Genomic DNA, 57,230 nt, shown 5'->3' with positions numbered 1-57,230 from the left:
GGATCTCGCTGCTGGCGGTGCACGCGGGGGCGCTGGAGTTCCACGCCGACGCGCCCGCCGACCAGCGCGACGCCGCCGGGATCATCCGCCGCAGCGCGTACGAGGCCATGGAGGACCTGCGCGAGGTGATCGGCATGCTGCGCACCGCCCCGGCCGGCGACGGCGCCGCGGCCGGGCCGGGGGCCGGGGCACCGGGCGCGGCCGCCCCGGGCGGGGACGGCGAGGGCGAGCGCCCGCAGCCGGCGCTGACCGACCTGCCCGCGCTGATCGAGGAGTCGCAGCGGGCCGGGGCGCACGTCACCTTCGACGACCGGCTGCCCGACCCGGGCGCGGTGCCGTCCCGGATCGGCCGGCACGCGTACCGGATCGTGCAGGAGGCCCTGACCAACGCGCGCAAGCACGCGCCGGGCGCGCACGTGCGCGTCACGGTCGAGTCGACGGGACCGGGCGGCGCGCTGTCGATCGAGGTCGCCAACCCGCTGCCGCCCGGCCCGCCCCCTCCCCCCGGGCTGCCGGGCGCGGGCGCGGGCCTGCTGGGCCTGCGCGAACGCGTCGACATGCTGGGCGGCACACTCGACCACGGCCGCGACCCCGACGGCCATTTCCGCCTGTGCGCCCACCTCCCCTGGCCCGGCTGACGACCCGGATCCCGGCGATCGGCCGGAACGCCGAGGCGGGCCCGGCGGCGGCCGGGGGGGGCGTCGGCGGGACGGGCGCGCGGCGGGGCCCGAACTCGTAGGGTGGCGGGATGGACTCCCCCATCCGCGTCCTCATCGTGGACGACGACGCCCTCGTACGCGCGGGCCTGACCATGATGCTGGCGGGCGCCGACGATCTGCGGGTGGTCGCCGACGTCGCCGACGGGACCGAGGTGATCCCGGCGGTGAACGAGCACCGTCCCGACGTGGTGCTGATGGACATCCGGATGCCGCGGCTGGACGGGCTGGCCGCCACCGAGCGGCTGCGCGCCCGCCGCGAGCCGCCCGAGATCATCATCCTGACCACGTTCGACACCGACGACCACATCCTGCGCGCGATGCGGGCGGGGGCCAGCGGGTTCCTGCTCAAGCACACCCCGCCGCCGGACATCATCCGGGCGATCCGGCAGGTGGCGGCGGGCGAGCCGATGATCTCGCCGGCGGTGCTGCGGCGGATGATGTCGTACGTGGCGGGCACGGGCGTCGACCCGCGCCGCGAGCGGGCCCGCGGGCTGCTGGGACGGCTGAGCGAGGGCGAGCGGGCGGTGGCCACGCTGGTGGGCCGGGGCAAGACCAACAGCGAGATCGGCAAGGAGCTGTCGCTGAGCGTGGCGACGGTCAAGGCGTACGTGTCGCGGCTGCTGACCAAGCTGGAGCTCAACAACCGGGTGCAGATCGCCCTGCTGGTGCACGACGCGGGCGACGACGAGGACGCGGCCCGCTCCTAGAAGACTGCTGAAGATCTTGGGGTTCTGGCCCCGTCGCGGTTGCGGCGGGGCCAGTGTGGTGTGGTGTGGTGATGGGTGAATGGGCCGGGGAGAGGGTCGGTCCGGATGTGTGGGAGACGTGCCGGGAGCTGATCCCGGCCGGGAGCGTGTTCGCGTTCCTGGCCGAGCACCGTGGCGCGTTGTTCCCGGCGGAGATGTTCGCCGACATGTATCCCTCGGCCAACGGGCGGCCCTCGATGCCGCCGCAGATCCTTGCCGCGGCGATCCTGCTGCAGGCCCTGCACGGGCTGTCGGACTTTGAGACGGTGCAGGAGTTGCGGTGTGACCTGCGGTGGAAGGCCGCCTGCGGGCTGGGCCTTCACGACACCGCGTTCCACCCGTCGCTGCTGGCCTACTTCCGTCGCCGGCTGGCGCGTTCGGCCCGGCCGGACCGGATTTTCGAGGCCGTCCGGCAGGTCGTCCAGGCGACCGGGGTGCTCAAGGGCCGGCAGCGGCGGGCGCTGGACTCGACCGTGCTGGACGATGCGGTGGCCACCCAGGACACCGTCACCCAGCTGATCGCCGCCGTCCGGGCGGTGATCCGCGAGGTGCCGGGAGCGGCCGGGGTCGCCGCCGCCCGGTGCACCGCGCACGACTACGCCCAGGCGGGCAAGCCCCGCATCGCCTGGGACGATGAGCAGGCCCGCGCCGAGCTGGTGGACGCGCTGGTCACCGACGCGCTGCGGCTGCTGGGGCACCTGCCCGAGCAGGAACTGGGCGAACGGGCCGCGAACGCGGTCGGCATCCTGGCCCTGGTCGCCGGTCAGGACGTCGAACCGGCCGGCGGGTCCGACGGCCGCGACGGACGCTGGCGCATCACCGACGGCACCGCCCCCGACCGGGTGATCTCGGTCGTCGATCCCCAGGCCAGGCATGTCCACAAGACCCGCAGCCACCGCCAGGACGGCTTCAAGGCCCACCTGGCCGTCGAGCCCGAAACCGGCCTGTTCACCGCCGTGGCCCTGCGACCGGGCGCCGGGCCCGCCCACCATGAGGCCGTCGTCGGCCTGGACCTGCTCTCCTGCGAGGACACGCCGGTGGAGGTCTTCGGCGACACCGCCTACTCCACCGGCCAGGCCCGCCGGGCCCTCACCGCCGCCGGGCACCGGCTGTTCATCAAACCCGCCCCGCTGCGGCCCGCCATCCCCGGCGGCTTCACCCTGGACGACTTCGCCATCGACACCACCACCGGCACCGTGACCTGCCCCGCCGGGCACACCGCTCCCTTAACGGAACCCGGCGGGCGACACCACCAGCGCAAAGCCACGTTCGGAAAGCTCTGCACCGGGTGCCCCCTGCGCGAGCGGTGCACCAACGCCAAGGCCGGCCGCATCCTGACCATCCGCCCCCACCACGACCTCCAGGCCGCCGCCCGCCGCCAGGCGGCCGGCGATCCGGCCTGGCAAGCCGACTACCGCCGCTGGAGACCACCGGTCGAACGCGCCGTCGCCTGGCTCGTCCACCACGGCAACCGCCGCCTGCGCCACCGCGGCACCATCGCAGGCGACGCCTGGCTGCACACCCGGGCCGCCGCCCTCAACCTCCGCCGACTCATCAACCTCGGACTCACCCGGACCAACAGCACCTGGCATCTGTCCTCGGCCAACGCATGACCACAGAGGGGCTGTCCGGCCCACGGCCGGACAGCCCCTCTAACAAGATCTTCAGCAGTCTTCTAGTAGGACTTTGTTAGTTCGGTATCATATGGGATGATCTTGGTGTGACTCCGGCTGAGCTGGCTGAGGTTCGTGGCCGTCTTGAGGACTTCGCGGGTGAGATTTTCACGCCGTTCGCGCGTCGTGAGCAGCGCTTGAACGGCGGGCTGTATCTGCGGGGGCTGATGCTGGACGGGCGGCGTAAGTCGATGCAGCCGATGGCCGAGCGCCTGGGGGTCGATCATCAGCGGCTGCAGCAGTTCATCACGTCCTCGACGTGGGATTTCGTGGCGGTGCGGCGGAGGTTGGCGGATCGGTCGCTGCGGGTGGTGGAGCCGGAGGCGTGGCTTCTGGACGACACCGGACACCTCAAGGACGGGGACGGGTCGCCGTGTGTGGCCCGGCAGTACACCGGGACGGCGGGCAAGGTGACCAACTGCCAGATCGCGGTGAGCGTGCATGCGGTCACCGACGCCTGCTCGGCCCCGCTGAACTGGCGTTTGTTCATGCCCGAGCGGTGGGATGACACGCTGGCCGCCGATCCGCAGGAGGCGGGGCGGATCGCCGAGCGGCGCAGGCGCTGCGGCATCGGCGATCAGGTACGGCATCGTCCCAAATGGCGGCTCGTCCTGGACATGATCGACGAACTGGCCGCCTGGGGGCACATGCCGCCGCTGGTCGTCGGTGACGCCGGATACGGCGACAACACCACCTTCCGGCTGGGACTGACCGAGCGCGGCATCGGCTATGTGATGGCTGTCAAGGCCGCCACCAGCGCCTACGACGGCGACGCGGTGCCGGTCACGCCGGCCTATTGCGGACGCGGCCGCCCGCCCGGGCCACGCTACGCCGGGGATGCCTCCAACCTCCGTGACCTGGTGCTGGCCGCCGGCCGCGCGAGCCTGCGGCGGGTGACCTGGCGCCAGGGCACCAGGAAGACCGCGGCCAACCCCACCGCCAAACTGCGTTCACGCTTCACCGCGATCCGGGTACGTCCCGCCAACCGGGACATCCCCAAAGCCGCCGACGGCAGTGTGCCCGCGTGCTGGCTGCTGGCCGAGTGGCCGCCCGGTGAGCCCGAGCCCACCGACTACTGGCTTTCCACGCTGCCCGAAAACACCCCGATCAAGACCCTCGTACGCCTGGCCAAGATCCGCTGGCGGATCGAACACGACTACCGCGAACTCAAGACCGGCCTCGGCCTCACCCATTTCGAGGGCCGCTCCTGGACCGGCTGGCACCGCCACGTCACCCTGGCCTCGGCCGCACACCTCTTCCTCACCGAACTACGCCTGGCCAGCCCAAAAGCGGCCGGGGCGGCCTGAGTCTCTACAAGATTCTCAAACAGCTCCAAGTGCTGCTCGCCACCTGGAGCGGCCGATGCCCCACATGCCACCAGCACCCACCATGACGAACTAACAAAGCCCTACTAGGCTGTGTCTCAAAGTCCCGGCCTACGGCGCTCGCCTGGCGGCGCTGGTCTTATCGGCTCTCGCCTACCGGGCCTGGGCGAGCGCGGCATCGCCTCACCGCCCAGGTAACGCGCTCGCGCGGTGGGCCGGGGCTTTGGAACACAGCCGAGGCGTCCGGGCCATGCGGACCGGGCGGCATCGACTTCGGTCTGGGCGGGTTCGACCATCGGCCGACGCGGCGGGCCGGGCCCGGCGGGCAGCCTGATGGCATGATCGAAGCCGAACGTCTGAGCAAGCGCTACGGGGAGGTCGCGGCGGTCGACGCGGTGTCGTTCCGCTGCGAGCCCGGCACCGTCACCGGATTCCTGGGCCCGAACGGCGCGGGCAAGTCCACCACGATGCGGATGATCTGCGGGCTGACGCCGCCGAGCTCGGGCACCGCGACCGTCAAGGGCGTCCCCTACCGGCGGATCGCCAACCCGGGACGGCATGTCGGCGTGCTGCTGGACGCCGCCGCGATGCATCCGGGCCGTACGGGCAAGGAGACCCTGGGCCTGGCCGCGCAGGTCCTGGGGGTCGAGCAGGCGCGCGCCGTGGAGATGCTGGAACGGGTCGGGCTGCCCGCCAAGGCGGCGCGCCGCCGGGTCGGCGGGTACTCGCTGGGCATGCGGCAGCGGCTCGGCATCGCCCAGGCCCTGATCGGCGACCCGAGCGTGCTGATCCTGGACGAGCCCGCCAACGGCCTGGACCCCGAGGGCATCTTCTGGATGCGCACCCTGCTGCGCGACTTCGCCGACCGGGGCGGGACGGTGCTGCTGTCGTCCCACCTGCTGCGCGAGGTGGAGGCCGTCGCGGACCGCTTCGTGGTGATCGCGGGCGGCCGGATCGCCGCCCAGGGCGCCAAGGAGGAGCTGCTGACCGCGCCGGGCGGGGTGCTGGTGCGGGGGCTGGACGCCGCCGCGCTGCACGGCGCGCTGGCCGCCGCCGGGCTGCCGGCGCGTCCCGAGGGCGAGGGGGCCTTCGTGGTGGACGCGCCGGCGGAGGCGGTGGGCCGGGCCGCCGCCGCGGCCGGGGTCGTGCTGCTGGAGCTTCGCCAGGTCAGCGGGGGCGGGCTGGAGGAGCTGTTCCTGGCCCTGACCGCCGAGGCCGCCGCCGCCGTCCCGCCACCGCCCGCCGCGCCTATCGCACCGCCCGTGCCGCCCTCCAGGGAGGTGGTCAAGTGACCGCGACCATGACCGTGCCCCCGGCCGCGGGTCCGGGCGGCGTGCTCGCCGACCCGCCGCGCCCGTCCCTCGCCCGGCTGACGGCGGTGGAGCTGCGGAAGATGACCGACACCCGGTCGGGGCGCTGGATCCTCATCCTCATCGCGCTGTTCACCCCCGCGCTCATGCCTGTGATCATCTTCACGGTGCCGGCGGAGGACCAGACGCTGCGGGAGTTCTTCATCGCCTCGCAGGCGGCGGTGTCGATCCTGCTGCCGGTCCTGGGCATCCTGTCGGTGACCGGCGAGTGGTCGCAGCGGACCGCGCTGACCACCTTCGCGCTGGTCCCGGAACGCGGCCGCGTGGTGTCGGCCAAGCTGCTGGGGAGCGTGGTGCTGGCCGTCGCGTTCGTGGCGATCGGGCTGGCCAGCGCCCTGGCGGCGCGGGCGATCGGCGGGCTGGCGGGCCGGTCGGAGGGGGCCTGGACGCTGCCGCCCGCGCTGGTGGGCCAGGGGCTGCTGGTCTCGGTGGCCCTGGTCGTGATGGGCGTGGCGTTCGGCATGCTGCTGCTGAGCCCCGCGCTGGCCATCGTGCTGTACTTCCTGCTCCCGACGGTCTGGACGACGCTCGGCGAGATGATCAAGAAGCTGAGCGGGCCCGCGGGCTGGCTCGACACGAACCGGACCTTCGCCCCGCTCACCGAGACGGGCGTCACCTCCGGGGAGTGGGCCCGGGCCGCGGTCTCCGTGGCGGCCTGGGTGCTGCTCCCCATGGCCATCGGCCTGGTCCGGCTGCTCCGCCGGGAGGTGAAGTGAGCGGCGCGTGCCGCAGCAGGAGCGCCGCGGCGAGCCCGGCCGCCAGGAGCGGCAGCGCGGTGAGGAACAGCGTCGAGAACGCCTCGGCGAAGGCCGCGGCGACGCCGTCCCGGACGTCCGGCGGCAGGGTCCGCAGGTACCCGGGCCGCAGCGCGTCGTCGTAGGCGGGGACCGCGCCCGCGGGGACGCGCCGGGCGGCCTCCTCGGCGAACCGGCTCGCCAGGACGCCGCCGAAGACGGCCATCCCCGCGGCGGTCCCCGCCATCCGCGCCGCGAAGACGCCCGAGCTCGCGGCGCCCACGTCGCGGCGGGGCGCCGCGTTCTGCGCGACGAGCATGACGACCTGCTGCGAGAGACCGGCACCGAAGCCCAGCACCGCCATGAAGAGCCCGGCGGTGACGGGGCCGGTGCCGGTCGTCATCGTCGCCAGCAGCGCCACGCCCGCGGCGCTGACCGCCATGCTCGCGGCGGGCAGCCGGTGGTAGCGGCCGGTCGCCGCGACGTACCGCCCGGCGCCCATGGACGCGATCAGCAGCCCGATCATCATCGGCAGCAGGAGGAGCCCGGAGGAGGTGGCGCCCGCTCCCCCGACCGCCTGGAAGTAGAGCGGCAGGTAGGTGGCCAGCCCGAAGCCGGTGGCGCCGCCGACGACGGCCACCGCGCAGGCCACGCTGTAGGAGCGGTCGCGGAAGAGGCGCGGCGGGATGACGGGCTCGGCGGCGCGCCGTTCGGCCAGGACCCACAGCACCGGAAGCACGGCGCTGGCGGCCGCGAGCCAGAGGATCACCGGGTCGGTCCAGCCGTACCGCGTCCCGGCCCAGCTGGTGAGCAGCGTGAAGCAGGTGACGGCGGCGCCGAGCAGGACGATGCCGGGGTAGTCGACGCGGGGCCTGCGCTCCGGCTCGGGCGTCCGCAGGAACAGCAGCGTCGTGACCAGGGCCGCCGCGCCGAGCGGCAGGTTGACGTAGAACACCCAGCGCCAGGAGGCGTGGTCGGTGAGGAACCCGCCGACCAGCGGCCCGGCCAGGGTCGCGACGGCGAAGTTGACGGCGGAGTAGCCCTGGTACCGGGCGCGCTCGCGCGGCTCGAACAGGTCGGCGGTCAGCGCGAACATCGTGGCCATCAGGCAGCCCGCCCCGGCGCCCTGCACCGCCCGGAACGCGATCAGCCAGTCCATCGAGGGCGCCGCGCCGCAGGCCGCCGACCCGGCGAGGAAGCCCAGCAGGCCGGTGACGAAGATCCGGCGGCGGCCGAACAGGTCGCCGAGCCGCCCCGACAGCGGGACGGTCACGCTGGTGGCCAGGACGTAGGCGGTGGACACCCACGCGATCCGGTCGAGCCCGCCCAGCTCGCCGACGATGGTGGGCAGCGCCGTGCCGAGGACGGTGGCGTCCAGCGACGACATCAGCGCGGCCAGCATGAGCCCGGCGAACACCAGCAGCCGGTCCCGCCGCCCCATCCCGGTGGAAGTCATGTGCACCTCGCATTTGATTGACTTAAGCATATAGATGCTAGAAGCACATAGATGAGCCGCGCAACCGTCCCGCTAGGCTGATCCCATGACGCAGGGCGAGGAGGCGCTGGACGCCGTCGAACGGAGCATGGTCAGGCTGCGCCGCGGCATGGCCGGGCAGCGGCTGGGCAGGGCCGCGATCCGGGAGCACAACCTCCCCGTCGACCTGCAGATCCTGCATGTCACCGACGTGATCGACGAGGGCCCCGACGGGCCCGGCGAGGAGATGAGCGTCGGCCTGGTCGCCGCCCGCCTGGGCGTGGACGCCTCGCGCGGCAGCAGGATCGTGGCCGAGGCCGTCAAGTCCGGCTACGTCCGCCGGGTCGCCTCGCAGGAGGACGGCCGCCGCGTCCATCTGGAACTCACCGACGCCGGCCGCGAGATCGTCGAGGCGGCCCGCCGCACCCGCCGCGACAGCCTCGCCGCCGCCATGGACGACTGGACCGAGGAGGAACGCCGCGAGTTCGCCCGCCTCCTGTCCCGCTTCGTCAAGTCCAACGACACCTGAGCCGCCTCCGTCCACCGCGACTCGGCCGCCCGCCACCGCCACCGCGCCCGTCCGTCGCTCCCAGCGGGTCGGCCACGCCCGAGACACCAGGCCGCGTCGTCAGCAGCAGGGCAGCGCCGCCATGGGCATGAGGGTGGTGGCGCCGCCGGGGCGTGCGGCAAAGCCGGATATCCGATGCGTTCGGGGCGGCTGGTGCGTCGGAGGTGACAGAGGCGCAAGCACACCAATTGTGGCATTCCAGTGGCGAACGGTCAGCAGGCCCAGGACAATGCCCCGCATGTCTCGTACAGATGATCGTTTCGCGACGCGACCGCGCGTCCTCCGCCCCGAGACGACGGTCGAGCATGTCGACGAGTTCGCCAAGGGCCTCCGGTGGCCGATGGTCAGCGTGACCGAGCGGGACCGCGAGGCCGGCACCGATGGCGAGGTCGTCTGGCAGGCCGACGGTCACCCGGTCGGGAAACAGGTGCTGAAGACCGGGTCGCTCCACTACGTGGTGGACGCGATGTTCGGCATCGGCTACATCCGTTTCACCGGCACGCCGAAGGGGCTCGTCGAGACCCTGGCGTCCACCGCCGTTCAGACCCTCCGCCCCTGGACGGTGGAGGAGCTGTGCCAGTCGTTCGACCAGGCCCAGGACCCGCGTGCGCGCGGGCAGGCGGCGCTGCGCCTCGGGCTGGCCGCCCCCGCCAAACTCGACCAGCAGGTGTTCAGGCGGATCGGGGCGGCGCTGGCCGACGGCGACGCGCGCGTGCGGTACGCCTCGGTCTTCGCCGCGTCCTTCTCCCGCTACGAGGCGTTCCAGCCGAACCTGCGCGCCATCGCCGACCAGGACCCCGAGGAGTTCCTGCGCGACCGGGCCGCGGCGACGCTGCGCTCCATGGACGGCGTTAAGGTCTAGGGGTGATCACGGAGATCCGCGCCGCGCTGGCCCGGCACCTGCCTCATCGAGACTTCCGTTCCATCGCCCCCCTGGGCGAGGGCCTGGACAACCTGGCGTTCGAGGTGGACGGTGAGCTCATCGTCCGGATCTCCAGGGACGCCGACGAGGGCGAGCCGCGCCGCGAGGCGGAGACGCTGGCGGCGGTGAGCCGCATGTCACCCCTGCCGGTGCCGGTCCCGGTGTTCGCCGACGACGAGTCGGGCGTCCTCGCCTACGCCAAGGTCCCCGGGGTGCCGCTGCTAGGCCGTCCCGTCGGCGAGCCCGAGCCGCTTGCCACGGCCCTGGGCGGGTTCCTCAACGCATTGCACACGGCGGACACGGCCGGCATGGAACGCCTCGTGCCGCACGACACCGACCCCCCGGCGGCGTGGCTGGAGGACGCCGAGGCGGCCTACGGCGAAGCCGCCGACAACATCCCCGGGGACTTCCGCCCCGCGATCGAGGCGTTCCTGGCCGCGCCTCCCCCGGCGGAGCCCGAAACCCGGGTCTTCTGCCACAACGACCTGGGCGCGGAGCACATCCTCGTGGACGTCCAGACCGGCGCGGTCACGGGCGTCATCGACTGGACCGACGCGGCCATCGCCGACCCCATGCACGACCTGGCCCGTCTCTACAGGGACCTGGGGCCCGAGGTCTTCGACCTCGTCCTCGCCCACTACGACGGGCCCTGCGACCGCGATCGGGTCCTCTACTACGCGCGTTGCGCCGTCCTGGAGGACATCGCCTACGGGCTCACCGAACAGGACCGGCGTCTCTACGCGGACGAAGGCCTGGCCCATCTCCCCTGGATGTTCGCCGCGCAGGAGTGACCCGTGCGGTTCGGCGTGCTGGGCGCGGTGGAGGCGCGGTCGGCCGGGGGCGCTCCGGTACCGCTCGGCGGGGCCCGCGCCCGCTCGCTGCTGGCGATGCTGATCCTGGACGCGGGCAGGCCGGTGGGCCTGCGGCAGCTCGTCGACGGCCTGTACGGGCCGCATCCGCCGGGCGATCCGGGGCATGCCCTGGAGTCCCAGGTGTCCCGGTTGCGGCGGCGGCTGCGGGCCGGGGGCGCGGCGGGCCCGCTCATCGAGTTCGAGCCGGCCGGGTACCGGCTGGCCGTCGATCCCGGCGAGGTGGACCTCCACCGGTTCGGGCGGCTGGCGGCGGACGGGCGGCGCGCGCTGGCGTCGGGCGACCATGCCGGGGCCGTGCGGCTGCTGGGCGGGGCCCTGGACCTGTGGCGGGGACCGGCGCTCGCCGACGTGCGGGACGCGCCGTTCGCCGAGGCCGAGGCCGCGCGCCTGGAGGGCCTGCGGGCGGCGGCCGTCGAGGACCTCACCGAGGCGCGGCTCGCGCGGGGCGAGCACCGGGCGCTGGCCGCCGAGTTGCCCCGGGTGGTGGCGGCGCATCCGCTGCGGGAACGGCCGCGCGCGCAGCTGATGCGCGCGCTCGACGGGATCGGGCGCCGGGCCGAGGCCCTCCGGGTGTTCGAGGACGCGCGGCGCACCCTGGCCGAGGAACTCGGCGTCGACCCCTCCCCCGAGCTCGCGAGCGCGCACCTCGCGATCCTGGACGCCGGGCGCGTCCTGGCCGAGGCGTCCCCGGCGGGCCTTCCGGCGCAGCTCACCGGCTTCGTGGGACGCGCCGCCGATCTCGAACGGGTCGCGGCGCTGCTGGGTGGCGAGCGCCTGGTCACCCTCACCGGGCCCGGCGGGGTCGGCAAGACGCGGCTGGCGATCGAGGCCGCCGGGCGGGAACCGGGCGAGGTGTGCTTCGCCGAGCTGGCCGACGTGCCCGGCGCCGGTGCCGTGCCGCAGGCGGTGCTCGGCGCGCTGGGGCTGCGCGGTGCCGGGCCGGTGCCGGGACTGTCCGGCCCCCGCGACCCGGCCGACCGGCTGGCCGCCGGGCTGGCGGGGCGGCGGACGCTGCTCGTCCTGGACGGCTGCGAACGGGTCGCCGCCGCCGTGGCCCGGCTCGCCCGCCGGCTGCTGGGCGACTGCCCCGACCTGCGGATCCTGGTGACGAGCCGGGTGCGGCTGGAGGTCACCGGCGAGTGCCTGCACGCCGTGGCGCCGCTGGGCGTCCCGGCGGAGGCGGCGCCCGAGGCCGCGTCGGCTCCGGTGGTGCGGCTGTTCGCCGACCGGGCCGCCGCGGTGCGGCCGGACTTCGCCGCCGGCGGCGCCGGTCTCGGCACGGTGCTGCGGATCTGCCGGGCGCTGGACGGGCTGCCGCTGGCGATCGAGCTGGCCGCCGCCCGGCTGCGGGCGCTGACCGCGGAGGAGGTCGCCGAGCTCCTCGACGACCGGTTCGGCCTGCTGTCCCGGGGAGACCGCTCGGCGCCGCCGCGGCACCGGACGCTGCGGTCGGCGATCGAGTGGAGCTGGGACCTGCTGGACGGTCCCGAACGGGAGCTGGCCGCACGGCTGACGGTCTTCCGCGGCGGCGCGACGCTGGAGGCGGTCCGGCGGGTGTGCGGCGGGGACGTCGTGGGGACCCTCGCCGCCCTGGTCGACCACTCCATGGTCGAGGCGGGCGGCGGCCGGTACCGGATGCTGGAGACCGTCCGGGAGTTCTGCGCCGAACGGCTGACCGGCGAGGCCGGGCGGCTCGAGGCGGCGCACGCGGCGTACCATCTCGACCTCGCCGTGGACGCGGACGCGCGCCTGCGCGGCCACGGCCAGCTGGACGTGCTCGCCCGTCTGGACGCCGAGCGCGGCAACATGGACGCGGCGCTGCGGTGGGCCGTGCGCGCCGACCCCGTCCTGGGCCTGCGGCTGATCGCCGCGCTGTCCTGGCACGGGCAGCTGCGGGGACAGGCCGGCGAGCGCGCCGCGGCCGCCGCCGACCTGCTCGCGGCGGCCGGCGGCGAACCACCGCGAGGGCTCGAAGAGGAGTACGTCCTGTGCCTGGCCAACGCCGCGGCCGGGGACTCCGGCCACGACCGCGAGCTGCGAGCCCGCCTCCAAGACCTCCCGCCGGCGCCCCTGCGCCACCCCGCCCTGTCGGTGGTCCGCCTCATGGTGACCGGCCCCCGCGCCCGCCAAGGACCGTGCGACGCCGACGCGTGGTCTCGCGCCTTCACGCAACTCGACGAAGGCATGGCGCACCTCCTGGACGACGACCACCCGCGCGCGCGACGAGCCCTGGAGGCAGCCCTCGCCGGCTTCCGCACAACCGGCGACCGCTGGGGCGTCGCCACCGCCCTCGACCAACTAGCCACCCTCACCACCCCGACCTGGCCCTCTCTCACCGCACCCGGCGCCTCCCCCACCCCGAACAACGGCTCCGCTGGCACGGGCATGGCCTCCACCGGGTCGTTCGGAGCCTCTGACAGCCCGGACGGAAGCTCCGTCGGACTGGGCGGGCCCGTCGGGCTGGGCATGGCGGGCGGTCTGCTTGGGGAGGCGCTTGAGCTGGTGGGGCGGCTTGGGGCGGTGGAGGACGTTACGCGGTTGCTGGTGCGGGATGCCGACCGGCTCGTGGCGGCCGGGCGCCTTGTCGATGCCTGGGACGGGTATGAGCGGGCGGCTGCGCATGCGCGGCGGGCGGGGATGCCTGAGGCGCAGGCGGGGGCGCAGCGCGGGCTGGGCGACATCGCGCGGCTGCGCGGCGACCATGACACAGCCCGCGCTCTGTACGAGGAGGCCCTGCTCGGCTGCGGGCGTGACTCGTTGAGCGCCGCGATCACGCGTTGCCGGGTTCTGCTCGGGCTCGGCCTGCTCGCGGAGGAGGCGGGGGATGCGGCGCTGGCACGTGCCCACTACGGGCGGGCCCGCCGCGTTGCCCTGGAGCATCGTGTGCGGCCCGCCGCCGAAGCGGCGCGGGACGGTGAGCGATCGGTGAGCGGGGTGTCGGAGGGTCGACCCCGTTAGATCGATCCTCAGGAGGCCGCGATGGATATGAACGGAAGGACGGCGCTGGTGACCGGCGCCTCGCGCGGTATGGGACGGGCCATCGCCCGGCGGCTGGCCGCCGACGGGGCACTGGTCGCCGTGCACTACGGCCGCGACGGCGACGCCGCGCGCGACACGGTGTCCGCGATCGAGAAGGCGGGCGGGGAGGCGTTCGCCGTGCGGGCCGAGTTCGGCGTGGACGGTGACGTGGACACGCTGCTCGCCGGATTGACCGAGGGGCTGCGCGGGCGGGCGCTGGACGTCCTGGTCAACAATGCGGCGTGCGGCGATCTGGACACCCTGTTCGCCGGCTCGGTGGAGCGGCTCACGCCCCGGCAGTTCGACGAGGTCTTCGCCGTCAACGTGAAGGCGCCGCTGTTCCTCGTCCAGGCGGTGCTGCCGCTGCTGCGCGACGGCGGACGCGTGATCAACATCTCGTCCGCCGCCGCGCGGATCGCCGTGCCGTCCCAGATCGCCTACGCGATGAGCAAGGGCGCCCTGGAGGTCATGAGCCGCACCCTGGCCGGCGCGCTGGGGCCCCGCGGCATCACGGTCAACACGGTGCGGCCGGGCGCCACCGACACCGGGATCAACGGGTTCCTGGACGACCCCGCGGTCAGGGCCGGGATGTCCGCGGCCACCGCTCTCGGCAGGATCGGACGCCCTGCCGACATCGCCGACGCCGTGGCGTTCCTGGCGTCCGACGAGGCCCGCTGGATCACCGGCGGCGTGATCGAGGCGAACGGCGGCCTCTGGCTGGGCCCCCAGGAGCAGCCTCCTGGGTGAGGGCCCCGCCTTCAGCCCTTCCGGAAGTGCTCGACGAGGCGGGAGTAGCTGTCGTCGGCGTGCCCGTCGGCGACCGCGGCGGCCACCAGATCGAGGGTGCGGCGGGGGAACGCGGTGTCGATCCCCCGCTCCCCGCTCTCCCGGACCAGGTCCTCCAGGGACGGCAGGTGGTGCTTCAGCGCGCCGAACTCCACCGCGTGCTCGCTCCGGTCGACCTCCTCGGCGATCGACGGCAGGAACGACACCAGGGCGGACATCGACGGGCGGGCCTGCTCCAGGAACCGCCCGGTCTCGACGCCCGCGCTCTCCAGCAGCGCGGCGGCGTGCAGGAAGCCGTTCAGCATGCCCCACATGGTGCCGTGCACGGCCATCCCGTACAGCGCGGGGACGCCCGGGTCGTCGCCGATCAGGGTGCCCCGCCCGCCCAGGAGGTCCAGCTGCGGGTGGTGCCGGTCGTACACGGACCGGTCGCCGCCGTAGAAGACGACCGCCTCGGCATGCCCGATGCCGGGCGCGATCGTCATGATCTGGCCGTGCAGGTAGCCGATGCCGTGGCCGGCCGCCCAGTCGGCGACGGCCCTGGCCTCCGCCGACGTCCCGTCGGTGAGGTTGAGCACCGAGCGCCCGGCCAGCGCCTCGCCGCCCGCCGACTCCAGCAGGTCGCGGGCGGTGGGGTTGCCCTTCACGCTGACGACGACGAGCTCCCCCGCGCGGACGGCCTCGCGGACGGTCGCCGCCCGCTGGGCTCCCCTGGCGACCAGGGCGTCGCCCTTCTCCGGCGTGCGGTTCCACACGGTCACCGGATGCCCGGCGTCCAGGAACGCGCCCGCCAGGGCGAAGCCCATCTCGCCCAGACCGAGCACGGTCACGGCCGCGGCTTCTCCAGTGGAGATGGTCATGTCTCACCCCCCTCATCGGACCGGCACACCTTGCCGGTTCATGGGAACGCTAGAAACTCGACCGAACTTGAGGTCAAGCCACGATGGCCACCAGTCCTGCCAGCAGGGACGCGGCGTTGGCGGCGAGCGCGGCGTGCAGGCACGCCCGCCCCGGCCTCCGCAGCAGCGCCCCCAGCAGCGCGGCCTCGGCGAGCCAGGCGGCGATCTCGACAGGGAGCAGCGCGATCTCGTACCCTCCCCTGGACCGCGCCGCCGCGCCCAGCGCCCACCACACGAGGGGGTGGGTGACGAGGTTGACCGCGACCGCCGCCGCGAGCACCGGCAGGAGCCGTGCCCGCAGCAGGACCCGCAGCGCGACGGCGTAGACCGGCAGTTCGACGGCGAGGGTCAGGGCGAGCGCGGCCGGATAGCCGGTCACGGGACGAGGGGGACGGCCATCGCGACCGAGGCGCTGCCCGCAGGGCGGCCGCGGCCCGTCGGCGCAGGGGCGGCGGCGCCGCGCACGCTCGTCGTGATCTTCTGCGTCGTGGTCACCGCCGCGCTCGTGGCGGCGCTGCGGCTGCCCGCCACGGTGACGGTCGTCGGCCTGGCCATGTTCGGCATTCTCCACAACGTGCTGGAACTGCGGTACGTGTCGGGCCGTTTCGACGCGATCCTCACCGGGCGCTTCCTCGCTCTCCTGCTGGCGCTCGTCACGGGCATCGTGCTGTGCCGCCTCCTGCCCATGTTCTGGTGGTCGCGGGGCGCCGAGATCCTGCTGGGCTATCTCGTCCTGGCCGCGGCCTGCGGATGGGGCCTGCGCCGCCGCCCGCTGCTGCTGGGAGCGGCCCTCACGGCCCTGGGTCTCGCGACCGCGGGCTCACTGGCGTTCCCCGCCTACCATTTCGTCTTCCTCTCCCACCTGCACAACGTGGTGCCGCTGTTCTTCCTCTGGGAGTGGGCCCGCGATCTGCGGACCGGGCGCACGGCGTTCCGCGTGACGCAGGCCGCGTGGGTCCTGGTGATTCCGGCGCTGATCCTGGCGGGGGCGTTCGACCCGTGGCTGGGCGGCGACCAGGACGGCGCGGCGGCGGCGTTCGCGGGCGGCGGCGACCGCCTGCTGGCCGCCTACACCCCGCCCGCCTGGCTCGACACCGCCTTCGCCCTGCGCCTGCTCGTCGTCTTCGCGTTCCTGCAGACGATGCACTACGTCGTCTGGGTGTGGTTCATGCCGCGGCACGGCCGTCCCGCCACGGAGCGCTTCGAGCGGCGCGCCTCGGCCCTGCGGGGGCACCGGGCCTGGCTCCTGGGCATCGCGGGAACGGCCTTGCTGGCGGTTCTCTTCGTATCGGACTATGCGGGTGGTAAGACCCTGTACGGTGCCATCGCGAGTTATCACGCGTACCTGGAGTTCCCCGTCCTGCTCGCCCTGCTGGCGGGCGCGGGCTCCGTCACCGGGGCCGACGGGGCCGTGGAGAGAGAAGAGACATGATCGGACTCCTGGCGGACGTTCCACGCGAGGAAGAGGCTCCCGAGTGGCTCTTCTACGTCGCCGGCGTCGTGGCCGTCGTCGCCCTCGTCGTCGCCGTCGTCTTCATCATCCGCAACCGGCGCCGCTGAGGGTCGCCGCGCGTGGATGAACGGCCGGAACGGGGGTGCCCCCCAGCTCACCCGTTCCGGCCGTTCCGCTCCCACCCCATGCGGTTCCCAGCAGGATGGCCGCGCAGGAACCGCTACCCGCCCCGAGAGCCTCAAACGCGTCAGAACAATCTTTTTCCCCCATTCCGCAAAACATCCGGACTCAGGAGGGCTACGGCCCTCCGGCGGACGACCGCATCCTGTCAGCGGAGGCGGGCGGCGACCGTGGGGAGGAGGCGGAGGGCGTTACCGCGGTTGATGGCGGCGCGCGCCCGTGCGGACAGGTGGGGGTCGCGGTCGAACGCGCGGCGGGCGTGGGCGACCTCGCCCGCCTCCACCTGCGGCCAGTCGGTGCCGTACAGGATGCGTCCGGCGCCGACGGCGTCGAGCAGCGTCGGCGAGGCGTACGGCGACAGCGGCAGCGCGGTGTCGTAGTGGAACCGCTTGAGGGCGCGGCGGAAGGCGCCTGGGTCCGGGCCCTCGCCGAGGCGGCCCGCGCGTTCGACGCGTCCCCCGATGTAGGGCAGGAAGCCGCCGCCGTGGGACAGGATGACCGACATGCGCGGGTAGCGGTCCATCGTTCCCGAGGCGATGAGGTTGAGGGCGCAGCGGGTGGTGTCGTACATGAAGTCGGCGACCCAGTTCTCGACGCCGGGGATGGGCCGGGGGTCCTCGGGGAGGGCGTCGGGGTGGGTCATGATGACGGCGCGGCGCCGGTTCAGCTCGGCGAACAGCGGGTCGAAGGCCCTGTCGCCCAGGTAGCGCCCGCCGGCGGTGTTCATCATCAGGACGCCGTCGGCGCCGAGGTCGTCCAGCGCGTAGGCGGCCTCCTTGAGGGCGACGTCCACGTGCAGGAGCGGGAGGTAGGCGAAGAAGCCGAAGCGGGTGGGACGGCTCCTGACCAGGTCGGCGAGGGACTCGTTGAAGACGCGGGTTCCGGAGGCGGCGAGCTTCTTGTCGTGGAAGACCTCGGACGGGGCGGGCGAGGAGGCGACGCCAAGCGCGATCCGGTTGGCGTCCATGGTCTCCAGGGTCTCCCGCAGGTCCCACTGGCCCCAGCGTGGTCCGCCCTGCGGCGGGAGCAGGCCGTGCTGGACCGCCCATTCGCGCATGGCCGGGGGCAGCGCGTGGTGGTGGGTGTCGATACGGCCCGCGCCCCCGTCCGAGGCGGGCTCGGCCGCACCCGAGGGGTCGGCGGTCGCGGCGAGACCGGCGACCCCGGCGGCCCCTGCCAGGGCGCTCGCGCGCAGGGCGGTACGGCGGCTCATCAGTGGCTTGTCCATGAATAGGAGTATCAGAGATGATCTCAAGTGAGACAATCTGGCGTTCCCCCTGCCATGGGTGGTGCCAGCCCCACCGCGCGCCCGGCGCCGACCCTTCGACGGAGGCCGAACGGTCCCGGGCATAGCGTCGTGACATGGGAACCAACACCTTCCACGACCTGCACCGGCGGGAGCGCCCGCTGCTCCTGCCGAACGCCTGGGACTTCGCGAGCGGCGCGGCGCTGGCCGAGGCGGGCTTCCCCGCGATCGGCACCACGAGCCTCGGCGTGGCCGCGGCGGCGGGGAAGCCGGACGCCGAGGGCGGCACCCGCGCGGAGACGCTGGCCCTGACGCGCGCCCTGGTGCGGCTGCCGGTGCCCATCACGGTCGACATCGAGGGAGGGTTCTCCGAGCTCCCCGAGGAGGTGGCGGCGCTGGCGGCCGAACTGGATTCCTGCGGCGTCGCCGGGATCAACATCGAGGACGGGCGGCCCGGCGGCTCGCTGGCGCCGCCCGGCCCGCAGTGCGTGCTGATCGAGGCGATCAAGGAGGCGGCCCCCGGGCTGTTCGTGAACGCCCGGACGGACGCGTACTGGCTCTCCGGGCACGAGGAGGAGGCCCTGGAGCGGGTGCGCGCCTACACCGAGGCGGGCGCGGACGGCGTCTTCGTCCCCGGGATCGCCGAGGAGAGGGACGTGCGGGCCGTCGTGGACGCGACGCCCCTGCCCGTGAACGTGCTCTTCCTGCCCGGCAGGGTGACCGTCGACGGCCTGGCCGCAATGGGCGTGCGGCGGATCAGCTACGGTTCGCTGCTGTTCCGCGCGGCACTGCGCGCCGCCGTTACGACGGCGCTGGAGCACAGGCCGCCGGAGGGGACGCCGTCGTACGCCGACGTCCAGCGGCTGGTCTCGGGCTGAGCCCCGCGCGGGGGTCCGGACTCGTGCCGCCGGTCAGGCCTCGACGGTCTCCGGAGTGCCCGCCCGCTCGGCCACGTAACGCGTCAGGCCGTCCGAGGCGCCCTCGAAGGCCCCCGCGTACGGGCGCATGCCGAGGTGCTCGGCGACCTCGGCGGAGGCGGCGTTGCCCTCGTCGATCTCGGCGATCACGCGCGGCAGCGCCAGCACCTCGAAGGCGTGGTCGAGGACGGCCCGCGCCGCCTCCGCCGCCAGCCCCCGGCCCCAGTGCTCAGGCTCAAGGCTGTAGACGATCTCGACGTCGAGCCCGTGCCCGGGCCCCTCCATCCGGCGCAGGCCCACCACCCCGGCCAGCGGCGCGCCCGGCACAGGATCGAGCAGGGCGAACGGGTCGAGCGCGTCCGGGCCGGTGTCCGGCGGCGCGAACCGCAGCGCCCACAGGCCGTACCCCTCGGTGGCGAAGTCGTGCAGGCTGGCCTCGATGATCTCGGTGACCTGCTCGGCGCACAGGATCCGGTCGTCGAACAGGTGGCGGCGGACCCGCGGGCCCGTCCAGTGCCGCAGCAGCGCCCGGTGGTCGCCGGTGCCGACCGGATGCAGGACCAGGCGCCCGGTGCGCAGGACGTCAAGCATCGCCGTCCTCCGGGCCGGGGCCGTACGGTCCCTCGGCCGGCCCCCAGTCGGGCACTGGCTCGCCCGCCGGGGCCCCCACCCGGAACACCCGCATCTGCAGCGCCAGCGCCGAGTAGTAGCCGACCAGGGTCACCAGTTCCACCACGGCGGCGCGGCCCAGCGTCGCCACGGCCTCGGTGTAGACGGGGTCGCTCAGGTCGCCGTCGGCGATCATCTGGCGGGCCGCCTCGCACACCACCCGCTCGCGCACGTCGCCCAGCATGGGCGCGCCGCCCTGGCGGATCGCGGCCAGCTCCTTCTCGGTCAGCCCGGCGCGGCGCCCGATCCGCTCGTGCGCGTACCACTCGAAGTCCGAGCGGCGGTGCGCCGCCACCACCAGAATCGCGATCTCCCGCTCCCGCTTGGTGAAGGCGGTGCGGAAGCGCAGCGCGGCGCCCAGCTCCTGCAGCGGCAGGCCGACCGCCGGGCTGTAGAGCATCGCGTTGAACGGGCCCAGCAGCCGGCCCTCGTCGTCCATGTAGCGGATGACCGAGGGGCCGTCGCGGCGCGGGCCGCCGGTGACCGCCTCGTACACCTCCCGCTGCTCCTCGCCCAGCAGGCCGGGCCTCAGCAGGGGCAGGCGGGCGCCGGGGCGCTCCTCGGCGGGGTGCTCGTCGCCGGATTCGGCGTTGGCGGGGTGATCGATCACCCACCGCACGCTAGGCGTTCGGCGGGGCCCCCTCAAGTGGTGTCCAGAAGGTGAAACCGGGGGCTCATGGTGACGTAGCGGTTCCGTAACAGCGTTCGGCCAGCGTGGCCGGTGGATCACACCGAGGTTCCACCGACCAGCGAAGGAACGGTCCACATGCCGCTGCTGCGCATCCGTACCGAGATCGAGGACGGGCCGGGCCGCCTGGCCGTGCTCACCGCCGCGCTGGCCCGGCGAGGCGCCAACATCCTCGGCCTCTCCGTGCAGGTCGACACCGAGGGCGTGGTCGACGAGTTCATCGTCGACATGCCCGCCGCCGGCGCCGACCCCGGCGGGCTGAAGGAGGCGCTGGCCGCGGCCGGCGGCTCCCGCACCGCGGTCGTCCCCGCCCGCCCGCACGAGCTCGTGGACGAGCCCACCCGCGCCCTGGCGCTGGTGGCGCGGCTGCAGGGCGATCCCGGGGCTCTGCCCGCCGCGCTGGCCGAACTGCTGCGCGCCGAGGACGCCGCCTGGACCGCGTCCAGGCCCGCCCGCGCCGACGCCGGGCGGGCCGACGTGCTGCACGTCCCGGCCGGGGACGGGCGCGCGGTGCGGCTGGCCCGGCCCGGGCTGCCGTTCACCGCGACCGAGGCCGCCCGGGCGGACGCGCTGGTCCGCGCCGTCCAGCCGCCCCGGGCCCCGCGGCCCTCGCGGCGCCTGGTCCCGCTGCGCGACGGCACGCACGTGGTGGTGCGCCCCATCGAGCCCCGCGACGCCGACGCGGTCCAGGCCATGCACCTGCGCTGCTCGCAGGACTCCCGCCGGATGCGGTACTTCAGCCCCAAACCGTTCCCGTCGCGGCGGGCCATGGACCTGCTGTGCGTGCCCGACCGCGGCCTCACCCTCGTCGCCGAGGGCCCCGACGGGTCGCTGCTGGCACTGGCGCACCTGGTCCACCTGCTCGATCCGGGCGTCGCGGAACTGGCGTTCCTGGTGGAGGACGCCTGGCAGGGCCGGGGCCTGGGACGGGCGCTGGCCGAACTGCTGGTCGTGCTGGCCCGCGACCGGGGGCTGGTGGAGCTGCGCGCCACGGCGCTGAGCGAGAACGTGCGGATCCGGCGGCTGTTCACCGCGCTGGGCGGGCGGACGCGCCGTACCGAGGACCCCGGGATCGTCGAGATCCGGCTGCGCCTGGACGGCCGCCCCGCGCCCCGCCCTCCGGCCGGGACGCTCCGGGCGGGGCGGCGGGGGTGACAGGATGGCCGGGTGACCGGCATCTATGACGATCCCTGGGCCTACGAGCTGGCATGCTCGTTCCGCGACGTGCCCGCCGAGGTGGACGTGCTGCTGGGCTGGTGCGCCCGGCACCGCACCGGGGCCGCCGGGCCGGTCGGCCGCGTGCTGGAGCTGGCGGCGGGCCCGGCCGAGCACGCCCGCGAGTTCGCCCGGCGCGGCGTCGCGGCGACCGCGCTGGACCTGCACCCGGCGATGTGCGCCTACGCCGCCGAGCGGGCCAAGGCCGAGGGGGTCGAGCTGGAGGTCGTCCAGGACGACATGACCGCCTTCGACCTGGGGCGCACCTTCGACCTGGTGGTGACCATGCTCGACTCCACCTCCCACCTGATGGACCTGGACGCCTTCACCGCGCACCTCGACCGGGCCGCCGCCCACCTGGCCGGCGGCGGCCTCTACATCGTCGAGATGTCGCATCCCGCCGACCGGCTCGGCGACGAGCCGAGCACCAGCACCGGGTGGACGGTGGAGCGCGGCGAGGCGCGCGCCACCGTCCGCTGGGGCGAACCGACCGACCGGCTCGACCCCGTCACCCAGATCTCCGACGACCGCGTCACGATGACCATCGCCGAGGGCGGCGGGCCGGTCCGGGTCGTCCAGGACGTGGTCCCCTACCGGTTCTGGAGCGCGACCGAGCTGGACGCGGCGGTGCGGCTGTCGGGCGCGCTGGAGCCGGTCGCCCGGTACGGCGACTTCGGCGAGGTCGCCGTCACCGACCCCGACGCCTGGCGGATGATCAGCGTGTTCCGGGCGGCCCGGACGCGCTGACCGGGCGCTCCGCGGCGAGGGGAGCCGGGGCTCAGGGGGCCGGGGCCCAGCCCGGCATCGGGTGGGCCGCCAGCAGCTCGCGGATCTCCGCCGCCACGCGCCGCTCCTCCCCCGCCGTCTCGTCCTCCCCGCGCGCCGTGGCCCGGACGATGTCGTCGATCCACGCCGCCACGCGCGGCATCTGGCCGGGCTCCAGCCCGCGCGTGGTGATCGCGGCGGTGCCCACCCGCAGCCCGGAGGGGTCGAACGGCTTGCGCGGGTCGAACGGCACCGCGTTGTGGTTCAGCTCGATCCCGGCCCGGTCGAGGGCCTGCGCCGCGGGCTTGCCCGGTACGCCCTTGTTCGTCAGGTCGATGAGGATGAGGTGGTTGTCGGTGCCGCCGGAGATGAGGTCGAAGCCGCGCTCCAGCAGCGCCTCCGCCAGCGCCTTGGCGTTGGCGACGATCCGGTGGGCGTAGGCGGAGAAGTCGGGCCGGGCCGCCTCCTTCAGCGCGACCGCGATCGCGGCGGTCGTGTGGTTGTGCGGGCCGCCCTGCAGGCCGGGGAAGACCGCCTTGTCGACCGCGGAGGCGTGCTCGGCCGTCGACATCACCATCGCCCCGCGCGGCCCGCGCAGCGTCTTGTGCGTCGTCGTGGAGATCACGTCGGCGTGCCCCGCCGGGGACGGGTGCGCGCCGCCGGCGACCAGCCCCGCGATGTGCGCGATGTCGGCCGCCAGCACCGCGCCCGCCTCGCGCGCGATCTCGGCGAACCCGGCGAAGTCGATCATGCGCGGGATCGCGGTGCCGCCGCACCAGATGAGCTTGGGCCGCTCCTTGAGCGCCAGGTCGCGGACCTCGTCCAGGTCGACCCGGCCGGTGTCGGCGCGCACCTCGTACCGGACCGGGTTGAACCACTTGCCGGTCGCCGACACCGACCAGCCGTGCGTGAGGTGCCCGCCCATCGGCAGCGACAGCCCCATGACGGTGTCGCCGGGCCGCAGGAAGGCCATGTAGACGGCCAGGTTGGCCGGCGAGCCCGAGTACGGCTGGACGTTGGCGTGCTCCACCCCGAACAGCGTCCTGGCCCGCTCGACGGCCAGCAGCTCGATCGGGTCGATGTTCTGCTGGCCCTCGTAGTAGCGGCGGCCCGCGTAGCCCTCGGAGTACTTGTTGGTCAGCACCGAGCCGGTGGCCTCCAGCACGGCGGGCGAGACGTAGTTCTCCGAGGCGATGAGCCTGATCTTCTCGAACTGGCGGCGGGCCTCGGCCTCGACCAGTCCGGCGAGTTCGGGGTCCTGGTCGGCGAGATGCGGAAGGGACGGCTGGTGCATGGCGGCCTCCGTGCCGGTCGAGCCTGCTGGTCGAACCTGCTGGTCGGCCGGAGGACCGGTGCGCTCGGCGCGGACCCCCGGCTTGCGGGGCCCGTACACCCAGGCGCGCGGTGTGCGGACGTGCTTCGCTCCCCGGTGGTCGACTCCACCTTGACTGCGCCAGTCGCGTCCGCCAAGCATACCGGGCCGCCGCCGACCGGCACGGGCGCCGGCGGCCGCTCGCCCGGAAGCGCCGGTCGGCTAGGCCGGGGGCCGTCCGCCGCGGCGGGCCTCCAGACCGTCCAGCAGGCAGCCGAGCGCGTAGGCGAAGCGCCGCTCCGACTCGGCCCCCGGGTCCACCGGCCCGCCCGCACCGAGCCGCCGGCCGAGCAGCGGGTACTCCTCGGCGACCCGCTCCAGGAAGCCGCCCGCCCGCTCCCGCCAGTCGGCCGTGCCCCCGGCGCGCGCCCCGGTGCGCTCGGTCACGGTGCGCCAGGAGATCTCGGCGGCGACCGCGCCGACGACATGGTCGGTGATCGCCGCCAGCGCCGCGTCCAGTTCGCCGTCCCGGAACCCCGCGGTGGCCAGCAGCCGCAGCCCGGCGTCGGCGAGGGCCAGCGCGTTCGGGCCGAGATTGGGCTGGGACGCCAGGTCCGACAGCATCCAGGGGTGGCGCAGCAGCATCGCGCGCTGCCCGCGGGCCATGCGCTCCAGGGCCGTCCGCCACTCGCCCTCGGGCGCGGGGCCCCGCTCGCTCACCTCACCGAGGACCTCGCCGAGGACCTCGCCGAGGACCTCGTCCATGGCCAGTTCCATCAGCTCGTCCTTGGTGGTCACGTACCAGTAGAGGGAGCCGGCGGTCACCTCCAGGTCGGCGGCCACCCGGCGCATGGACAGCCCGCGGACGCCCTCGGCGTCCAGCAGCGCCACGGCGGCCCGGACGATCCGCTCGCGGCTCAGCCGCCGGTCCCGCCGCGCCCGCTCCGGGCGCAGCCACACCGAGAACGGCGGTTCCCCTGACGTGGATGAAGGCACGAGAGAACCGTATCGGCGCCGGGGAAAGCCGCGCGTTGACTGAGAGTTCGCTGAACATCCGGTGAGATCGCCCCGGTCGGCGCGAACGAGGTGAACAAGGTCCACTAAGGTCGGCGGGTAATGCAAACCGGACATCCCACCCGATTGGTGCCGGATACCTCTCCCCCGGGAGGCCCGGCGGACGGAGCCGCCCCGCAGAACGGGCCCGCCCCGGCGCCCACCGGGGCCGAGCGGCTGGGATGGCTGGACGCGCTGCGCGGCATCGCGGCCATCGCGGTGGCCCTCCACCACGGCTGCTACCACTACCTCCCGCAGTTCCGGCACGAGATCCTGCGGTGGCTGGACCCGGGCAACAGCGGCGTGCTGCTGTTCTTCCTCGTCAGCGGCTACATCATCCCCGCGTCCCTGGAACGCACCGGATCGGCGCGGCGGTTCTGGATCAGCCGGCTGTTCCGGATCTACCCGCTGCTGCTCGCGGTGCTGGCCGTCACGCTGCTGCTGGCGGTCACCGGCCTGATGCCGCTCCGGCAGCGCCTCGGGGAGGCCTACGATCCGCTCGGCGCGATCGCGGCGCACCTGACGATGATGCAGGACCTGCTCGCGGTGCCCAGCGCGCTCAACGTCCTCTGGACGCTGTCCTACGAGATGATCTTCTATCTGCTGGTGGTGGCGCTGTTCGCGCTGGGCCGCCTCGACCGGCACTCGGCCTCCATCGCCACCGCGCTGGCCGTGGCCGCGCTGGGACTGGGCGTCCTGCTGCCCACCGCGGCGCTGTCGCGGGACCACGGCATCACCACCGTCGCGGTGACCGCCGCGCTCGTCATGGCCGCGGCGATCGCGCTGGCCTGCTCGTCGCGGACCCGGCTCGCCCGGACGGGCGCGCTGCTCGGCGGGGCGCTGGCGGCCGTGCTGCTGCTGGGCAACGCGCGCGTCGAGGCGTGGGAGGGCCTGGCCCTGCTCGCGGTGATGTTCGCCGGCACCGCCATCCACCGGGCCGAGCGCGGCCAGATCAGCGTGCGCGCCGCCGCCGTCGCCGTGACCGCCGTGCTGGCCGCGGCGATCGGCGGCGGGCTGTGGCACATCACCGTGTACGCGCCGGGGCAGACCGAGTTCGTCCTCAAGCGCGCCTGGACGATCGGCATCCTGGTCACCGCGCTGGTGTTCGCGCTCGGCATGGCGCTGCGCCGCCGCCGCGTCCCGCGCTGGCTCACCCGGCTCGGCCTGATCAGCTATTCGGTGTACCTGGTGCATCCGGTGCTGCTGATCGTCTCCGACATCACGATCGGGCGGCCCCGCGCCGACGCGCCGCTGCTGCTCGTCCCGTACCTGGTCGCGGTGCTGCTGGTGAGCCACCTCACCTACCGGTGGATCGAGGCGCCGCTGCAGCGCCTCGGCCGGCGGCTCGCCCGCCGCACCGCCCCCGTGCTTCGGGAAGGAGCGCTCCCGGACGGCGCGGACGCGGCCCCGGCAGCCGCGGAGAGCACCGCGAAGACCGCCCCGACGACCGCTGCGAAGGCCGCCGCCGGGGACGCGTAAAGCCCGGCTCCCCTACGGGAAACCGGGCTGTCCAGATCGTGCGAGGGCGCCGACCTGGTGGCGGGAGAACGCGGGGGCTCAGACCCGGGCGGCCTCCATGGCGGCCTTGACCTTGGCGCGCTTCTCGCGGAGCTTGGCCAGCGCCTCCTCGAGGATGGCCTCGCCGTCCTCGTCGCTGCGCCGCTCCTTCACGTACGCCAGGTGCGTCTTGTACGGCTCGGTCTTGGGCGGAGCCGGGGGGTTGGCGGAGTCCTGGCCCGCCGGGAACCCGCAGCGCGGGCAGTCCCAGGTGTCGGGAACGGCGACGTCGGTCGCGAAACTGGGGCGGGTCTCGTGCCGGTTGGCGCAGTAGAAGGTCACCCAGACCCTGGGGGCCGCGTCTCCGCGCTCGGCCTCCCCCATCGGACCGGCGCCGACCCGGCTGCCCCGAATCGCGTTTCCACTACCCACGGATTCACTCCTCGTTCGTGTGCGTCCGCGCCGCACTGACCACGCGGCGGGACATTTCGCTGTGTCACGGCCTGCTCAGCCGACGCCCTTGCTCTTGAACAGCAGCCCGAGCACGATGATCGAGGCGAACCAGATGACGCCGGTGGCGACGGTCAGCCGGTCCAGGTTGCGCTCGACCACCGACGACCCGCCCAGGGACGAGGTGACGCCGCCGCCGAACATGTCCGACAGGCCCCCGCCCTTGCCCTTGTGCGCGAGCACGAGGACCACCATGAGCAGGCTGGTGAGGATGAGCACTGCGGACGCTGCGATGATCACTGTTGTACGCCTCTTCCGGCCGACCCCGCGGCGGCGGGGCGCTTCATGTTCGGCTTCGTGTTCAGGGAACGTTCTGTTCGCGGACGCGATCGCGGGCCGAACGGTCGGCCCGTCAGTACGGAAGGGTACGACGAACTTCCCGTTGGTTCGGCAAGAATCCCCGTACCGCGACCGAATTGATCAGAACTGACCAGCTCGGAGCGCCGTCCGGGACGGTACGCCCGGCCCGCGATCAGACCGAGACCGGCAGGTCCCGGAAACGGCAGATCTTGATGAATTCACCCGGGTCCAGGCTCGCCCCGCCGACCAGAGCGCCGTCCACATCGGACCGCGCCATGATCCCGGCGATGTTCGAGCCCTTGACCGAGCCCCCGTACAGGATACGCGTCTCACCGGCGACCTCGGTGTCGTACAGCTCGGCGAGCCGTCCCCGGATCGCGGCGCAGACCTCCTGGGCGTCGTCGGGGGTGGCGACCTCGCCGGTCCCGATCGCCCAGACCGGCTCGTAGGCGATCACCAGGGCGCGGGCCTGGTCGGCCGGGATCTTCTCCAGCGCGCCGTCCACCTGGCCCAGGGTGTGCTCGACGTGGCGGCCCTCGCGGCGGACTTCCAGGCCCTCGCCCACGCACACGATCGGGGTGATCTCGTTGGCGATGGCGGCCTTGGCCTTGGCGTTGACCAGGGCCTCGTCCTCGCCGTGGTACTGGCGGCGCTCGGAGTGGCCGACCGTCGCGTACGAGCAGCCCAGCTTGGCCAGCATCGCGCCGGAGACCTCGCCGGTGTAGGCGCCGGAGGCGTGCGCGGAGACGTCCTGCGAGCCGTAGGCGATGGCCAGCTTGTCGGCGTCCACCAGCGTCTGCACCGAGCGCAGGTCGGTGAACGGCGGCAGCACGGCCACGTCCACCGCCTCGAAGTCGGCCTCCTTGAGCCCGAAGGCCAGCTGCTGCACCAGCTTGATGGCCTCCAGGTGGTTGATGTTCATCTTCCAGTTGCCGGCCATCAGCGGCTTGCGGCCGGTGTTCTTGGAAGCGGGGTTCTTGGGGGCCATGCGTCAGTCCTCCAGAGCCTGCAGGCCGGGGAGCGTCTTGCCCTCGAGGTACTCGAGGCTGGCGCCGCCGCCGGTGGAGATGTGGGAGAAGCCGTTCTCGTCGAAGCCGAGCTGCCGGACCGCCGCGGCCGAGTCGCCGCCGCCGACGACGGTGAACGCGCCGGAGCCCAGCAGGCCCTGCGCGACCGCGCGGGTGCCGTGGGAGTACGGCTCCATCTCGAACACGCCCATCGGGCCGTTCCAGAAGATGGTCGCGGCGTCGCCGAGCCGGGAGGCGAAGTGCTTGCCCGACTCGGGGCCGATGTCGAGGCCGATCCGGTCGGCGGGGATCGCGTCGGCGGGAACCACGTCGTGGTCGGCGTCCGCGGCGAACGCGGTGGCGGCGACGATGTCGGCCGGCAGCACGAACTCCACGCCCGACTCCTCGGCCCGCCGCAGGTAGCCGCGGACGGTGTCGAGCTGGTCCTGCTCCAGCAGGCTCTCGCCGACCTCGTGGCCCTGGGCCTTGAGGAAGGTGAAGACCATCCCGCCGCCGATGAGGATCCGGTCGGCCTTGCCCAGCAGGTTGTCGATCACGCCGAGCTTGTCGGAGACCTTGGAGCCGCCGAGGACGACGGCGTAGGGGCGGGCGACGTCGTCGGTGAGCCGCCTGAGCACCCGCACCTCGGTCTCGACCAGCCCGCCGGCGGCGTGCGGCAGCCGCCCGGGCACGTCGTAGACGCTGGCGTGCCTGCGGTGCACCGCGCCGAAGCCGTCGCCCACGTACAGCTCGGCGAGGGCGGCGAGACGGTCGGCGAACGCGCCGCGCTCGGCGTCGTCCTTGCTGGTCTCCCCGGGCTCGAAGCGCAGGTTCTCCAGCAGCGCGACCTCGCCGTCGGCCAGGCCGGAGGCGGCCTCGCGGGCCGCCTCGCCCACCACGTCGGTGGCGAACCTCACCTCGGTGCCGAGCAGCTCGCCGAGCCGCGCGGCCACCGGGGCCAGCGAGAACTCCGGCTGCACCGCAGGCGTCGTGGCGGAGCCGCGCAAATGGGCTCGGGGCCGGCCCAGGTGGGCGCAGACGATCACCCTGGCGCCGCGCTCGCGCAGCGTCGCGATCGTCGGCACGCTGGCGCGGATCCGCCCGTCGTCGGTGATCGACCCGTCCTGGAGCGGCACGTTGAGATCGGCCCGGACCAGTACCCGCTTCCCGGACACGTCCAGATCGTCGATGGTGCGCATCGAGTGCGTCATCCTTCCGGATACACGCCCGCCGTGCGCCCGGGGCCGGCGAACGGCCCCGGGCGCACGGCGGGAAGTCGGATCAGAGCTGGGTGCCGACCAGGGTGACCAGGTCGGTCAGGCGGTTGGAGTAGCCCCACTCGTTGTCGTACCAGCCGACGACCTTGACCTGGTCGCCGATGACCTTGGTCAGCCCGGCGTCGAGGATGCAGGAGGCCGGGTCGGTGACGATGTCCGACGACACGATCGGGTCCTCGGTGTAGGTGAGGATGCCGCGCAGCGGGCCCTCGGCGGCGGCCTTGAGCGCCGCGTTGACCTCCTCGACGGTGGTGTCGCGGCGCACCGTGGCGGTCAGGTCGGTGGCCGAGCCGGTCGGCACCGGCACCCGCAGCGCGTACCCGTCGAGCTTGCCCTTCAGCTCCGGCAGCACCAGGCCGATGGCCTTGGCGGCGCCGGTGGAGGTCGGCACGATGTTGAGCGCGGCGGCCCGGGAGCGGCGCAGGTCCTTGTGCGGCGCGTCCTGGAGGTTCTGGTCCTGGGTGTAGGCGTGGATGGTGGTCATCAGGCCCTTCTCGATGCCGAACGTGTCGTTCAGCACCTTGGCCATCGGACCCAGGCAGTTGGTGGTGCAGGACGCGTTGGAGATCACCGTGTGGTTCGCCGGGTCGTACTGGTCGTCGTTGACGCCCATCACGATGGTGACGTCCTCGTTCTTGGCCGGCGCCGAGATGATGACCTTCTTGGCGCCGTTGTCGGCGTGCACCTTGGCCTTGGTGGCGTCGGTGAAGAAGCCGGTGGACTCCACCACGACGTCGGCGCCGACGTCGCCCCACTTGAGGTTGGCCGGGTCGCGCTCCTCGAAGGCCTTGATCGCCTTGCCGCCGACGACGATCTCGTCCGCGGTGGCCTTCACCTCCTGGCCCAGCCGGCCCAGGATGCTGTCGTACTTGAGCAGGTGGGCGAGGGTGGCGTTGTCGGTCAGGTCGTTGACCGCCACGATCTCGATGTCGGCCCCGCTCGCCTGAACGGCGCGGAAGAAGTTGCGGCCGATCCGGCCGAACCCGTTGATGCCTACTCGGATGGTCACGGAACGGCTCTCCTCGTACGTCGTCTCTGCATCTCACCTGGACCGGGGCGGCGCCCCACGTCCGACCCTACCGAATGACGGGCCCTCACCTCGCCACCGGCCGGAGGTGATTGCGGGGGTGGTGCCCCGGTCCCCCGGACGGGTGATGATCAGCCGGGACGGGGGCGGGCGTCACCGTCCGTTCAGCCGATCTTCATCCGCTCGGGCGCCCGGCCTGTCAACCCCTGGCAGGGGGTCGCGGGTCTTCTCTGTTGTGCACCTACGATCTTGGCGCGGGCGCTCTCGGTACGGGCGCTCTCGGCGCGGGCGGGCCGTGCCGTTCGGCGCGCTGGTCCTGGCCGTGCTCTCCGCCACGGGCTGCGCCGTCGCGGGCGGCGAGGCGGCGCCGGTCGCCGGGCCGCCGGTCGCGCCCGCCGCGCGGCCCTCCCCCGGCGCGACCGCGCCGGGCCCCTGCCTGGGCTACCACGGGCTGGACGGCGCCAACCCCGCCCGGGAGGTCAAGGCGGGGCGGTTCCGCATCCCGGACACCCCGCCCGAACGGGTCGCCGACGGCCCCGACGTGGACTGGGGCCTGGACCCGCACCGCGACCGGACCTGGCAGCTGTGGCTCCACTCGCTCGAATGGCTGGGCGGGCTGATCAAGGAGTACGGCCGCACCCGCGACCGGGCGTCGCTCGACCTTGCGGCGGGCATCGTCCGCGACTGGCTGGCCGACAACGCCCTGCCCGGCCGCTTCGGCCACGCCCGCCGCGAGGCGATCGAGGAGGGCGCCAAGTTCCGCCTCGCCACGATGACCTGCCTGCGCGCCCACCTGGACGCCCGCTGGCTGGACGAGGCGATCGCCCGGCACGCCGAGGAGCTCGCCGACCCCCGCAACTGGTCGGGCCCCTGGAACCACGGCACCGACGAGTCCATGACCCTGCTGGCCGCCGCCTGCCGCATCGGGCGCGAGGACCTCGCCGGCCTCGCCTACGAACGGCTGGTCAGCGCGGTGCTGCGGCCGCCCGCCGGGGTCCGGCCCGCCATCGACGCCGAGGGCGCCAACAACGAGCAGTCCACGCAGTACTCGGTCTACAACCGCACCCGGTGGCGCAGCGCCATGGACGTCATCCGCGCCTGCCGCAGGCCCGTCCCCGCCGAACTGGCCCGCAGGCACGCGCTCATGGACGAGTTCATCGCCTTCCAGTCCGCCCCGGCGGGCGACCTGATCCAGATCGGCGAGACGTACGCCTCGACGATCTCCCGCGTCTCCCGGCCGGGGCGGGGCCCGCTCCGGTACGCGGCGTCCCAGGGCAGGGCCGGGACGAGGCCGGGCGCACGGGCGCGGGTGTACGAGGCCGGCTACGTCATGGGCCGGTCGGGGTGGGGCGACGGCGACCGGCCGTACAAGGAGGAGATGGCGTACACGGCCCGCTTCGGGCCCGGCCGGTACGCCCACGGCCAGGACGACCACATGGCGCTCACCTTCTACGCCCAGGGCCGCTCCATCCTCGTGCCGAGCGGGCACGCGGGTTACAGCGAGCCGGTCTGGCGCGACTGGCTGCGGTCGCCGGAGGCGCACAACACCGTGGTCGTGCGGGACATCCCGTTCGACTCGCGCGCGGCCACGGCCCTGACCGGCCACCGGTTCGCCGAGGGCGGCGACTTCTTCCGCTTCTCCGACACCGCGTTCGCCGGGTCCACACGGACGCGCTCAGTGCTGGCCGCCTCGGACCCGGACGCGCTCGTGGTGCTCGACCAGGTGCGTTCGGCGGCGCCGCGGACCGTCGAGCAGCTCTGGCACCTGCCGGCCGCGTTCGAGGCCCGCCCGGACGGGGGGGACGCGGTGGCGACGGCGGGCGGGATCCGCGTGCACTTCCTGCGCGTGGCCGTCCCCGGAAGCGCGGCCCAGGCGGGCACCGGCCGGGCCGCCGCGGTCGTCAAAGGGAGCAGGGAGCAGCGGCAGGGCTGGGTCGCGCCGGCGCCCCGCACCGCCGTGCCCGCACCGGTGGTCAGGCTGCCCGCCCACGGGCAGGAGGTGCGGATGCTCACCCTCATCGCACCCGTTCGGGACGGGGCGCGGCCGTCGGTACGGGTCTCGCCGCCGCGCGCGAACGGCGTCTATGTGATCGAGGCCGAGATCGCCGGGCGGCGGCTGGCCGTGGAGGCGGCTCCCGACGGCACCCTCCGCCGCACCCGCTGACCGACCGGGACCGACCGGCCGGAGGGAGCGAGGACGTGCGGCGGGTCAGGGGGCGAGCATCTCGGCGGTGAGGTTGGCGTCGGTGCCCGGGACGCCCTGGTCCTGGGCGCGCTTGTCGGCCATCGCCAGCAGTCGGCGGATCCGGCCCGCGATCGCGTCCTTGGTCAGCGGCGGGTCGGCCAGCTGGCCCAGTTCCTCCAGCGACGCCTGCTTGTGCTCCAGCCGCAGCCGGCCCGCGCTGACCAGGTGCTCGGGGGCCTCCTCGCCGAGGATCTCCAGCGCCCGCGCCACCCGGGCGCCCGCGGCCACCGCGGCGCGCGCGGAGCGGCGCAGGTTGGCGTCGTCGAAGTTGGCCAGCCGGTTGGCCGTCGCCCGGACCTCGCGGCGCATCCGCCGCTCCTCCCAGGCCAGCACGCTGTCGTGCGCCCCCAGCCGGGTGAGCAGGGCGCTGATCGCGTCCCCGTCGCGCACCACGACCCGGTCGACCCCGCGCACCTCCCGCGCCTTGGCGTGGATCTTCAGCCGGCGGGCGGCGCCGACCAGCGCCAGCGCGGCCTCCGGCCCCGGGCAGGTGACCTCCAGCGACATCGACCGGCCCGGCTCGGTCAGCGACCCGTGCGCCAGGAACGCCCCCCGCCAGGCCGACTCGGCGTCGCAGGCCGCCCCCGCGACCACGTGCCGGGGCAGCCCGCGCACCGGGCGGCCGTTGTTGTCGATCAGGCCGGTCTGCCGGGCCAGCGACTCCCCCTCGCGGAACACCCGCACCACGTACCGGTTGCCCTTGCGCAGGCCGCTGGGGGCCAGCACCACCACGTCGGAGGTGTGGCCGAAGACCTCGGCGATGTCCTTGCGCAGCCGCCGCGCGGCCGAGCCGGTGTCGATCTCGGCCTCGATCACGATCCGCCCGCTGACCAGGTGCAGGCCGCCCGCGAAGCGCAGCAGCGTCGACACCTCCGCCTTGCGGCAGCACGGCTTCATCACCGACAGCCTGCTCAGCTCGTCCTTGACCACGCCGGTCATCGCCATAGATGAACCCTCCCCCTAGGAACTCCCCAGCAGTGTGGCCGATGTCGGCCCCGCCGGGAGTCAGTCACGGAAAATCTTCACGAAGGCTTGGGCCAGCCGGGCGGGATCGTGACGTGGTGAGCCGTCGTCGGCGGCGACGTCGGCCAGTTCCAGCCTGCCGCCCAGGTCACGGACGGCCTTGTCCAGGGCGACGGGGTCGTCGACCACCCCCCGGTCGGCGAGGACGACGTCGACGCGCAGATCCGGGGCGTGCGCCTGGAGCACCTCCAGATGCGTCTGCGGGGAGAAGTCGTCGGTCTCCCCCGGCTGCGGGGCCAGGTTGAGCGCGACGACGCGGCGGGCGTCCGTGGCCATCAGGGCGCGGGCCAGCTCGGGCACCTGCAGGTGCGGCAGCACGCTGGTGAACCACGACCCCGGCCCGAACACCACCCAGTCGGCGTCCTTCACCGCGGCCAGCGCCTCCGGGCACGCCGGCGGGTCGCCCGGCACCAGCGACACGCTCAGCACCGTCCCCGGCGTCTTCGCGCAGGCCACCTGCCCCCTGACCCGGGTGACCTCGTCGGGGCGGGACGGATCGGCGCCGCGCACCTCCGCGACGATGTCCAGCGGCACCGACGCCATCGGCAGGACCCTGCCCTGGGCGCCCAGCAGCCGCCCCACCCAGTCCAGACCGGCCACGGTCGAACCGGGCACGGGGCCCTCGCCGCCGGAGTCACCGGAGTCACCCGAATCGCCGGAGTCGCCGGAGTCGCCCGAATCGCCGCCCAGCAGCTCCCACAGCGCCACGATCAGCAGGTTCCCGACCGCGTGGTCGTGCAGCTCCCCCTGGCTGCGGAACCGGTGCTGGACGACGTCGCGCCAGGTCTGGCCCCACTCGTCGTCGCCGCACAGCGCGGCCAGCGCCATCCGCAGATCGCCGGGCGGCAGCACGCCCAGCTCGCGGCGCAGCCGCCCGCTGGAACCGCCGTCGTCGGCGACCGTGACGACCGCGCTCAGCCGGCTCGTCACCCGGCGCAGCGCCGACAGCGAGGCGTACAGGCCATGGCCGCCGCCGAGGGCGACCACGGCCGGGCCTCCGGACTGGCTCACCGTTCCGGATTGGCTCACCATGCCCGGCCGGTCACCGCCTCGCCCGCCGCACCGGCCACCGCGCGCGTCGTCGCCCCAGGGTCCACCGTGCCGCTCTCTCGCTCGTCCGGGCGCCGCCGGGGCGCCTCACTCACGGCCGAGGTCACGGTGCGAGGCCTGCACCTCGATGCCCTCGTCCCTCAGCCGGGCGGCGATCTGCTCCGCCATGGCCACACTACGGTGTTTGCCGCCGGTGCATCCGACGGCCAGCGTCACGTAGTGCTTGCCCTCGCGCTCGTACCCGTCGGCGAGCAGCCGCAGCACCTCGGTGTAGGCGTCCAGGAACTCCTTGGCGCCGCGCTGGCCCAGCACGTAGTCGCGGACGGCGGCGTCCCGGCCGGTCTTGGGCCGCAGCTCGGGCACCCAGTGCGGGTTGGGCAGGAAGCGGCAGTCGACGACCAGGTCGGCGTCCACCGGCAGGCCGTACTTGTAGCCGAAGGACACCACCGTGGCGCGCAGGCTGGACTCGCCGGTGTCGTTGCCGAAGAAGCCGACGATCTTGGCGCGCAGCTCGTGCACGTTCAGCCCGCTGGTGTCGATCACCAGGTCGGCCTCGGCCCGCACCTCGCGGACCAGGTCCCGCTCGCGGGCGATGCCGTCGACCAGCCGGCCGTCGCCCTGCAGCGGATGCGGGCGGCGGACGCTCTCGAACCGGCGCACCAGGTCGGCGTCGCCCGCCTCCAGGAACACCACCCGCGGGTGGACGCCGCGCGCCTCCAGCTCGGCGATGGCCGAGTGGAGGTCCTCGGTGAACGCGCGGCTGCGCACGTCCACCACGACCGCGATCCGCGGGACGGCGTCCTTCACCCGGCCGCCCAGATCGGCCATGGTGGCCAGCAGCGCCGGGGGCAGGTTGTCGACCACGAACCAGTCGAGGTCCTCCAGCGACTTGGCGGCCGTGCTGCGTCCCGCCCCGGACATGCCCGTCACGATCACTATGTCCGGAATCTGAGTGTCGGTGGTCAACTCGGCTCCCCCCTGTGGTCTCGGCCGCCGTCCCCGCCGCCGTCGCCGGCCCGCCCGGCCGCCGGGGACCCCCCGTGCAGGGCCGCGGCGATCTGCGTCGCACCGCGCGGGCCGATGCCCGGGACCTCGGCGATCTGCTCGGGCGTCGCCTGCTTCAACCGCTTCAGCGAACCGAAATGTTTCAGCAGGGCCGACCGTCGTGCCGGCCCCAGCCCGGGAACGCTATCGAGTTCGCTCACGGTCATGGACTTGGAACGCCGCTGCCGGTGGAAATTGATGGCGAACCGGTGGGCCTCGTCGCGCACCCGCTGCACCAGGAACATGCCCTCGCTGTTGCGCGGCAGGATCACCGGGTCGGGGTCGCCGGGCAGCCAGATCTCCTCCAGCCGCTTGGCGATGCCGCACACCGCGATGTCGTCGATGCCGAGCTCGTCCAGGGCCCGCCGCGCCGCCGCCACCTGCGGCGGGCCGCCGTCGACCAGCACCAGGTTGGGCGGGTAGGCGAACTTGCGGGGGCGGCCCGTCTCGGGGTCGATCGGCTGGTGGGCGGAGGCGTCGAGGCCGGTCTCCGCCTCCCCGTCCGCGCCCGCCGCGCCGTCCGCCGCGCCGTTCACCGAACCCGCCGCGCCGCCCGCGCCCGCCGCGGCCGCGGCGCCGGAGCCGTCCTCGGGGCCGTCGCCGAGCGCGTCCAGCTCGCCGAACTTCTCGCTCTCGGCCAGGTAGCGGCGGAACCGGCGGGTGATCACCTCGTGGATGGAGCGGACGTCGTCCTGGCCGTCCACCGCCTTGATCGTGAACCGGCGGTACTCGCTCTTGCGGGCCAGGCCGTCCTCAAACACCACCATCGAGGCCACCACGTTGGAGCCCTGCAGGTTGGACACGTCGTAGCACTCGATCCGCAGCGGCGCCTCCGGCAGTTCCAGGGCCTCCTGGATCTCCCGCAGCGCGCGGCTCCGCGTGGTCAGATCGCTGGCCCGGCGGGTCTTGTGCTGCTTCAGCGCCTCCGTCGCGTTGCGCGCCACGGTCTCCAGCAGCGTCTTCTTGTCGCCCCGCTGCGGCACCCGCAGCCGGACCGGGCCGCCGCGCTGCTCCGCCAGCAGCTCGGTCATCGCGTCCGCGTCCGGCGGCAGCGCCGGGACCAGCACCTCGCGCGGCACCGAGTCGCTCTCGCTGTAGATCTGGATGAGGAAGTGCTCGACCAGGTCGGAGGTGGTGACCGCCTCGACCTTGTCGACCACCCAGCCGCGCTGGCCGCGGATCCGGCCGCCGCGCACGTAGAAGACCTGGACGGCCGCCTCCAGCTCGTCCTCGGCGAAGGCGATCATGTCGCAGTCGGTGCGGTCGGGCAGCACCACCGTCTGCTTCTCCAGCGCCCGCTCCAGGGCGCGGATGTCGTCGCGCAGCCGGGCGGCCCGCTCGTACTCCATGGCGGCGGACGCCTCGCGCATCTGCCGCTCGAGCCGCCGGGTGAACCGGCCGGTCTCGCCGGCCATGAAGTCGCAGAAGTCCTCGGCGAGCAGCCGGTGCTCCTCGGCCGTCACCCGCCCCACGCAGGGCGCCGAGCACTTGTCGATGTAGCCGAGCAGGCACGGCCGGTCGAGCTGGCGCTGCCGCTTGAACACCCCGGGACGGCAGGTGCGGACCGGGAAGACGCGCAGCAGCTGGTCGACCGTCTCCCGGATCGCCCAGGCGTGGGAGTACGGCCCGAAGTAGCGGACTCCCTTGCGTTTGGCTCCGCGCATCACCATCACCCTCGGATACTCCTCGTCGAGGGTGACCGCCAGATAGGGATAGGACTTGTCGTCGCGGTAACGGACGTTGAACCGCGGATCGAACTCCTTGATCCAGGAGTACTCGAGCTGGAGGGCCTCGACCTCGGTGCCCACCACCGTCCAGTCGACCCCGGCCGCCGTCTGCAGCATCGTCTGGGTGCGCGGATGGAGCCCGGCGAAGTCGGCGAAGTAGGAGTTCAGCCGCGAGCGCAGGCTCTTGGCCTTGCCCACGTAGATGACCCTCCCGTGCTCGTCACGGAAGCGGTACACGCCCGGCGAGTCCGGTATGGACCCCGGGGCGGGTCGGTAGGTCGCCGGGTCTGCCACGCCCGAAAGCCTAGTCGGCCCCACCGACAACCGGCGTGCCCCGCGGCGCCCGCCCGGGAGTGACGCAGATCTCGTTCGCCTCGCGGAAGATCGGAAAAAGACGCCTGAAGGATTTTCGAACACACCGGTCATGGAGGTGGAAACGAGACGTGTCCGCGTTCTGGGGCTGGATCGTACTGGCGGCCACGGTGGCGATGGCGGTCATCGTGGTCGAGGGCGCCCGGCGGCTGCTGGCCGGGCGGCGGCTCTCGGCGCGCTGGCCGGGCGCCGGGGAGGCGGCCCGGCACTGCACCGCTCCCGCGTTCACGTTCGCCGTGGTGATCAGTGCGAGCGCGGCGATGCCGTACCACGCGCTGAACGGCGCGGCCGAGGACGCGGTCCGCCATCTGCTCAAGATCGCCGCCATCGGCGCCACCACCTGGCTGGTGCTGCGGATCACCTACGCGCTCACCGAGCCGGCGCTGGCGCGGCTGACCCGGATCGAGGGCGAGCGCAACCGCCGGGCCCGCAAGGCGCGCACCCAGATGCTGCTGCTGCGCCGGATCGCGGCGGCCGTCGTGGTGGTCGTGGCGGTGGGCGCGGCGCTGTTCACCTTCCCCGCGGTGCGGACGCTGGGCGCCGGGATGCTGGCCTCGGCGGGCGTGGCCGGGCTGGTCGTCGGGATCGCGGCCCGGCCGGCGCTGGGCAACCTGTTCGCCGGGCTGCAGATCGCCTTCAGCGACGCGCTGCGCCTGGACGACGTGGTGGTCGTCCAGGGCCAGTGGGGCCGGATCGAGGAGCTGACGCTCTCCTACGTGGTCGTGTGCCTGTGGGACGACCGGCGGCTGATCCTTCCGGTGTCCTACTTCACCGAGCAGCCGTTCGAGAACTGGACCCGGCACTCCAGCCGCGTGGTCGGCTCGGTCACCCTGCACGTGGACTGGACGGTGCCGGTCGAGGAACTGCGCACCGAGCTGTACAAGATGCTGCGCGACAACCCGCTGTGGGACCGCCGCGAATGGATCCTGCAGGTCACCGACGTGCTGCCGAACGGACTGGTCCAGCTGCGCGCCCTGATGAGCGCGGCCGACTCCGCCAGCGCCTGGGACCTGCGCTGCGACGCCCGCGAGCACCTGGTCGCCTACGTCCGCGAGCACCATCCCGACGCGCTGCCCCGCTTCCGCGCCGAGCTGGCCGGGACCGGCGCGGCGGCCGGCGCCGACGCCGATGCCGCCGGCGGCCTCACGGCCGCGCCCGGCCCGCAGGCCGCCCAGCCGCCGGCGTACACCTGAGCGCCCGGATTCACAGGGCGGCCTGCGGCGGCCGATCCGAGTGCGCTCGTGTCGAGGCGGCGAGTCACACCGTGGCCCGCCGCCCTCGCGGGGATCTGAGCGCGGCGCGCGCCGGGCCCCGGGCCCATGCGGCTCCCGGCGCGCGCCCTCCGCCCCCTGACCGGTCGTGTCCGCCGTTCAGCCGAGCGTGATCTGGTCGCCCTGGACGGTGATCTTCTTCTCCTCCAGCGGCTCGGTCGCGGGCAGGTTGGGGAGCGGCGCACCGTCCGCGATCTTGAACTTGCTGCCGTGGCACGGGCAGTTGATCGTGCCGCCCGCCACCGCGTCGACCGGGCAGCGCCGGTGCGTGCAGAGGGAGCTGTAGGCCTTGAACTGGCCCGCGGCGGGCTGCACGACGACGACCTTCTCGGCCTCGAAGACCTTGCCGCCGCCGACCGGGATCTCGCTGGTCGCGGCCAGCGCCTTCCCGCCGCCGCCCCCGCCGGCGTTGCCGTTGCCGTTGCCCGCGGGGCTCTCGGCGCCGCCGGCCGAACCGCCGCCGTCGTCCCCGCCGCACGCGGCGGCGAGCCCCGCGACGCCGGCGAGACCGGCCCCGATCAGGAGCCCCCGGCGGGTCCCGCCCTCCGGTGTGCCGGCGGCGGTCGTCTCCGCGGGGGCCGGCGGCGCCGCGCCGGCCTCCGTTTCCGAGCTGTCCGTCCGCGCTGCGGGCGCCTGTGCCATGCGTCTCCTCCGTGTGTCGCGCGCGTTGGGTGCTTGCCGCGCGTGCCTCCACTGTCACCCTGGAGTACGTACGGCGGCGTTTGAAGGTTCAATCCATCCCGGAGCTTTTGCCGGGCGGACCGGGCGAACACCTTTCTACCTGCACGTTCGCGATGGACCTGCAGGGGCGCGCAACGGAAGCCTGCCGCCGGCGGCACACCGGGCGCGGTACGGGTGCGCCCGGTGTGCGGATGGGCCCCCGGCGGGGCGGAGACGGCGGGTCGGTCAGCCGAGGATCTTGGCGAGGAACTGGCCGGTGTGGCTGGCCTCCACCTTGGCGACGTCCTCGGGCGTTCCGGTGGCGACCACGGTGCCGCCCCGGGAGCCGCCCTCCGGGCCCATGTCGATGATCCAGTCGGCGGTCTTGACGACGTCCAGGTTGTGCTCGATCACGATCACCGTGTTGCCCTTGTCGACCAGCCCGTTCAGCACGCCCAGCAGCTTGCGGATGTCCTCGAAGTGCAGGCCGGTGGTGGGCTCGTCCAGCACGTAGATCGTGCGGCCGGTGGACCGGCGCTGCAGCTCCGAGGCCAGCTTGACGCGCTGCGCCTCGCCGCCCGACAGGGTCGGCGCGGGCTGGCCCAGCCGGACGTAGCCCAGGCCCACGTCGTTGAGGGTCTTCAGATGCCGGTGGATCGCCTTGATCGGCTCGAAGAAGACCGCGGCCTCCTCGATCGGCATGTCCAGCACCTCGGAGATCGTCTTGCCCTTGTAGTGGACCTCCAGGGTCTCCCGGTTGTACCGGGCGCCGTGGCAGACCTCGCAGGGCACGTAGACGTCCGGCAGGAAGTTCATCTCGATCTTGATGGTGCCGTCGCCGGAGCAGTTCTCGCAGCGCCCGCCCTTGACGTTGAAGGAGAACCGGCCCGGCTGGTAGCCGCGGACCTTGGCCTCGGTCGTCTGCGCGAACAGCTTGCGGATGTGGTCGAACACCCCGGTGTAGGTGGCCGGGTTGGAGCGCGGCGTGCGGCCGATCGGCGACTGGTCGACGTGCACCACCTTGTCGAGCTGGTCGACGCCGTTGACCCGGCGGTGCTTGCCCGGCACCGTGCGGGCGCCGTGCAGCTGCTTGGCCAGCGAGTTGTAGAGGATGTCGTTGACCAGGGTGGACTTGCCCGATCCGGAGACGCCGGTGACCGCGGTGAACACCCCGAGCGGGAACGCCACGTCGACGCCCTGGAGGTTGTTCTGCCGGGCGCCCTTGACGGTGACCTCCCGGCCCCTCTGCCGGGGGCGGCGGATCTCGGGCACCGCGATCTCGCGGCGGCCCGACAGGTAGGCCCCGGTCAGCGAGCGCTCCGAGGTCATCAGGTCCTCGACGGTGCCCGACACCACGATCTGCCCGCCGTGCTCACCGGCCCGGGGGCCGATGTCGACCACCCAGTCGGCGGCCTGGATGGTGTCCTCGTCGTGCTCGACGACGATCAGGGTGTTGCCCATGTCGCGCAGCCGCAGCAGGGTGTCCAGCAGCCGGTGGTTGTCGCGCTGGTGCAGGCCGATGGACGGCTCGTCCAGCACGTACAGCACGCCGACCAGCCCGGAGCCGATCTGGGTGGCCAGCCGGATCCGCTGCGCCTCGCCGCCGGCCAGGGTGGCCGAGGCGCGGTCGAGGGTCAGGTAGTCGAGCCCGACGTCCAGCAGGAAGCCCAGCCGGGCGTTGATCTCCTTCAGCACCCGCTCGGCGATGTGCCGGTCCCGCTCGCTCAGCTCCATGGCCAGCAGGAACTTGGCGCACTCGCCGATCGGCATCGCCGCCACGTCGGCGATCGACCGCCCGCCCATGGTCACGGCCAGCACGACCGGCTTGAGCCGCGCCCCCTGGCACGAGGGGCACGGGATCTCCCGCATGTAGCCCTCGAACTTCTCCCGGGTGGAGTCGCTCTCGGACTCGGCGTGCCGCCGCTGGATGTAGGGGATCACGCCCTCGTAGGCGGTGTAGTAGGAGCGGGTGCGGCCGTAGCGGTTCTTGTAGCGGACGTGGACCTGGGTCTCGTGCCCGTTGAGGATCGCCTTGCGCGCCTTGGCGGGCAGCTTCTCCCAGGGCGTGTTGAGGTCGAAGCCCATCGCGTCGCCCAGCGCCGACAGCAGCCGCAGGAAGTAGTCGCTGACGTGGCCGTTGGACCAGGGCTGGATCGCGCCCTCGCCCAGCGTCATCGTCGGGTCGGGCACGACCAGCTCGGGGTCGACCTCCATGCGGGTGCCCAGGCCGGTGCAGTCGGGGCAGGCGCCGTAGGGGGAGTTGAACGAGAACGAGCGCGGCTCCAGCTCCTCGAACGACAGGTCGTCGTAGGGGCAGTAGAGGTGCTCGGAGAACATCCGGGTGCGGTGCTCGTCGTCCTCGGGCAGGTCGACGAAGTCGAGCACGATCGTGCCGCCGGCCAGCCCGAGCGCGGTCTCCACCGAGTCGGCCAGCCGCTGGCGGGCCGAGTCCTTGACGGCGAGCCGGTCGACGACCACGGCGATGTCGTGCTTCTCCTGCTTCTTGAGCTTGGGCGGGTCGTCCAGCCTGATCATCTGGCCGTCGACCAGCGCCCGCGAGTAGCCCTTGGACTGCAGCTCGCGGAACAGCTCGAGGTACTCGCCCTTGCGGCCGCGGATCACCGGGGCCAGCACCTGGAACCGGGTGCCCTGCTCCAGCTCCAGCACCCGGTCGACGATCTGCTGCGGCGCCTGCCGGCTGATCGGGCGGCCGCACTCGGGGCAGTGCGGGTGGCCGATCCGGGCGTACAGCAGCCGCAGGTAGTCGTAGACCTCGGTGATCGTGCCGACCGTGGAGCGCGGGTTCTTGCTGGTGGACTTCTGGTCGATCGACACCGCCGGGGAGAGGCCCTCGATGAAGTCGACGTCGGGCTTGTCCATCTGGCCCAGGAACTGCCGGGCGTAGGCCGACAGCGACTCCACGTACCGGCGCTGGCCCTCGGCGAAGATCGTGTCGAACGCCAGACTCGACTTGCCGGAGCCGGACAGCCCGGTGAACACGATCATGGAGTCTCGCGGCAGGTCGAGCGAGACGTCCTTCAGGTTGTGCTCGCGTGCTCCACGCACGATGAGTCGGTCATGCACGGCGTTGCTCGGTTCCTCTTCTGGGCTCGGTGCCCTCCGGGCGCGACGACGGGTCCGCTGACAGGTCTGGCGCGGTGACAGGCTGGCGAGGGGGTACGACGTTTCCCCGTGTGCATAACAGCGGCGACCGCCGCCGCATTTCGCTTCCGAACCGTACACGTGTTCGAAGATCTATCGCCACCGGAACGCGCCGGGCCGCCTCCGTGCCAGGCTCACAGAGTACGTCCCGGCGCGCCGTGCCCCGGTGGGCCGTCGTCGAGGGCGAAGTCCAGGTAGCGGGCGGCGGAGCGGCGCACGGCCTCCTTGCCGTCCGTCTGGACGATCCTCCTCCACCACGCCCCGTACACGCGGGCGAACGGGTACGGCTCCAGCAGCCGCAGCGCCCGGCGGACGGTCCGGGGCCGTTCGGGGATGAGGTTCGGATAGGAGTACATGAAACCGACCCAGTCGCGGTCGCTCACCACCTGGAGGATGTCGCCCGACAGCAGCGCGCCGCGGCCGTCCTCGCCGTCCCGCCAGTGCAGGACCTGCCCGCCGGCGAAGTGCACCCCGGCGTTGATCAGGGTGAGGCCGTCGGCGATCTCGCGGGTGTCGCCGTCCCAGAAGACCACCGCGTCGTCGGGCCGGGCCACCCACCGGCGGTCCGCCGCGTGGATATGGACCGGGGCGTCGAACGCGCGGGCCCACTCGATCATGGAGCCGTAGAAGTGCGGGTGGCTGATCGCGACGGCCGAGACCCCGCCCAGCGCCCGCACCTCCCGGACCAGGTCGTCGTCGATGTAGCTGATCATGTCCCAGAGCACGTTGCCGCCCGGCGCCCGCACCAGCAGGGCGCGCTGGCCGATGGCCGTCGCGGGCTCGGCGCCGACGCCCACGATCCCCGGGCCCTCCGGCTCGACCCGGCCGCGGTGGCCGGCCGCCCGCAGCTCGGCGAGCGTCGTCCAGCGCTGGCCGTCCCAGCCGACGTACTGCCGCTCGTCCTCGCAGACGGGGCAGTCGGGGCGGGGCTCGGCGTACTGCACTCCGCAGGTCACGCAGATGGGATGCGTCATGGAGATCATTCTCACCCGCTGCCGGGAGCCGGGGCCGGGCAGGATGGTCCCGGACGCGCGGCGCCTCGCGGAGGGCCCGCGCCACCGGCGTACGGAAGGGGCGAGATGGGCGACTGGCGGCGGGTCCTGGCGGAGGTCGAGGCGGGCACTGAGCGGATCGCGGTGACGCTGTCCGGCCTGGACGAGCAGGCCGTGCGCGCCCCCTCGGCCCTGCCCGGCTGGACCCGCGGCCATGTGGCCACGCACATCGCCCGCAACGCCGACTCGCTCTGGAACCTGCTCGAATGGGCGCGGACGGGCGTGGAGATCCCGCAGTACCCGAGCCTGGAGGCGCGCAACGCCGACCTGGAGGCGGGCGCCGGCCGCGGCCCGCGGGCCCTGGCCGAGGACGTCCGCGCGACGGGCGAGCGGTTCTCCGAGCGGGCCCGGTCGCTGCCGGAGGAGGCGTGGGAGGCGACCGTGCGGGCGATGCCCGGCTGGTCCCATCCCGCGTGGTTCGTGGTGTACCGGCGCTGGCAGGAGGTGGAGACCCACCACGTCGACCTCGCCGCCGGCTACGGGCCCGCCGACTGGCCCGAGCCGTATGTGCGGTGGGCGCTGACCGGCACGCTCGCCGACCTGGAGGCCCTGCCCGCGGATCTCCGGGCGGGCCTGCGGGGGCACCGGCTGACGGCCACCGACACGGCGGAGACCGCGGACCTGGGCGCCGGTGCCGGCGGGCCGGAGATCTCGGGGTCGGGGCGGGCGCTGCTCGGCTGGCTCACCGGGCGGTCCGCGGGCGAGGGCGTGGCGGCGCGCCCGGAGGGGCCGCTGCCCGTGCCGCCGCCCTGGCCGCACGCTCCCAGCGCGTTCTGACCGCCGCGGCGGGCGCCTCAGGCGGCCTCGCCGGGGAAGCCGCGGCCGCCCGCCCCGGGCTCGGGATCGCCCGCCCCGGGATCGCCGGCCAGCCGGTGCAGCGCCTCCGGCGACCGCACGTTGATCATGTTGCGGGCGACGGCGAGGCCGCTCTGCTCGGCGGCCAGAATCCGGGCCACGCTGCGCCGGCCCATGCCCGCCCAGCGGCCCAGGTCCTGGCGGCTGACCGGCACCCGCACCTCGACGCCGCCGCGCGGGTCGGCCGACGGCCTGCCGAACCGGGCGGCCAGGCGCAGCAGCCGTCCCGCCAGCCGCCGCTCGGGCTCGTCGGGGAAGTGCGCCACGCGCAGCTCGTTGGCGTCGCGGAGCCGTTCGGCCAGGACGGCGGCGACGGCCCAGGCCGCGCCCGGGTGGGCGTCCAGCACGGCGCGGAACCGGGCGGCGGGCAGCACCAGCGCCTGCACGGGCGTCAGCGCCTCCACGCTGGCGTGCCGGGCTCCGCCGTCCGCCGCCTCCATCTCGCCGACCACGTCGCCCGGGCCCAGCACGTCCAGGATCGCGATGTCGCCGCCCCGGTCGATCCACACCTTGGCCGCGCCCGAGCGCAGCACGAAGACCTGCGACGCGCGGGTGTGCTCGCGGGTGAGGAACCCGCCCGGCTTGATCATCACGCTGACGCCCTCCCGCCGGAGGGCCTCCCGCGCGCGCTCGGGCAGCACGTCCCAGAACCTGGTGACCTCCATCTCGCCTCCCGTTCCACAAGTGAACTCGGCGGTACGGCGCTGGACCGCGTACAACTCCACACTCGGTGGCACCAGGCGGGGTGTCAGGGACGGGCGCCCTCCTGTCCCGCGCCCTGGCCCTCCTCCCCCTCACGGCCCTCCGACTCCAGCCAGCTGTCGATGGCACGGATGCGGCGGACGCAGTCGGCCGCCCCGGCGTCGTCGCCAAGGGCCAGGCACGCGTCACGCAGGCCCTCCAGCGCGGCCCGCTGCCCGCGGTGGTCGGCCATCTCCCGGCGGATGGCGATCTCGGCCCGGAAGTGGCCGACGGCGCGGGAGTGGCGGCCCAGCTTCCGGGAGGCGCCGCCCATGGTGTGGTGCGCGATCGCCTGCTCGCGGGTGTCACCGAGCTCGGTCGCCAGGTCCAGGGCCTGCCGGCCGGTCTCCAGCGCCTCGCCCACCCGGTCGAGCTCAAGGTAGATCGCGGCGAGGTGCACCAGCGCGGTGCCCTCGCTGTGGCGGTCGCCGACCTCGCCCAGCACCCGCAGCGCCTCCAGCTCCATCTTGAGCGCCTCCTCCGGGCGCCCGCCGTGCCGCAGCACGGCGGCGAAGGTGTCCATGCCGACGCCCATGCCGTACCAGTCGCCGATGTCGCGGCGGATCGCCAGGGCCTGCCTGGCCGCCTGCTCGGCCTCCTCGTACAGGTTCAGGCGCAGGTAGGTGCGGGCGAGGCTGCCCAGGGTGCCGGCCAGGCCGCCCTTGGCACCGAGGCGGTGCCACAGGTCCAGCGCCTCCAGGCCGAGGACGAAGGCCTCCTGGTCGCGTTCGAGGCGGCGCATGACCATCGACAGGTGCTCCAGGTCGTGGGCCTCGCCGTGCTGGTCGCCGATCTCGCGGCGGATCTCCAGGGCGCGGACCAGGTGCTCGCGGGCCTCCGGGTAACGGCCCAGCCGCCAGTACGCCACGCCGGTCTGGGCCAGGGTCTCCGCCTCTCCGGAACGGTCGCCGATCTCGCGGTGCAGGCCCAGGGCCTGGCCGCAGTAGGTGAACGCCTCGGCGAACCGGGCCGCGTCGCTCATCAGCATGCCCAGCGTGGTCAGCGCCTTGGCCTCGCCGTGGCGGGCGCCCAGGGCCTGGTAGGTGCGCAGGGCCTGCTCGGCGTCGCGCAGGGCCAGGTCGCGCAGTCCCAGGGAGGCGTTCATGCGGGCCAATTCGTTGAGCGCCTGCGCCGCGCCGTGCCGGTCGGCCAGGTCCTGGCGGATGTAGAGGGCCTCCAGGGCGTGCGAGACGGCTTCGTGGACGGCACCGCGCCGCCGGTGGACCTGTGCCAGGGTCAGCAGCGTCTCGGCCACGCCCGGCATGTCCTCGATGGAGCGTCGTATGCCGAGGGCCTCGCCCGCGTGGCGCAGGGCGGTGTCGTAGTCGGCCAGTCCGATGTAGGCGGTGGCGAGGGTCTCGTGGCCTTTGGCGACGCCGCCCCCGTCCCCCAGGGACTCGTGGATGGCGAGCGAGCGCCGTGCGTGCCCGATGGCCGTCAGGTAACGGCCCAGGGAGGCGTGGACGTCGGCGAGGGTCGCCTGGGCGGCGGCCTCCCCGAAGCGATCGGGCGGGTCCGCCGAACGGAAGCCGCGGCGGGCCTCCTCTCCGTAGCCGATCGCCTGGACCGACCCGCCCAGCTCGAAGTGGGCCACCGCGAGGTTGTGGAGCATGACGGCGGCGGCGCGCCAGTCCTCCTCGGCGCGGGCCGCCCTGAGACCGGCCTGGTGCACGTCGATGTTGCCCTGGCTGTAGCGGCGGAACCACTGGAAGTCGAAGAGGGCGTCCGCCAGCTCCCAGCACGTCCGGTGCAGCCCCAGCCGCGCGGCCTGGTGCACCGCCGCGACCAGGTTGCGCCGTTCCGCCTCGAACCAGGAGAGCGCGGCCGCCCCGGCGGCGGCGCCGGACGGTTCCCCGCAGGACCCGGCGCCCGTCCCCTCGTCCAGGGTGGGACGGCGCCTGCGGCTCAGCCGGCGTCCCGCGTCCCGGGCCTCGGCCAGGTATCCGGCGAGCAGGCGGCGCTGGGCGGCGAGGCGGTCACTGTCGGCGTCCTCGCTGAGGCCGCGTTCACGGGCGAAGTCGCGGAGCAGGTCGTGCATGCGGTACCGGCCGGGGCCGACGTCCTGGACGAGATAGGCCTGGCGCAGCGCCTCCAGGCATTCGCCCGCCTCCTCTACCGGACGCTCCAGCAGGGCCGCGAGCGCGCTGGGGGTGAAGTCGGGGCCGGCCACCAGGCCCAGGAGCCGGAACGCCTCGCGCTGCTCGCGCCGCAGCGCCCGGTAGGCGATGTCGAAGGTGGGGCTGAGCACGGCGTGCAGGCCCTGCGTCCCGGCGGCGTGCGCGCCGGTCTCGTGCAGCATGGCCGCGGGAAGTCCCGGGCTGTAGGACGGCGCCGCGGGCGCGTCCCGGTCGGCCAGCTCGCGGACCGTGTCGGCGATCGAGCGGCCGGGGTTGTCGGCCAGCCGGGCAGCCATGATCGCCAGTGCCAGCGGAAGGAAGCCGCACTCGCGGGCGAGCCGGGCCAGCGCCCGGTCCTCCTCCCGGATCCGCTCGTCCTCGCGGCCCAGCACGGCCGCGATCAGGTCGACCGCCTCCTGCACGGCCATCTCGCTCAGCTCCAGGGTGCGCACGTCGGCCCCAGGCAGCGGCGCGGGCAGCCGCCGCTGCGTGGTCGCGACGACCAGCCCGGCGTTGACGGCGGCGACCAGCGGGCGGATCTGCGCGGCGTCGGCGGCGTTGTCGAGGATGACCAGCATCCGCCGCCCGGCCAGCAGCGAGCGGCACTGGGCCTCCAGCTCCGCCTCGGTGCGGGGCAGCTGGTCGCCCGGGACGCCCGCGCCCCGCAGCACCTGCCCCATCGTCTCGGCCGGGGTGGCGGGGGCGCGCGTCGTCCCGCGCAGGTCGGTGAAGATCACGCCGTCGGGGAAGCGGCCGGCGACCCGGTGCGCCCAGTGCACGGCGAGCGTGGTCTTCCCCACCCCCGCCATCCCCTGGACGACGACCGCGCGCGGCATCGGCGACTGGGACACCAGCAGGTCGAGCTTGCCGAGGCCGACCGTCCGGCCGGTGAAGAACGGCTTGTCCGCCGGCAGCCGCAGCGCCGTCGGCACCCCGGACTCGGGCTCCAGCCGCACCGGCGAGCGGGCCGCGATCGACGCCCCGCCCGCCGCCCTGCCGGCGCCGGCCGCGTCCCGCCCCGGTCCGGTGTCGGGGACGGCCCCCGGCTCGACACGCGGGGAGTCGGCCCCGGGATGGTCGGGCCACTCGTCCCCCCACGGGCCGGCGGCGCGGCGCAGCCCCTCGGGGTCGAGGATGGTCAGCGGTCGCGCCCGGCGGGCCAGGATCCCCCGCGACCGCCACAGCCGGAACCAGCGCACCAGCGTCTCGCGGGAGATGCCCGACCAGTTGGCCAGCTCCGCCTGGCTCATCCGCAGCGGGATCTCCACCCCGCGCGAGGTCCGGCGCCCGAAGCGGTGCGCCAGCTCCAGCAGGTGGTAGGCCAGGCGCTGCTGGTGCTCGGCGGCCCGCACCGCGTGCCGCCGGCCCCCGAACGCCGCGCCCCGCGCCAGGGTGTGCATCATCGCCTCGGCCACCTGCGGGTTGGCGGCCAGCAGGCTGCCGAACTTCTGCCGGTCCAGCCGCAGCGCCGCAACGTGGTCGAACGCGGCCACGTTGCCGCGCTGCGGATGCCCCCAGGGCGCCAGCGCCCCGACCAGGTCGCCCGGCCCCACCAGATCGATGATCGACTCGTCGCCCTCGCTGGAGTCGACGAACTCCTTGGCGACCACGTCGGTCGCGGTGCCGGCCCCCGCCTTGAACACCACGTACACGCCGGGCGCGGTCACCCCCTGGTGGCACAGCAGGCCGCCGGGCGGGACGTCGGTGCGCCGGCCCATCGCGCGCAGCGCCTGCCGGTCGGTGGCGCCGAGCCGTTCCCAGAAGCTGCCCGGCCGCACGTCGTGGTCGATCACGGCTCACCCGCCCGCCCCGGCCGCGGCCGACAGCGCCGACCAGAGGACGAACAGCACGCCGGCCGCCGCCGCCCACAGGACCGCCTGCCAGGCCAGGCCGCAGCAGCGGTGCGCGGCGCCCAGCAGCCGGCGCAGCTCGGCGTCGCGCACCCGCGGGTCCAGCGCCGGGCGCAGCCCGGCCGGGGTCCAGGGGACGGCCGGGTCGAGCGGCGCCCCCGTGGCCGCCCGCACCGAGCCCAGCGCCGCGACCAGCGTGCGCCGCGAGCCGACGGCCAGGACCGCCGAGATCCCGAAGGACGCCGCGACGGCCAGGAGCGGCAGCAGCGCGACCGGCCCCGGCCAGCCCGCGTACGCCAGCCGGGTGACGGTCCCGGCCGCCACCAGGACGAGCAGCACCGCTGCGAGCGCGGCGTCCTGCCCGCACAGCCGCAGCAGCGCGCAGGCGTGCGCCAGCAGCTCCTCCGGCGACTCGGGGGCCGGGCCGGTGCGCAGGTCGTGACGCGACACACCGGAACGGGAAACCGTGGCCAACGCGCCCTCCTGGGTCGAATCCTTCTTATCCAAGTCGATAGTGGGACACCTCGCCGGGAACTTCCGTCCGGAACGGCACTCTTCGGGTGAGTCAGGTGACTCATTCCGGCCCCGGGCGCTTTTCCCGGGGTCCTCGGCGGTCGGAGGGCGGCCGAGGGGGAACAATGGTCCACCGGAGGATCACCGACCGGCCCCAGCGGGAGGCGCACATGAGCTACACGGGAGACGTCGAGGTCGGGGGCGACCCCGACGTACGCGAGCTGCCCGGCCTGACGATCACCAAGATCGCGGTCGGCCCCTACGACAACAACGCCTACCTGCTGCGCTGCGCGGCGACCGGGGAGCGGCTGCTGATCGACGCGGCCAACGAGGCGCCCCGGCTGCTGGACCTGGTCGGCGACGGCCCGCTGGCCCGGATCGTCACCACGCACCGCCACCAGGACCACTGGATGGCGCTGAGCGAGCTGGTGAAGGCCACGGGCGCGCCGGTGGTCGCGCACCCCTTCGACGTGGAGGCGCTGCCCGAGCCGGTCGCCGAGCAGGTCGAGCACGGCGACACCGTCCAGGTCGGCGAGGTGTCGCTGGAGGTGATCCACCTGCGCGGCCACACGCCCGGGTCGATCGCGCTGCTGTACGAGGCGGGCGGCGACGCGGGCGGCGAGGCGGCCGGCGGGCCGCACCTGTTCACCGGCGACAGCCTCTTCCCCGGCGGCGTCGGCAACACCTGGGGCGACGCGGCCCGTTTCAAGCAGCTGCTGTCGGACGTCGAGGAGCGGGTGTTCGACCGCCTCCCCGACACCACCTGGTTCTATCCCGGCCACGGCAAGGACTCCACGCTCGGACGGGAGCGCCCCGCCCTGCCCGAGTGGCGCTCGCGCGGCTGGTGACCCGCCGCTGAGCGGCCCCTGAACCGCGGCCCCGGCATCACCGGCCGCCGGACCATCGGAACCACTGGTCACGGGTGTTCGTTCTTCCGACCACCAGTGTTTTCCGGGGGCCGAGACCAGGAGATGCACAATCCGCGAACTCAAGAAGGCGGAGTCCGGGGCGGGGGCGGGCGCCGAGCTGCGCTATCCCGCCGGTTCGCTCGTGCTGGTGGCCGGGCTGCCCGGCGCGGGCAAGAGCACCCTGCTGGAGCGCCTGTACCGGCTGCGCGGTGACGAGACGGGGCCGGTGCCGATCGACGGCGGCCGGGTGATCGACTCGCGGCAGGCCCGCAACCGCTGGGCGGGGCTGCTGGCCCCGGTGCCGGCCCGCGCCCGGGTGCCGCTGGTGAACGCGACGCACGTGTGGTGGATCGCGCGGGCGGTGATGCGCGGCGAGGGCGTGGTCGCCCAGACCCGGGGAACCTGGCCGCACATCCTGCACCTGTTCTCGTGGCTGGTGCGGCGGCGCGGCGGCCGGGTGCACCTGGTGCTGATCGACGTCGACCCGGGGACGGCGCTGGCCGGGCAGGTCGCCCGCGGCCGGGTGGTGACCGCGGTGACCTTCGCCCGGCACTGCCGCCGGTGGCGGCCGCTGGTGCGGCGGGCCCGGGACGGCGCCGTCCCGCCGGCCGCGACCGTCACCCTGCTGACCCGTGCCGAGGCCGACGCCCTGGGCGCGATCCGCATCGGCTGAACCCGGAGCCCCGGCCCGCCGCGCCGCTCCTTCCCGGAAGCGGGCGGCGCGGCGTCACGGCATGGCACCATGGTTTCCGTTTGTGCCATGAGAGGGGTGCGATGCGGCTGAGGGCTCCGCGGCCTTCGACGGCCGTCGTGGTGGTGCTGTGCGTCTTCGCGGCGGGATGCGGCGCCCCGTCCACGGCTTCCACCGGCGCGCCGGAGGTCCAGCCGCCGACGGCCGCCGCGCCCGGGCCGGGGTCCGCGCCGGCGGCGCCGGACGCCGCGGCGCCGACGGCACCGCGGAGCCGCCTGTCCGCTCCGTCCCGCCCGCTCAAGCCGCTCGGCAAGGCGAGATCGTGGCGGATCACCACCTACTACACCGTGGTGCAGTCCTTCCACGGCGGCAGATCCAAGGCGGTGCGCGGCTGCGCGAAGCTGCACTGCAAGTGGGGGAAGACGCCGCTGGGGTCCTATCCGGAGGGCTTCCTCAAGGAGATCCAGACCGAGGGCAGCGGCCGCATCACCGCCGGGCCGCACCGCGGCCGCTACCTCAACTGGTCGCACAGCATCGGGTGGTGGCTGGACGACAGCACCCGCGACTCCACGGCCAGACCGCTGCGGGCCTGGTCGTCGGCGGCGGCCGACCGGGACGTGATCGCCCGGGGGCAGCGGTTCCAGATCGTCGAGTGCGGCGCCGACTGGAAGGGCCGTCCGGTGGCCCGTCAGATCTGCGACCGGTTCCGCGCCGCCACCTGGAAGGTCACCGACCTGTTCCGTCCCGGGTACGGGGGCGAGCACCACGCCGACGTCTACATCGGCGAGGAGACCGGGCCCGGCTTCAAGAAGTCGCCGTACTACACCACCCTGCGCAAGGCCACGATCGGCGCGGTCCCCTAGGGAACGCGGTGGTCCGGGGAAGGTGAGGCCAGGCGGGTCGGTTCGGTGCGGCCGCGCAGCATGACCTCCTCGCCGAACTCCCAGTGCCGCGCCTCCTCGTGCCCGTCCCCGCGGACCCGCTCGACCAGCGAGCCGGCCGCCAGGACCCGCCCCTCGGTGCCCTTGGCCAGGTCGGTCAGGCGGGCGGCCTCGTTCACCGGGTCGCCGATGACGGTGTACTCGAAGCGCTCCTCGGCACCGATGTGCCCGGCGACGGCCTCGCCCGCCGACACCCCGACGGCGGCGCGCAGCGCGGGGACCTCCCGGGCCAGCCGCACGGCCAGGTCCCGGGACGCCGCCAGGGCGCGGGGGCCGGAGCCGTCCAGGGCCAGCGGGGCGCCGAAGACGGCCAGCGCGGCATCCCCCTCGAACTTGTTGATCCAGCCGCCGTGGTCGCCGATCGTCTCCACCACCACGGCGAAGAAGTCGTTGAGCAGCTTGACCACCTCGGTGGGCGGGCGGTCGGCGGCCAGCCGGGTGGAGCCGATGATGTCGACGAACACCACCGCGACCTCGCGCAGCTCGCCGCCCAGGTCGATGCCGCGCTCCAGCGCGTCCCGGGCCACGTCCTCGCCGACCTGGCGGCCGAACAGGTCCTGCAGGCGGGCGTGCTCGCGCAGCCCGGAGGCCATGTGGTTGAACCCGGCCTGCAGCAGCCCGACCTCGCTGGCGTCGTAGACGGGGACCTCGACGTCCAGGTGGCCGCCCTCGATCCGGGCCAGGCCGAGCCGCACCGACTCCACCGGGTCGGCGATCGCGCGGGCCGCGAAGTAGGTGACACCGAGACCGACGGCGAGGGCGATGCCGCCGAGCGCCAGCACGGCCACCGCGAAGTCGCGCAGCGTGACCTCGGCGATCAGGAACGACCCGAGCGCCAGCACGATCAGGCCGAGGATCGGGACCGCGGTGCCCAGCGCCCAGGCGAGCACCGACCGCGCGACCACTCCGGGCAGCCCGGTGCGGCGGGGCACCCCGGACGCCAGCGCGGTGGTGACCGCGCGCCGCAGCAGCCGCTCGGTCAGCAGGTAGACGACCGTGCAGGTGGTCAGGCCGCCGAGGAGGCTGGTGAGGCCGAGCTTGACCGCCAGCAGGGTGGAGAAGGGCAGGTTGATCAGGACCCACCCGACGGTGCCGATGCCCCAGAGCGTGAGGTGCACCGACATCAGCCGCAGCGGGCCGTACAGCAGCAGGGAGCGTTCGTGCGCGCCGGGGGCGCCGTGCCGTTCGGCCAGCCGGCGCACCCGCCGGAAGAAGCGTTCGCCCAGCACCAGCCCGGCCGGCACGGCCGCGATCACGTAGGCGGTGAAGACCAGGTAGTTGACGGTGCGCAGCCGGTCGGAGACCTCGGTGCCGGGGTCGGGGACCACGAGGGTGAACAGCACGACGACCAGTGCGCCGCCCAGGTTGGCCAGGCCGGTGGCGACGGTGACGAGGATCCGGGCGCGGCGGGCGATCCGGGCGCGGGAGTCGCCGGGACGGCCGTCGGCCAGGCGCCGGAGGGGCCCGGCGAGGCGTCCGCGGAGGCGTCCGGCCCCGTCGCCCGTCGCGTCGGTCTTCATGGGCGTGCAGAGTAGCCGCTCGTCACCGCGCCGCGCCCATGACCTCGTCGGACACTCCGGGGACGGGTCAGACCGGGAGCGGCTCCAGCAGGCGGTGCGGCTCGCGCAGCGCCGTGCTGACCGGGTCGTCGCGGTCGGGGTCCAGGCCGGGGCCTGGGTGCATCTCCAGTTCCTCCGGCGGGGCGACGCGGCCGCAGGACGGGCAGGTGCCGTCGGCGTCGATGCGCTTGCCGCAGGGAATGTGGAGGAACAGCCGGCACGGCCCCCGGTCGGAGTAGTTGCGGTCGCCCCAGCGGGCCAGCGCGTGCACGACCGGCCACAGGTCGCGGCCCGTATCGGTGATCACGTAGTCGTGCCCCCGCTTCTCCAGCACCCCGGCCTCCACCAGCGACTGGAGGCGTGCGGACAGGACGGCGCGCGGGATCTCCAGGTGGGCCAGGAAGTGGCCGAAGCGGCGCACGCCGTACAGGGCGTCCCGGACGATCAGCAGCGTCCAGCGCTCGCCCACGACCTCCAGCGCGCGGGCCAGCGAGCAGTCCTGCCGCACGTAGTCCTTGCCGAGTGCCATGGTGGCCAGATTACCCGGCCCATGGTTCATTGAACGAACCGGCGCGTGCTACGGTCGGCGCAGTGCAGTTCGTTCATTGAACTCGAGACGGAGACCGGATGACCACGCTGGCCGCCCCCCGCGCGCCGGAACGGGCCGCGGGCGCCACCGCCGCGCTGGCCCTGCCAGGGGCCGCCACCCTGCTGGCCCTGATGAACTACACCGCCCCGATGGCGGTGCTCACCGACACCGCCGCCGGACTGCGCGCGGGCCCCACCGCCCAGATCTGGCTGATGAGCTCGATCAGCCTCGGCCTGGCCGCGGCCCTGCTGGCGGTCGGCAGCCTGGCCGACGACCACGGCCGCAGGCGGGTCTTCGTCCTGGGCGCCGTCCTGCTGGCCGTCTCCAGCGCCGGCTGCGCCCTCGCCCCCAACGCGGCCGTGTTCGTCGCCGGCCGGATCGCGCAGGGCGCGGCCAGCGCCGCGCTCATCGCCGCCGGTCTGGGCATCATCGGCGCCACCTTCGCCCCCGGCCCGCGGCGCTCCCACGCCACCGGCCTCTGGGGCGCCATGCTCGGGCTCGGCATCGCGCTCGGCCCGATCGCCGCCGCCGGTCTCGGCGCGCTGGGCGGCTGGCGGCTGTGGTACTGGGCCACGGTCGCGGCCTCCGCGCTGCTGGCCGCGGTCGCCGCCCGCACGCTGCACGAGTCGCGCGCCGGACGGCGCCGCGGCCTCGACCTGCCCGGCGTGGTCACGATGAGCCTGGGCGTCGCCGCGCTGCTGGCCGCCATCACCTGGGGACGGATCGGCTGGGGCCGCCCGGAGGTGATCGGGCTGCTGGTCCTGGCCGCCGTGCTGCTGGCCGCGTTCGTGGCGGTGGAGTCGCGCCGCCGCGCGCCGATGCTCGACCTGGCGCTGTTCCGGCGGCCCCGCTTCCTGCTGTCGGTGGTCGGCGCGCTGCTCACCGGCCTCGGCATCATCGGCGTGATGAGCTACGTGCCCACCGTGCTGGCGGTCGTGCTGGGCATGAGCCCGCTGTCCGCCGCCCTGCTGCTGTCCATCTGGTCGGGCCTGTCGTTCGTCGCCGCCGCCCAGGCGCGCCGCCTGCCCGCCCGGCTCCCGGCCGGACGGCTGCTGGCCGCCGCGCTGGCGCTCAACGCCGCCGGCCAGCTCGGCCTGCTGGGCTTCGCCCCCGGCGAGCACTGGTGGCGGATGGTCCCGGGCCTGGTCGTCGCCGGGATCGGCAGCGGGCTCGGCAACGCCATGCTGGCGCGGCTGGCCGTGGAGAGCGTCCCGGCCGACCGGGCGGGCATGGGCTCGGGCGCCGGCAACACCGCCCGCTACATCGGCGCCTCGCTCGGCGTGGCGCTGGTCGGCACGATCGTCACCGGGACCGGCGACGGCCACGCCCGCCCCGCCGAGGCGTTCGCCCACGGCGCCGACATCGCGCTGGTGGTCTGCAGCCTCGTCGCAGTGCTCGGCGCGGTCTTCGCCGCGCTCGTCCGGGAACGGGACTGAGCCCCCCGCCGGGGCCCGGTCCCGCGCGGGCGCCTAGGCCAGTTCCTCGATGAACTCGGTGAGCTGGGCCAGGTTGCGGCACTCGTACATCGGGACGATCTCCCCGTAGCGGGAGGCCGCCGAGTCCCCGGTGTCCCACTGCGAGCGCGGCTCGGGGTTGAGCCAGTACGCGTGCCGCGCCCGATCGGCCATCCCGCGCAGGATCGGCAGCGACAGCTCCCCGTAGTTCGACCGGGCGTCGCCCAGGACCAGCAGGGATGTCCGCGAGGTGACCGCGTCGCCGTACCGCTCCTCGAACACCTTGATCGCGTGCCCGTAGTTGCTGCGCCCGGTGATCCAGACCAGATCGGCCTCCCGCGCCAGCCGGGTCATCGCGTCCACCACGTCCACGCCGGGCGCGAAGAACCGGGTGATCTCGTCGGTGGCGTCGATGAACGCGAACGCCCGCACCTTGCTGAACTGCTCCCGCAGCGCGAACGTCAGCAGCAGCGTGAAGTGCGCGAACGCCGACACCGAGTCGCTGGCGTCGCACAGGATGACCAGCTCGGGCTTGTGCGGCCGGCGCGGCCGGTGGTGGGTGGCCAGCGGCACGCCGCCGCTGCCCAGCGACGCCCGCACGGTGCGGCGGAAGTCCAGCCGCCCGCGGTTGCCCGCCCGCTGCTTCTGCTGCAGCCGGGTCGCCAGCCGCCGCGCCAGCGGGTACACCTCGCGGCGCATCGCCACCAGGTCGGCCCGCGCGGCGCGGCCGAAGTCGAGCCGCTCCAGCGGGGGCCGCACGGCCATCCGCGCGGTCCGCTCCACCCCGGTGTCCTCGGCGATCCGCCGCCGCACCTCCGTCGCCACCAGGTTCTGGAAATGCGAGATCCGGGTCCGGAAGGTCCGCCGCGCCACCCGCTCGGCCATGCCGCCGCGCTCCTGCCCGGCGAGCACCGCGTCGAGCAGCCCGGCCATCAGCGTCTCCGGGGACAGGGCGCGCAGCACGCCCGAGGAGAACCACGACTCCTGGCCCGGCGTCCGCCCGTACTCGGCCACCGCCGTACGGGCGAACTGCCGCATCCCCGGATCGTCGCCCGACAGCAGCAGCTCGAACAGCTCCCGGCGGAGCGCCTGCACCTCCGGGTCCAGCGGCGGGGGCGGGCGGCGCTCGTCCGGGTCCCGCTCGCGGGTCCGGGCGGCCCGCGGGTCGGCCGCGTGCGCGGCGC

50 protein-coding genes and 1 riboswitch (2 of these 51 running past the window's edge) are annotated in these 57,230 nt (G+C 74.2%); of the genes, 24 read left to right on the top strand and 26 right to left on the bottom strand.

Annotation, left to right across the window (positions count from 1 at the left end; all coding sequences use genetic code 11):
• From ACZ466_RS43460 to ACZ466_RS43435, 6 genes are all read left to right on the top strand, one after another.
• Positions 1-638 carry the 3' portion of a sensor histidine kinase gene (locus ACZ466_RS43460; RefSeq protein WP_464041917.1) on the top strand. 583 nt of this gene lie to the left of the window's left edge, so only the last 638 of its 1,221 coding nucleotides appear in the window; the start codon falls outside the window, past its left edge; its stop codon occupies positions 636-638.
• Between the two features lie 110 nt (positions 639-748).
• Positions 749-1,426: a response regulator transcription factor gene (locus tag ACZ466_RS43455; RefSeq protein ID WP_378289048.1), complete on the top strand. Its 678-nt coding sequence runs from the start codon at positions 749-751 to the stop codon at positions 1,424-1,426.
• A gap of 68 nt (positions 1,427-1,494) precedes the next feature.
• Positions 1,495-3,078, top strand: coding sequence for an IS1182 family transposase (locus ACZ466_RS43450; RefSeq protein WP_378293548.1), 1,584 nt, complete (start codon positions 1,495-1,497; stop codon positions 3,076-3,078).
• A gap of 107 nt (positions 3,079-3,185) precedes the next feature.
• Entirely contained in the window at positions 3,186-4,445 is a 1,260-nt protein-coding gene (locus ACZ466_RS43445; protein ID WP_378293577.1) for an IS701 family transposase, read from the top strand.
• Positions 4,446-4,801: 356 nt separating this feature from the next.
• Complete coding sequence (locus tag ACZ466_RS43440) at positions 4,802-5,755, top strand: ABC transporter ATP-binding protein (protein ID WP_378290794.1); 954 nt, start codon at positions 4,802-4,804, stop codon at positions 5,753-5,755.
• Complete coding sequence (locus ACZ466_RS43435; RefSeq protein WP_378290792.1) at positions 5,752-6,549, top strand: ABC transporter permease; 798 nt, start codon at positions 5,752-5,754, stop codon at positions 6,547-6,549. The genes ACZ466_RS43440 and ACZ466_RS43435 overlap by 4 nt, the downstream gene beginning before the upstream one ends.
• Here the strand turns inward: ACZ466_RS43435 and ACZ466_RS43430 are convergent.
• On the bottom strand, positions 6,446-8,023 hold the full coding sequence (locus ACZ466_RS43430) for an MDR family MFS transporter (protein ID WP_378290790.1): 1,578 nt from the start codon (positions 8,021-8,023) through the stop codon (positions 6,446-6,448). The two genes, ACZ466_RS43435 and ACZ466_RS43430, sit on opposite strands and share 104 nt — an antisense overlap.
• 85 nt (positions 8,024-8,108) lie before the next feature.
• Here ACZ466_RS43430 and ACZ466_RS43425 point away from each other — a divergent pair, with 85 nt between their 5' ends.
• The 5 genes from ACZ466_RS43425 (at position 8,109) to ACZ466_RS43405 (ending at position 14,168) form a co-directional block, all read left to right on the top strand.
• Positions 8,109-8,570 carry a MarR family winged helix-turn-helix transcriptional regulator gene (locus ACZ466_RS43425; protein ID WP_378290788.1) on the top strand — a complete coding sequence of 154 codons (462 nt, stop codon included), beginning with the start codon at positions 8,109-8,111 and terminating at the stop codon, positions 8,568-8,570.
• A gap of 277 nt (positions 8,571-8,847) precedes the next feature.
• The gene (locus ACZ466_RS43420; protein WP_378290786.1) at positions 8,848-9,471 is read left to right on the top strand and encodes a HEAT repeat domain-containing protein; all 624 of its coding nucleotides are present in this window, start codon (positions 8,848-8,850) and stop codon (positions 9,469-9,471) included.
• Between the two features lie 2 nt (positions 9,472-9,473).
• A complete protein-coding gene (locus ACZ466_RS43415; protein ID WP_378290784.1) occupies positions 9,474-10,322 on the top strand; it encodes a phosphotransferase family protein in 849 nt (282 codons plus the stop codon).
• A 3-nt stretch (positions 10,323-10,325) separates the two neighbouring features.
• On the top strand, positions 10,326-13,361 hold the full coding sequence (locus ACZ466_RS43410; protein WP_378290782.1) for an ATP-binding protein: 3,036 nt from the start codon (positions 10,326-10,328) through the stop codon (positions 13,359-13,361).
• A 21-nt stretch (positions 13,362-13,382) separates the two neighbouring features.
• Complete coding sequence (locus ACZ466_RS43405) at positions 13,383-14,168, top strand: SDR family NAD(P)-dependent oxidoreductase (protein WP_378290780.1); 786 nt, start codon at positions 13,383-13,385, stop codon at positions 14,166-14,168.
• An 11-nt stretch (positions 14,169-14,179) separates the two neighbouring features.
• Here the strand turns inward: ACZ466_RS43405 and ACZ466_RS43400 are convergent, their stop codons facing one another.
• Positions 14,180-15,067, bottom strand: a complete 888-nt coding sequence (locus ACZ466_RS43400) for an NAD(P)-dependent oxidoreductase (RefSeq protein WP_378290777.1) — start codon at positions 15,065-15,067, stop codon at positions 14,180-14,182.
• A 73-nt stretch (positions 15,068-15,140) separates the two neighbouring features.
• A complete protein-coding gene (locus tag ACZ466_RS43395; protein WP_378290775.1) occupies positions 15,141-15,485 on the bottom strand; it encodes a hypothetical protein in 345 nt (114 codons plus the stop codon).
• A gap of 108 nt (positions 15,486-15,593) precedes the next feature.
• Here ACZ466_RS43395 and ACZ466_RS43390 point away from each other — a divergent pair, with 108 nt between their 5' ends.
• Positions 15,594-16,538, top strand: a complete 945-nt coding sequence (locus ACZ466_RS43390; RefSeq protein ID WP_378290773.1) for a hypothetical protein — start codon at positions 15,594-15,596, stop codon at positions 16,536-16,538.
• Entirely contained in the window at positions 16,535-16,666 is a 132-nt protein-coding gene (locus ACZ466_RS43385; protein ID WP_378290771.1) for a hypothetical protein, read from the top strand. Before ACZ466_RS43390 ends, ACZ466_RS43385 begins: the two co-directional genes overlap by 4 nt.
• Before the next feature lie 221 nt (positions 16,667-16,887).
• Here the strand turns inward: ACZ466_RS43385 and ACZ466_RS43380 are convergent, their stop codons facing one another.
• A complete protein-coding gene (locus ACZ466_RS43380; RefSeq protein ID WP_378290769.1) occupies positions 16,888-17,967 on the bottom strand; it encodes an amidohydrolase family protein in 1,080 nt (359 codons plus the stop codon).
• A 134-nt stretch (positions 17,968-18,101) separates the two neighbouring features.
• Between ACZ466_RS43380 and ACZ466_RS43375 the strand changes: the two genes are divergently transcribed.
• Entirely contained in the window at positions 18,102-18,863 is a 762-nt protein-coding gene (locus tag ACZ466_RS43375; protein WP_378290767.1) for an isocitrate lyase/PEP mutase family protein, read from the top strand.
• Between the two features lie 33 nt (positions 18,864-18,896).
• On the opposite strand, the gene ACZ466_RS43370 is transcribed toward ACZ466_RS43375, so the two are convergent.
• Both ACZ466_RS43370 and ACZ466_RS43365 read right to left on the bottom strand, forming a co-directional pair.
• A complete protein-coding gene (locus tag ACZ466_RS43370; protein ID WP_378290765.1) occupies positions 18,897-19,493 on the bottom strand; it encodes a GNAT family N-acetyltransferase in 597 nt (198 codons plus the stop codon).
• A complete protein-coding gene (locus ACZ466_RS43365) occupies positions 19,486-20,181 on the bottom strand; it encodes a carboxymuconolactone decarboxylase family protein (protein WP_378290763.1) in 696 nt (231 codons plus the stop codon). The genes ACZ466_RS43370 and ACZ466_RS43365 overlap by 8 nt, the downstream gene beginning before the upstream one ends.
• Positions 20,182-20,337: 156 nt before the next feature.
• Between ACZ466_RS43365 and ACZ466_RS43360 the strand changes: the two genes are divergently transcribed.
• Together ACZ466_RS43360 and ACZ466_RS43355 are read left to right on the top strand one after the other, a co-directional pair.
• Positions 20,338-21,414, top strand: coding sequence for a GNAT family N-acetyltransferase (locus tag ACZ466_RS43360; protein WP_378290761.1), 1,077 nt, complete (start codon positions 20,338-20,340; stop codon positions 21,412-21,414).
• A gap of 12 nt (positions 21,415-21,426) precedes the next feature.
• A complete protein-coding gene (locus ACZ466_RS43355) occupies positions 21,427-22,221 on the top strand; it encodes a class I SAM-dependent methyltransferase (RefSeq protein ID WP_378290759.1) in 795 nt (264 codons plus the stop codon).
• A gap of 31 nt (positions 22,222-22,252) precedes the next feature.
• On the opposite strand, the gene ACZ466_RS43350 is transcribed toward ACZ466_RS43355, so the two are convergent.
• Entirely contained in the window at positions 22,253-23,533 is a 1,281-nt protein-coding gene (locus tag ACZ466_RS43350; RefSeq protein WP_378290757.1) for a serine hydroxymethyltransferase, read from the bottom strand.
• A 90-nt stretch (positions 23,534-23,623) separates the two neighbouring features.
• Positions 23,624-23,710, bottom strand: a riboswitch (ZMP/ZTP riboswitch).
• Positions 23,711-23,773: 63 nt separating this feature from the next.
• A complete protein-coding gene (locus tag ACZ466_RS43345; protein WP_378290755.1) occupies positions 23,774-24,547 on the bottom strand; it encodes a TetR/AcrR family transcriptional regulator in 774 nt (257 codons plus the stop codon).
• 147 nt (positions 24,548-24,694) lie between these two features.
• Between ACZ466_RS43345 and ACZ466_RS43340 the strand changes: the two genes are divergently transcribed.
• Positions 24,695-26,083: an acyltransferase family protein gene (locus ACZ466_RS43340; RefSeq protein ID WP_378290753.1), complete on the top strand. Its 1,389-nt coding sequence runs from the start codon at positions 24,695-24,697 to the stop codon at positions 26,081-26,083.
• A gap of 78 nt (positions 26,084-26,161) precedes the next feature.
• On the opposite strand, the gene ACZ466_RS43335 is transcribed toward ACZ466_RS43340, so the two are convergent.
• The 5 genes from ACZ466_RS43335 to gap form a co-directional block, all read right to left on the bottom strand.
• On the bottom strand, positions 26,162-26,533 hold the full coding sequence (locus tag ACZ466_RS43335; RefSeq protein ID WP_378290751.1) for an RNA polymerase-binding protein RbpA: 372 nt from the start codon (positions 26,531-26,533) through the stop codon (positions 26,162-26,164).
• Positions 26,534-26,608: 75 nt separating this feature from the next.
• Positions 26,609-26,851, bottom strand: a complete 243-nt coding sequence (secG, locus tag ACZ466_RS43330; protein WP_378290749.1) for a preprotein translocase subunit SecG — start codon at positions 26,849-26,851, stop codon at positions 26,609-26,611.
• A 232-nt stretch (positions 26,852-27,083) separates the two neighbouring features.
• Positions 27,084-27,899, bottom strand: a complete 816-nt coding sequence (gene tpiA / locus ACZ466_RS43325) for a triose-phosphate isomerase (protein WP_378290747.1) — start codon at positions 27,897-27,899, stop codon at positions 27,084-27,086.
• 3 nt (positions 27,900-27,902) lie between these two features.
• Positions 27,903-29,117: a phosphoglycerate kinase gene (locus ACZ466_RS43320; RefSeq protein WP_378290744.1), complete on the bottom strand. Its 1,215-nt coding sequence runs from the start codon at positions 29,115-29,117 to the stop codon at positions 27,903-27,905.
• Between the two features lie 82 nt (positions 29,118-29,199).
• Positions 29,200-30,204 carry a type I glyceraldehyde-3-phosphate dehydrogenase gene (gap, locus tag ACZ466_RS43315; protein WP_378290742.1) on the bottom strand — a complete coding sequence of 335 codons (1,005 nt, stop codon included), beginning with the start codon at positions 30,202-30,204 and terminating at the stop codon, positions 29,200-29,202.
• A gap of 313 nt (positions 30,205-30,517) precedes the next feature.
• On the opposite strand from gap, the gene ACZ466_RS43310 reads away from it, so the two are divergent.
• On the top strand, positions 30,518-32,386 hold the full coding sequence (locus ACZ466_RS43310) for a heparinase II/III domain-containing protein (protein WP_464041916.1): 1,869 nt from the start codon (positions 30,518-30,520) through the stop codon (positions 32,384-32,386).
• Positions 32,387-32,431: 45 nt separating this feature from the next.
• Here ACZ466_RS43310 and whiA read toward each other — a convergent pair whose 3' ends face one another.
• The 4 genes from whiA to uvrC form a co-directional block, all read right to left on the bottom strand.
• Positions 32,432-33,412 carry a DNA-binding protein WhiA gene (gene whiA / locus ACZ466_RS43305; RefSeq protein WP_378290738.1) on the bottom strand — a complete coding sequence of 327 codons (981 nt, stop codon included), beginning with the start codon at positions 33,410-33,412 and terminating at the stop codon, positions 32,432-32,434.
• A 60-nt stretch (positions 33,413-33,472) separates the two neighbouring features.
• Complete coding sequence (locus ACZ466_RS43300) at positions 33,473-34,522, bottom strand: gluconeogenesis factor YvcK family protein (RefSeq protein WP_378290736.1); 1,050 nt, start codon at positions 34,520-34,522, stop codon at positions 33,473-33,475.
• A 105-nt stretch (positions 34,523-34,627) separates the two neighbouring features.
• Positions 34,628-35,461 (bottom strand): RNase adapter RapZ, encoded by an 834-nt coding sequence (rapZ, locus tag ACZ466_RS43295; protein WP_378290800.1) that lies wholly within the window; start codon positions 35,459-35,461, stop codon positions 34,628-34,630.
• A gap of 41 nt (positions 35,462-35,502) precedes the next feature.
• The gene (gene uvrC / locus ACZ466_RS43290) at positions 35,503-37,605 is read right to left on the bottom strand and encodes an excinuclease ABC subunit UvrC (protein WP_378290734.1); all 2,103 of its coding nucleotides are present in this window, start codon (positions 37,603-37,605) and stop codon (positions 35,503-35,505) included.
• A gap of 149 nt (positions 37,606-37,754) precedes the next feature.
• On the opposite strand from uvrC, the gene ACZ466_RS43285 reads away from it, so the two are divergent.
• Complete coding sequence (locus ACZ466_RS43285) at positions 37,755-38,876, top strand: mechanosensitive ion channel family protein (RefSeq protein ID WP_378290732.1); 1,122 nt, start codon at positions 37,755-37,757, stop codon at positions 38,874-38,876.
• Positions 38,877-39,053: 177 nt separating this feature from the next.
• Here the strand turns inward: ACZ466_RS43285 and ACZ466_RS43280 are convergent, their stop codons facing one another.
• From ACZ466_RS43280 to ACZ466_RS43270, 3 genes are all read right to left on the bottom strand, one after another.
• The gene (locus ACZ466_RS43280; protein WP_378290729.1) at positions 39,054-39,596 is read right to left on the bottom strand and encodes a Rieske (2Fe-2S) protein; all 543 of its coding nucleotides are present in this window, start codon (positions 39,594-39,596) and stop codon (positions 39,054-39,056) included.
• A 264-nt stretch (positions 39,597-39,860) separates the two neighbouring features.
• Positions 39,861-42,698 (bottom strand): excinuclease ABC subunit UvrA, encoded by a 2,838-nt coding sequence (gene uvrA, locus ACZ466_RS43275; protein ID WP_378290727.1) that lies wholly within the window; start codon positions 42,696-42,698, stop codon positions 39,861-39,863.
• A 212-nt stretch (positions 42,699-42,910) separates the two neighbouring features.
• Entirely contained in the window at positions 42,911-43,750 is an 840-nt protein-coding gene (locus ACZ466_RS43270; protein ID WP_378290725.1) for an MBL fold metallo-hydrolase, read from the bottom strand.
• 105 nt (positions 43,751-43,855) lie between these two features.
• Here ACZ466_RS43270 and ACZ466_RS43265 point away from each other — a divergent pair, with 105 nt between their 5' ends.
• Positions 43,856-44,605, top strand: a complete 750-nt coding sequence (locus ACZ466_RS43265) for a maleylpyruvate isomerase family mycothiol-dependent enzyme (protein ID WP_464041914.1) — start codon at positions 43,856-43,858, stop codon at positions 44,603-44,605.
• 17 nt (positions 44,606-44,622) lie between these two features.
• Here the strand turns inward: ACZ466_RS43265 and ACZ466_RS43260 are convergent, their stop codons facing one another.
• The 3 genes from ACZ466_RS43260 to ACZ466_RS43250 form a co-directional block, all read right to left on the bottom strand.
• Complete coding sequence (locus ACZ466_RS43260) at positions 44,623-45,348, bottom strand: Crp/Fnr family transcriptional regulator (RefSeq protein WP_464041913.1); 726 nt, start codon at positions 45,346-45,348, stop codon at positions 44,623-44,625.
• Between the two features lie 83 nt (positions 45,349-45,431).
• Positions 45,432-49,334, bottom strand: coding sequence for a tetratricopeptide repeat protein (locus tag ACZ466_RS43255; protein ID WP_378290719.1), 3,903 nt, complete (start codon positions 49,332-49,334; stop codon positions 45,432-45,434).
• 3 nt (positions 49,335-49,337) lie between these two features.
• A complete protein-coding gene (locus ACZ466_RS43250) occupies positions 49,338-49,841 on the bottom strand; it encodes a hypothetical protein (protein ID WP_378290717.1) in 504 nt (167 codons plus the stop codon).
• Positions 49,842-50,074: 233 nt separating this feature from the next.
• Here ACZ466_RS43250 and ACZ466_RS43245 point away from each other — a divergent pair, with 233 nt between their 5' ends.
• The 3 genes from ACZ466_RS43245 to ACZ466_RS43235 all read left to right on the top strand — a co-directional run bounded on the left by ACZ466_RS43245 (position 50,075) and on the right by ACZ466_RS43235 (position 52,366).
• The gene (locus ACZ466_RS43245) at positions 50,075-50,752 is read left to right on the top strand and encodes an MBL fold metallo-hydrolase (protein ID WP_378290715.1); all 678 of its coding nucleotides are present in this window, start codon (positions 50,075-50,077) and stop codon (positions 50,750-50,752) included.
• 208 nt (positions 50,753-50,960) lie between these two features.
• Entirely contained in the window at positions 50,961-51,485 is a 525-nt protein-coding gene (locus tag ACZ466_RS43240) for an AAA family ATPase (RefSeq protein WP_378290713.1), read from the top strand.
• A gap of 101 nt (positions 51,486-51,586) precedes the next feature.
• Positions 51,587-52,366 (top strand): hypothetical protein, encoded by a 780-nt coding sequence (locus ACZ466_RS43235; RefSeq protein ID WP_378290711.1) that lies wholly within the window; start codon positions 51,587-51,589, stop codon positions 52,364-52,366.
• On the opposite strand, the gene ACZ466_RS43230 is transcribed toward ACZ466_RS43235, so the two are convergent.
• Positions 52,363-53,964: an adenylate/guanylate cyclase domain-containing protein gene (locus tag ACZ466_RS43230; protein ID WP_378290709.1), complete on the bottom strand. Its 1,602-nt coding sequence runs from the start codon at positions 53,962-53,964 to the stop codon at positions 52,363-52,365. The two genes, ACZ466_RS43235 and ACZ466_RS43230, sit on opposite strands and share 4 nt — an antisense overlap.
• A gap of 67 nt (positions 53,965-54,031) precedes the next feature.
• On the bottom strand, positions 54,032-54,532 hold the full coding sequence (locus ACZ466_RS43225; RefSeq protein ID WP_378290707.1) for a winged helix-turn-helix transcriptional regulator: 501 nt from the start codon (positions 54,530-54,532) through the stop codon (positions 54,032-54,034).
• Positions 54,533-54,630: 98 nt separating this feature from the next.
• Between ACZ466_RS43225 and ACZ466_RS43220 the strand changes: the two genes are divergently transcribed.
• A complete protein-coding gene (locus ACZ466_RS43220) occupies positions 54,631-56,028 on the top strand; it encodes an MFS transporter (protein WP_378290705.1) in 1,398 nt (465 codons plus the stop codon).
• Between the two features lie 33 nt (positions 56,029-56,061).
• Here ACZ466_RS43220 and ACZ466_RS43215 read toward each other — a convergent pair whose 3' ends face one another.
• Positions 56,062-57,230 carry the 3' portion of a vWA domain-containing protein gene (locus tag ACZ466_RS43215; protein WP_378290702.1) on the bottom strand. The gene runs 265 nt beyond the window's last position, so the window shows 1,169 of its 1,434 coding nt (coding positions 266-1,434); the start codon falls outside the window, past its right edge — the gene reads right to left on this strand; it ends in the stop codon at positions 56,062-56,064.

Source organism: Actinomadura rugatobispora (genome assembly GCF_055379765.1).
Note: the sequence above shows the minus strand (reverse complement) of the source record. Positions and strands in the feature narration are given on the sequence as shown.

What these genes read in the sequence shown, in the direction of transcription:
- ACZ466_RS43225 (WP_378290707.1), bottom strand. Translation starts at nt 54,532, where the DNA reads ATGGCACTCGGCAAGGACTACGTGCGGCAGGACTGCTCGCTGGCCCGC.
- ACZ466_RS43420 (WP_378290786.1), top strand. Translation starts at nt 8,848, where the DNA reads ATGTCTCGTACAGATGATCGTTTCGCGACGCGACCGCGCGTCCTCCGC.
- ACZ466_RS43370 (WP_378290765.1), bottom strand. Translation starts at nt 19,493, where the DNA reads ATGCTTGACGTCCTGCGCACCGGGCGCCTGGTCCTGCATCCGGTCGGC.
- ACZ466_RS43430 (WP_378290790.1), bottom strand. Translation starts at nt 8,023, where the DNA reads ATGACTTCCACCGGGATGGGGCGGCGGGACCGGCTGCTGGTGTTCGCC.
- ACZ466_RS43425 (WP_378290788.1), top strand. Translation starts at nt 8,109, where the DNA reads ATGACGCAGGGCGAGGAGGCGCTGGACGCCGTCGAACGGAGCATGGTC.
- rapZ (WP_378290800.1), bottom strand. Translation starts at nt 35,461, where the DNA reads ATGTCCGGGGCGGGACGCAGCACGGCCGCCAAGTCGCTGGAGGACCTC.
- ACZ466_RS43245 (WP_378290715.1), top strand. Translation starts at nt 50,075, where the DNA reads ATGAGCTACACGGGAGACGTCGAGGTCGGGGGCGACCCCGACGTACGC.
- ACZ466_RS43400 (WP_378290777.1), bottom strand. Translation starts at nt 15,067, where the DNA reads ATGACCATCTCCACTGGAGAAGCCGCGGCCGTGACCGTGCTCGGTCTG.
- ACZ466_RS43235 (WP_378290711.1), top strand. Translation starts at nt 51,587, where the DNA reads ATGCGGCTGAGGGCTCCGCGGCCTTCGACGGCCGTCGTGGTGGTGCTG.
- ACZ466_RS43300 (WP_378290736.1), bottom strand. Translation starts at nt 34,522, where the DNA reads ATGGTGAGCCAATCCGGAACGGTGAGCCAGTCCGGAGGCCCGGCCGTG.
- tpiA (WP_378290747.1), bottom strand. Translation starts at nt 27,899, where the DNA reads ATGGCCCCCAAGAACCCCGCTTCCAAGAACACCGGCCGCAAGCCGCTG.
- ACZ466_RS43350 (WP_378290757.1), bottom strand. Translation starts at nt 23,533, where the DNA reads ATGCACCAGCCGTCCCTTCCGCATCTCGCCGACCAGGACCCCGAACTC.
- ACZ466_RS43260 (WP_464041913.1), bottom strand. Translation starts at nt 45,348, where the DNA reads ATGGAGGTCACCAGGTTCTGGGACGTGCTGCCCGAGCGCGCGCGGGAG.
- ACZ466_RS43265 (WP_464041914.1), top strand. Translation starts at nt 43,856, where the DNA reads ATGGGCGACTGGCGGCGGGTCCTGGCGGAGGTCGAGGCGGGCACTGAG.
- ACZ466_RS43280 (WP_378290729.1), bottom strand. Translation starts at nt 39,596, where the DNA reads ATGGCACAGGCGCCCGCAGCGCGGACGGACAGCTCGGAAACGGAGGCC.
- ACZ466_RS43270 (WP_378290725.1), bottom strand. Translation starts at nt 43,750, where the DNA reads ATGACGCATCCCATCTGCGTGACCTGCGGAGTGCAGTACGCCGAGCCC.
- ACZ466_RS43220 (WP_378290705.1), top strand. Translation starts at nt 54,631, where the DNA reads ATGACCACGCTGGCCGCCCCCCGCGCGCCGGAACGGGCCGCGGGCGCC.
- whiA (WP_378290738.1), bottom strand. Translation starts at nt 33,412, where the DNA reads ATGGCGATGACCGGCGTGGTCAAGGACGAGCTGAGCAGGCTGTCGGTG.
- ACZ466_RS43440 (WP_378290794.1), top strand. Translation starts at nt 4,802, where the DNA reads ATGATCGAAGCCGAACGTCTGAGCAAGCGCTACGGGGAGGTCGCGGCG.
- ACZ466_RS43320 (WP_378290744.1), bottom strand. Translation starts at nt 29,117, where the DNA reads ATGCGCACCATCGACGATCTGGACGTGTCCGGGAAGCGGGTACTGGTC.
- ACZ466_RS43360 (WP_378290761.1), top strand. Translation starts at nt 20,338, where the DNA reads ATGCCGCTGCTGCGCATCCGTACCGAGATCGAGGACGGGCCGGGCCGC.
- ACZ466_RS43385 (WP_378290771.1), top strand. Translation starts at nt 16,535, where the DNA reads ATGATCGGACTCCTGGCGGACGTTCCACGCGAGGAAGAGGCTCCCGAG.
- ACZ466_RS43455 (WP_378289048.1), top strand. Translation starts at nt 749, where the DNA reads ATGGACTCCCCCATCCGCGTCCTCATCGTGGACGACGACGCCCTCGTA.
- ACZ466_RS43230 (WP_378290709.1), bottom strand. Translation starts at nt 53,964, where the DNA reads ATGAAGACCGACGCGACGGGCGACGGGGCCGGACGCCTCCGCGGACGC.
- ACZ466_RS43375 (WP_378290767.1), top strand. Translation starts at nt 18,102, where the DNA reads ATGGGAACCAACACCTTCCACGACCTGCACCGGCGGGAGCGCCCGCTG.
- ACZ466_RS43380 (WP_378290769.1), bottom strand. Translation starts at nt 17,967, where the DNA reads ATGGACAAGCCACTGATGAGCCGCCGTACCGCCCTGCGCGCGAGCGCC.
- ACZ466_RS43405 (WP_378290780.1), top strand. Translation starts at nt 13,383, where the DNA reads ATGGATATGAACGGAAGGACGGCGCTGGTGACCGGCGCCTCGCGCGGT.